This window comes from Burkholderia sp. FL-7-2-10-S1-D7 (genome assembly GCF_001524185.1).
Lineage (GTDB): Bacteria > Pseudomonadota > Gammaproteobacteria > Burkholderiales > Burkholderiaceae > Burkholderia > Burkholderia diffusa.
The window spans coordinates 1-57,671 of record NZ_LOWY01000028.1; the positions used below are offsets into that span (position 1 = coordinate 1).

Below are 57,671 nucleotides of genomic sequence, written 5' to 3' on the forward strand. Positions count from 1 at the left end.
TGAAATACAAAACGCCCGATGCGGTGCATCGGGCGTTCTAGCGCCTGGATACTGTCAACCTATTCCAGGACTTGACAGTGATGCTGCTGATGCCGTTCGGGCTCAGGCAGGAAATACGCCGGTCGACAGGTAGCGGTCGCCGCGATCGCAGACGATGAACACGATCGTCGCGTTCTCGACCTGACGCGCGATACGCATCGCGACTTCGCATGCGCCACCCGACGAGATGCCGGCAAAGATACCTTCGACGGCCGCGAGCCGACGCGCCATCGTTTCGGACGCGGCCTGACTCACGCTCTCGACGCGATCGACTCGGCTGCGATCGAAGATCGTCGGCATATAGGCTTCCGGCCACTTGCGAATGCCCGGAATACGCGACCCTTCTTCCGGCTGCGCGCCGACGATCTCGATCGCCGGATTCTGTTCCTTCAGAAAGCGCGACGTGCCCATGATCGTGCCCGTCGTGCCCATCGCCGACACGAAGTGCGTGACGCGCCCCTCGGTGTCGCGCCAGATCTCCGGGCCCGTTCCTTCGTAGTGCGCGATCGGATTGTCGGGGTTCCCGAACTGATCGAGGATCACCCCCTTGCCTTCGCGCTGCATCTGCTCCGCGAGGTCGCGCGCCAGTTCCATCCCGCCCTTTACGGGCGTCAGGATGATTTCGGCGCCGTAAGCGGCCATGCTCTGGCGACGCTCGATCGACAGATCTTCCGGCATGATCAGCACCATCTTGTAGCCGCGGATCGCCGCTGCCATCGCGAGCGCGATGCCCGTGTTGCCGCTCGTCGCCTCGATCAGCGTATCGCCCGGCTTGATGCGACCGCGCGCCTCGGCCTTGCTGATCATCGACAGCGCCGGGCGATCCTTCACGGAACCGGCCGGATTGTTGCCTTCCAGCTTCGCGAGCAGCACGTTGTTGCGCGCGCGAATCTCGTCGTCCGGCAGGCGGACCAGTTGCACGAGCGGCGTGTTGCCGATCGTGTCTTCGATAGTTTTGTAAGCCATGGAGATACCGTGAGTGCGAGGCCGATCAATCGATTGATTGTAAACCAGCACCGAGGCTCGCGCCGGCAACCCCATTGTGACGATGGAATAGACGTGCCGCACGATTCACGAGTGTGCATCTGCAGCATGCACGCAAAAAACCCGCGGCATGCCGCGGGAAGCCGTCGCAACGACGGCGGCTGAAGGAGCCCTTTGTCTCGCGTGCGTTACTTCTGCGCGGTGCGGGCAGGTGCCGCAGCAGGCTTCGCCGCCGCGGGCTTGCCCGCGGCCGGTTCCGCCGCACCCGAGCCGGCCGTACCGATCGTCAACCCTTCCCGCTGAAGGCGCTCGACCGTTTGGCCGCCCATGCCTTTCACGCGCGATGCGAGATCGTCTGCATTCCTGAAAGCCCCCCGTGCGCCGCGCTCGTCGAGAATCGCCTTCGCTCGCGCGGGACCGATGCCCTTGATGCCGACGAGTGCATCCTCGTTCGCGGTGTTGACGTCGACGGCCGCCCAGGCCGACGCGATCGCGCCGAACATGGCGGCGGCGGCAAACCATTTCCTGATCATGTACTGGATCTCCGATGAAAACGATCGGCGGCTGCCGACCGTGAGACCCAGTCTAGCGATGCGACGCGCTGGCTTAAACCTGGCCGGATAGCCAACGCACGTAGCGATCGACACCTTCCTGCACCGTCAGGAACGGCGCATCGTAGCCGGCAGCACGCAGTTTCGTCTGGTCGGCCTGCGTGAAGCACTGGTACTTGCCGCGCAGCGCATCCGGGAACGGCACGTATTCGATCAGCCCTTGCTCGACCTGCTGCGCGAGCGTCAGCGGCGGCAGGTTGTCGAGCGCGCGCAGCGTGTTCACGACCGTCGATGCGATGTCGTTGAACGGCTGTGCCCGGCCGGTGCCGAGGTTGAAGATGCCCGATTTCTCCGGATGATCGAAGAAGAACAGGTTCACCTTAGCGACGTCCTCGACCGACACGAAGTCGCGCGTCTGCTCGCCCGGCGCATAACCGTTGTACTCGCCGAACAGCTTGACCTTGCCTTCCGCGCGGAACTGGTTGAAGTTGTGGAACGCGACCGATGCCATGCGGCCCTTGTGTGTCTCGCGCGGACCGTACACGTTGAAGTAGCGGAACCCGGCGATCTGGCTCTTCGCGCTGGGCAGCACGCGGCGGATCACCTGGTCGAACAGGAACTTCGAATAGCCGTAGACGTTCAGCGGCGCCTCGACTTCGCGCTCCTCGACGAAACGCGTCGATCCGCCGTAGATCGCGGCCGACGACGCGTACAGGAACTGCGCGCCCTGCGCGAGGCACGCATCGAGCACCGCGCGGCTGTAGCGGAAGTTGTTGTCCATCATGTAGCGGCCGTCGGTTTCCATCGTGTCCGAACAGGCGCCTTCATGGAACACCGCGCGTACCTTGCCGAAATCGCCGCGCGCGAAGCGCTCGACGAATTCCGTCTTGTCGAGATAGTCGTCGATCTCGCAATCGACGAGATTGCGGAACTTGTCCGCGCGCGTCAGATTGTCGACCGCGATGATGCGCGACTCGCCACGCTCGTTGAGCGCCTTGACGATGTTCGCGCCGATAAAACCGGCTGCGCCGGTGACGATGATGGTCATGGTCGTTCTGCCTGAAAAATTGCAAGAAATACGTGCGGCCCGCTCGGCGCGCCGCCGAATGCGCTCAGTGAAACAGTTCGTCGTAGTCTACCGTGGCCGTACCCAGCTTGCCGACCACGATGCCTGCCGCACGGTTCGCGAGCACGACGGCATCGACGAGCGGCACGCCGGCACCGAGCATCGTCGCGACCGTCGCGATCACGGTATCGCCCGCGCCGGACACGTCATACACCTCGCGCGCGAGCGCCGGTGCGTGCAGTTCGCCCGCTGCGGAAAAGAGCGTCATCCCCTCTTCCGAACGCGTGAGCAGCAACGCGTCGAGTTCGAGCTCCGCACGCAGCTTCGCGACACGCGCGCGCAGATCGTCTTCCGATTGCCACTGACCGATGACCTCGCGCAACTCGGCACGGTTCGGCGTGATCAGCGATGCGCCGCGATAGCGCGCCCAGTCGCCGCCCTTGGGATCGACGAGCACCGGCTTGCCGGCCGCGCGCGCCTTCTCGATCATGGTGGTCACGTGCGTGAGGCCGCCTTTCGCGTAATCCGACATCAGCACGACGTCGTGCTGCGGCAGCAGCGCATCGAAACGCGCGAGCCCGGCGAGCAGCACCTCGTGCGTCGGCATCGCCTCGAAGTCGACGCGCAGCAACTGCTGCTGGCGCGCGAGCACGCGCAACTTGATCGTCGTCGGCAGTGACGCATCGCGTTCGAGATGAGGAGTCACACCGCTGCCGTCGAGCAATTCGACGATGCGCTCTCCCGGCTCGTCGCAGCCGACCACGCACAGGAGCCCGGCCTGACCGCCAAGCGTCACCGCGTTGCGCGCGACGTTGGCCGCACCGCCAAGCCGCTCCTCCTGGCGCTGCACGTGCACGACAGGAACCGGCGCTTCCGGAGAAATGCGTTCGACGTTGCCGAACCAGTAGCGGTCGAGCATCACGTCACCGACCACGAGCACGCGCGAACGCGCGAGCTGCGCGCGCGGTACCGGCACCACTTCGCGAAAGGTAGTCATCCTGCGTTCATCCACGGGGAGAGGACTGGGGGGCGACATGCGGACGCCCGATCGCATGGTAGTCGATGCCGAGTTCGGCCATCGCGTCCGGCTCGTACAGATTGCGTCCGTCGAAGATCACCGGCGCCTTCAGTTCGGCCTTCAGGCGCGTGAAATCCGGGCTCCTGAATTCCTTCCATTCGGTGACGATCACGAGCGCATCCGCGGCGGCCACGGCCGCGTCCTGGGTATCGACGAAGTGCAGGCGTGCAAGCGCGTCGGGAGCCTCACCGAGATCGAGCGCGAACACACGGCGCGCCTCGTCGATCGCGACCGGATCGTACGCGCGCACGGTCGCGCCACGCCCGAGCAGCGCGGCGATCAGCCGACGGCTCGGCGCCTCGCGCATGTCGTCCGTGTTCGGCTTGAACGCGAGGCCCCAGACCGCGAATTCGCGACCGTTCAGGTCTGCGCCGAAGCGCTGCTCGATCTTGCCGATCAGAACGTCCTTCTGTGCGGAGTTGGCCGCTTCGACGGCCTCCAGGATGCGCAGCGGCTGGCCGTTTTCGCTCGCGGTGCGAATCAACGCCTGCACGTCCTTCGGGAAGCACGAGCCGCCGTAACCAACGCCCGCGTACAGGAAGTGATAGCCGATGCGCGGATCGGATCCGATCCCGCGGCGCACGGCTTCGATGTCGGCACCGACTTTGTCGGCGAGATTCGACATTTCGTTCATGAACGAAATGCGCGTTGCGAGCATCGCATTCGCCGCATATTTCGCGAATTCCGCCGAACGCACGTCCATGTAGATCGTGCGCTCGTGATTGCGGTTGAACGGCGCGTACAGCTTCTTCATCTTCTCGCGCGCCACCGTGCCCGTCTCGTCGTCGTCGACACCGATGATGATTCGGTCCGGGCGCATGAAGTCCTCGACTGCCGCGCCTTCCTTCAGGAATTCCGGATTCGACACGACCGAGAAACGGTGCGCGACGCTGCCCGCAAGGCCGCGCGCGCCGAGTGCCTCGTCGACCACCGCGCGCACGCGCTGCGCGGTGCCGACCGGCACCGTCGACTTGTCGACGATCACCTTGAAACCGGTCATGTACCGGCCGATGTTGCGCGCGGCCTCGAGCACGTATTGCAGGTCGGCCGAACCGTCCTCGTCGGGCGGTGTGCCGACCGCGATGAACTGGATCTCCCCGTGGGCAACGCTCGCCTCGATATCGGTCGAGAAGCGCAGACGTCCTGCCGCGCGATTGCGCGCGACGATGTCCAGCAGGCCCGGTTCGTGAATCGGCATCCCGCCGGTGTTCAGGATCTCGATCTTGCGCGGATCGACATCCAGACAGAAGACGTCGTGGCCGATCTCGGCGAGGCAGGAGCCCGTGACGAGACCGACATATCCAGTGCCGATGATGGTGATTTTCATAGATGTTCCGGTAAGTCCCGGTAAATGACTAACTTGGCCGCCGGACCGGGCCCGGCGACAACCGCAGCGCTTGCGCGTTGAACGCCGGGATCAGCCCGGCATCGCAGGTTCGACGCGGCGCGGCGCATAGGTTTCCCAGCCGCTGCATCCGGGGCACTGCCAGTAGAAGAGCCGTGCCCGGAAACCGCAATTCTGGCACGTATAGCGTGGCAGATTTTTGGTGCGCTGCTTGATCAGCGCACGCATCATTTCAAGTTCCTTACGGCGCGGCTCGTCGGCGGCCGCGATCTGCGCATCGAGCAGGTGCAGCATGCCCGACAGGTTCGGCGACTTCTCCATCTGCGTACGCGCGAGTGTGTGCGCCGCTTCCTGGCCGCGCAACCCGGCGATGTGCTGATAAGCGATATCAAGCAGGTCGTTCGACGTATAACGATCGACGTAGCCCATCAGCAGCTCGGCACCCTCGACCGGCTTGCCGAGCGCGACATAGGCCTTCATCAGCTTGTCGGCGACGAGCGGCAGATACGCCGGATTCTGCGCTTCGACACGCTTCCAGTGCTCGATCGCGGCCGCATGATCGCCCGCCGCCTGCGCGGCGTCGCCGGACAGGATCGTCGCGCGGACGTTCTGCGGGTTCGCTGCAAGCGCGAGCTTCAATTGATCGGCCGCGGCCGCGGCGTTCTTGCGTTGCAGCGCCTCCTGCGCGAGTTCGCAATGGAACTGCGCGATTTCGGTGCCGAGCGGCTTGTCGCTCATCGATTCGATGCGTTTCGCGGTATCGATCGACTTGTTCCAGTCCTTTTCGATCTCGTAGATCGTCAGCAGCGCCCGCTGCGCGCCCAGCGCGTAATCGCCATCGGCGAGCCGGTGGAAGGCCTCCTCCGCACGATCGAGCAGGCCGGCCTTCAGGAAATCCTGGCCGAGCTCGTACAGCGCGTGATCGCGCTCGTTCACGGGCAGGTCCGTGCGGCTCAGCAGGTTCTGATGCACGCGGATCGCACGGTCCGTTTCGCCGCGGCGGCGAAACAGGTTGCCGAGCGCGAAGTGCAACTCGACCGTCTCGGGGTCGAGCTTCGCGACCTCGATGAACGCGTCGATCGCCTTGTCCGGTTGTTCGTTCAACAGAAAGTTCAGGCCGCGGAAATACGATCGCGGCAGGTTGGCGCTCTCCGACAGGAGGTTCTTCAGGTCATAGCGTGACGCCGCCCAGCCGAGCGCGAACGCCACCGGAATCGCGAGCAACCACCAAAAATCCAGATCCATGCGAAATATCGAAGCAGAGACGAAAACCGCGCCGGGGTCGGCGCGGCGTCCGTGTTAAATGACGGGCGGCATCGGCGGCTGGTCGACGACGGCCGGGGTTTCGCGCGCCGTACGCAGATCGCGCTTCAGGCGCCCGTTCTCGAGGCGCATGCGGAACATCGCCGGCAGCGCGGACAGCAGGCCGGCCAGCAGCCCCACGACGAAAAACGCGAGGCCGATCAGGATCAGCGGCGCTTGCCATGCGTGGCCGGCAACGAAATTCAGCGTCGCGGTTTGCGTATTGGCCAGCGCGAGCACCAGCAGCAGCACGAACACCAATACCCGGATCAGCCAGACGATAAACTTCATGTAGCCCTCTCTTTGTTGAGGTTTGCCGTGGCGCGCGACTCCCCTTCGCGGCGCCGAATCGACCCGTATTGTAAAGGAAGCGTTTGCGCGTCACCGCACATCCTGCGGGTGCGCGTTGTCACGCGGACGCCGGAAATGAAAAAAGCGCCCGCAAGGGGCGCTTTTTTCTTCAGCCTTCGCCGGACGGATTCCGGGCAAGCCGCACGACGCTCAACGCTCGTCGTCCGGATCATCAGCTTTCAGCGGCTCGCCGGCGCGGCCGTCGACGCGTTCACGCAATTCCTTGCCGGGCTTGAAGTGAGGCACGAACTTCTCGGGCACCTGCACTTTCTCCCCCGACTTCGGGTTGCGTCCAACGCGCGCCGGGCGACGGTTGAGGCCGAAACTGCCGAAACCCCGAATTTCGATGCGATGCCCTTTCGACAAGGCGTCGGACATTGCATCGAGCATCGTTTTCACCGCGAAATCCGCATCCTTGAGGACAAGTTGCGGAAATCGCAGTGCCAGCTGCGCGACCAACTCGGATTTGGTCATACTTCAGCAGACCTCGTGAGGCTTACTGGTTCTGGCCGTCGAGCTTCGCCTTCAGCAGCGCGCCGAGGTTGGTCGTACCGGTCGCAGCAGCGCTGGTGTCCGACTGCAGGCCGCGGATCGCTTCCTGTTGTTCAGCCGAATCCTTCGCCTTGATCGACAGGTTGATGCCACGCGACTTGCGATCGATGTTGATCACCATCGCGTTGACCTTGTCGCCTTCCTTCAGCACGTTGCGTGCGTCTTCGACGCGATCCTGCGAGATTTCCGATGCACGCAGGTAGCCTTCGATGTCGCCCGTCAGCGTGACGACAGCGCCCTTCGCATCGACCGACTTCACCACGCCGTCGACGATCGAACCCTTGTCGTTCATTGCAACGTAGTTGCTGAACGGGTCGCCTTCGAGCTGCTTGATGCCGAGCGAAATACGCTCCTTCTCGACGTCGATACCGAGCACGATCGCTTCGACTTCGTCGCCCTTCTTGTACTTGCGAACGGCTTCTTCGCCGGCTTCGCTCCACGACAGGTCCGACAGGTGGACCAGGCCGTCGATGCCGCCCGGCAGACCGATGAACACGCCGAAGTCGGTGATCGACTTGATTGCGCCCGTGATCTTGTCGCCCTTCTTGAAGTTGCGGCTGAAGTCATCCCACGGATTCGGCTTGCACTGCTTCATGCCGAGGCTGATACGACGACGGTCTTCGTCGATCTCAAGGACCATGACTTCGACTTCGTCGCCCAGCTGGACAACCTTCGACGGAGCAACGTTCTTGTTGGTCCAGTCCATTTCCGACACGTGGACGAGGCCTTCGATGCCCGATTCCACTTCGACGAATGCGCCGTAGTCGGTGATGTTCGTGACCTTGCCGAACAGGCGCGTGCCCGACGGGTAACGGCGCGAGATGCCTTCCCACGGATCGTCGCCCAGTTGCTTGATGCCCAGCGAGACGCGGTTCTTCTCTTGATCGAACTTGAGGATCTTCGCGGTGACTTCCTGGCCAACCGACAGGACTTCGCTCGGGTGACGCACACGACGCCATGCGATGTCGGTGATGTGCAGCAGGCCGTCGATGCCGCCGAGGTCGACGAACGCGCCGTAGTCGGTGATGTTCTTGACCACGCCGTTGACGATCGCGCCTTCCTTCAGCGTCTCGAGCAGCTTCGCGCGCTCTTCGCCTTGCGTTGCTTCGATCACTGCACGACGCGACAGCACGACGTTGTTACGCTTGCGATCGAGCTTGATCACGCGGAACTCGAGCGTCTTGCCTTCGTACGGGGTCGTGTCCTTGACCGGACGCGTGTCGACCAGCGAACCCGGCAGGAACGCGCGGATGCCGTTGACCATCACGGTCATGCCGCCCTTCACCTTGCCGGTGATCGTGCCGGTGACGAGTTCGTTGTTGTCGAGAGCCTTTTCCAGCGACAGCCACGATGCAAGGCGCTTCGCCTTGTCGCGCGACAGGATCGTGTCGCCGTAGCCGTTTTCGAGTGCGTCGATCGCGACGGACACGAAATCGCCCGACTGCACCTCAACCTCGCCCTGATCGTTCAGGAATTCCTCGATCGGAATGTAAGCCTCGGACTTCAGGCCTGCATTGACGACCACGAAGTTGTGGTCGACGCGCACGACTTCGGCGGAAATCACTTCGCCGGCGCGCATGTCTTGGCGGGTCAGCGACTCTTCGAACAGAGCCGCGAAAGATTCAGTATTCGGGTTGGAGGTTTGCAGGTCGGACATAAAAATCTGATTGTGCATGGCTCGCTGTGCCACGCCGGCCGGAATGGCAGGCTGAAAGGGCCAGATCGAGGACCACACGGGGTTAAGGGTTCGAAACACGCTCCGCGCCTTTCGCGCAAAGCACCTACTGCTGCCTGCCTTCTCAGGCGGGCTGGCCCAGCGCCCGGTACCACTGCAGCACCTGGTCGACTGCTTCATCGACCGAAAGTGCCGACGTATCGAGCAGCTTGGCATCTGCCGCAGGCTTCAGCGGCGCGGCTGCGCGATTGCTGTCGCGCGCGTCACGTTCACGAAGATCCCGGAGCAAGTTATCAATATTAGCAGAAAAACCTTTTTGCATCAATTGCTTATGCCGCCTGGCCGCGCGAGCCTCGGCACTGGCCGTCAGGAACACCTTCAGCACGGCGTCCGGGAAGATCACGGTGCCCATGTCGCGGCCGTCGGCGACGAGGCCCGGCGTCTTGCGGAACGCGCGCTGGCGCGCGACGAGCGCGGTACGCACCGGCCCGTGCACGGCAATCGCCGACGCGCGGTTGCCGACCGCTTCGGCGCGGATGTCGTTCGACACGTCGACGCCATCGAGCTGCGCGCAGCCCTCGCGAAACGTGATGTGAAGATCGTCGATCAGCTTCACGAGCGCGTCGACATCCTCCGCCGCGATGCCGTAGCGCACGCTCGCGAGCGCGGCGAGCCGGTACAGCGCGCCGCTGTCGAGCAGGTGAAAGCCGAGATGCGCGGCGACGAGCGCCGCGACGGTGCCTTTGCCGGAAGCGGTCGGACCGTCGATCGTGATGACGGGAGTCGGGTGAAAGGGTCGGGTCGATTTCATCGGAACTGTCGGGTCAGGCTTTGGCGAGCGCGGCAAAGCGGTCGAAATAGTCGGGGAACGTCTTGCCGACGCACTTCGGATCGTTGATCCGCACGGGCACGCCGCCCAGGCTGACGAGCGAGAAGCACATCGCCATCCGGTGATCGTCGTACGTGTCGATCGCTGCATTCGGCGTGAGCCGTTGCGGCGGCGTAACGACCAGATAGTCGGGGCCTTCCTCGACGGTCGCGCCGACCTTGCGCAGTTCGGTCGCCATCGCGGCGATGCGGTCGGTTTCCTTCACGCGCCAGCTCGCGATGTTGCGCAGCGTGCTCGTGCCGCTCGCGAACAGCGCCGCGACCGCGATGGTCATCGCCGCGTCGGGAATCAGGTTGAAGTCCATGTCGATCGGCTCGAGCTTGCCATGGTCATGGCCGATGCCGCGTACCTCGATCCAGTCGTCGCCCATCGATACGTTCGCGCCCATCTGCATCAGTGCGTTCGCGAAGCCGACGTCGCCCTGGATGCTCGCGCGCCCCACGCCCTCGACGCGCAGCGGGCCGCCGCCGAGCGCGCCGGCCGCGAGGAAGTACGAGGCCGACGATGCATCGCCCTCGACCATGAGGCGCCCCGGCGAACGGTAGCGCACGCCGGCCGGCACGACGAAGCGCTGCCAGCCGTCGCGCTCGACGGTCACGCCGAAGCGCGCCATCAGCCGGATCGTGATGTCGATGTACGGCTTCGAGATCAATTCGCCGTCGACTTCGACGACGATCGTGCCGTCCTTCGCCTTCACGAGCGGCAGCGTCATCAGCAGCGCGGTGAGGAACTGGCTCGACACGTCGCCGCGCACGCGGATCGGCGCGTCGACCGTGATCGCCGCAGGCTTTATCCGCAGCGGCGGAAAGCCTTCGTTTTGCTCGTAGTCGATCTGCGCGCCGATCTGCCGCAGGCCGTCGACGAGGTCGCCGATCGGCCGCTCGTGCATGCGCGGCACGCCGTGCACGCGATAGTCGCCGCCGTTGACCGCGAGTGCCGCCGTCAACGGTCGCACCGCGGTGCCCGCGTTGCCGAGGAACAGATCGGCGGTCTTCGCGGTGAACGCGCCACGCGTGCCGGTGACGACACAGGTGTCGCCCTCGCGCGCGAGCTTCACCCCAAGCTTGCCGAGCGCGTCGAGCATCACGCGCGTGTCGTCGGAATCCAGCAGGTTGGTGATCGTCGTATCGCCTTCAGCAAGCGCCGCGAGCAGCAGCACGCGGTTCGAGATGCTTTTCGAGCCGGGCAGGCGCACGGTGCCCGATGCGCTGGAATATGGGCCGAGATCGAGATAGTCCATGGGAATCGTCCTGTTTCCTGTTATTTCTTGACCGGTTCGGCAGCGGGCTGCGCGCCACGTTCCTGCCAGGCCTTGCGTGCAGCGCGCGAGCGAGTGAACACGGCTTCGAGCGCCGCGCCATCGCCAGCGTCGATCGCCGCGCGCAGCCGGGCGAGCACGCGCGTGTAGCCGTCGAGCTCATCGAGCAGCGCCGCGCGGTTCGCGACACACACGTCGCGCCACATTTCCGGGCTCGACGCCGCGATCCGCGTGAAGTCCCGGAAGCCGCCCGCCGCGTACGAGAATTTCAGTTCGGCATCCGCCTCGCCGAGAATTTGCTCTACGAGCGCGAACGACAGCACATGCGGCAGATGACTGATCGACGCGAACACGCGATCGTGCTGCGCCGTGCTCATGGTGCGCACGTCGGCGCCGGTCGCCCGCCACATTGCATCGATCCGCGCGACCGCTTCGAGCGCGTTCTCCGGCAACGGACACAGCACGACGTTGCGACCGACGTACAGATCCGGCAGCGCGGCCTCGACGCCGCTCGATTCGCGCCCGGCGATCGGATGGCCCGGCACGAATTGCGCGATCCGCGCACCGAGCGCGTCGCGTGCCGCCGTGACGACGTCGGACTTGGTGCTGCCTGCGTCGGTGACGATCGTCGCAGCGTCAAGCCACGGCGCGATGCGCGCGAGCAACGGGCCCGTTTGCGCGACGGGTGCAGCCAGCAATACGAGATCGGCGCCGGCAAGCGCATCGCGCAGTTGCGCATCGTCGTCGAGCGCCACCGCGCGATCGATCACGCCGAGCGCGAGCGCGCGCTCGACCGTCGCACGCGAACGACCGACGCCGACGACTTCGCCCGCGCCACCCGGTGTGCGCTCGCGCAGCGCGCGCGCCAGCGATCCGCCGATCAGGCCGACGCCGAAGATGACAAGTTTGTTGAATGCAAAGCCTGACACGACAAGAGCCAAGTGACGCGCGCGGAACGACGCCCCGCGCACGGAAGTCCAGATTCCGGGCAACGGGCCCGCACCCGGCGCAACCTGCACCGGATACCGCCCGAACCCGCCTTGGGCAGCGCCGCCCGGCCTGCCCCACCCGCTTCGCCGCGCCGCCTGCTCGGTGCAGGCGACGGGCCGCTACGCGTCAGCGCGCGCGCGGATACGAACCGAGTATCTTCAGGAACGCGGCCTTCTGACCGAGCTCCGCGAGCGCGGCGGCCACGGCTGGCTCGTCCCGGTGCCCTTCGATGTCGATGTAGAAGTAATACTCCCACGTGCCGACCCGCGCCGGGCGCGACTCGAAGCGCGTCATCGACACACCGTGCCGCGCGAGCGGTTCGAGCAGCTTGAACACCGCGCCCGGCTCGTTCTTCACCGACACGATCAGCGACGTCTGGTCGTGACCGCTCTGCCCGGCCGGCTGTTTGCCGACGATCACGAAGCGCGTGCGATTGTGCGGATCGTCCTGGATCAGCGAGAACGCGATCTGCAGGCCGTAGTGCGCGGCCGCGCGGTCGCCTGCGATCGCCGCGACGCTCGGATCCGCCGCCGCGAGACGCGCGGCCTCCGCATTGCTCGACACCGCTTGCCGCTCGAGCTGCGGCGCGTTCGCGGCAAGCCACTGCTGGCATTGCGCGAGCGCCTGCGCATGCGCGCAGACGCGCGTCACGCCGTCGAGCGTGCCGCTCTGCGTGAGCAGGTTGTGATGGATCGGCAGCGCGAGTTCACCGCTGATCAGCAACTGCGTCTGCAGCAACAGGTCGAGCGTGCGCGACACCGCACCTTCGGTCGAGTTCTCGACCGGCGCGATGCCGAATGCGGACGCGCCTGCCTCGACCGAGCGGAATACCTCATCGATCGACGGACACGGCAGCCCTTCGATCGACTGGCCGAAGTACTCGAACATCGCCTGTTCGCTGTACGTGCCGACCGGCCCGAGGAACGCGACGTGGATCGTCTGTTCGAGCGCGCGGCTCGCGGCCATGATCTCGCGCCAGATGGCGCTGATGTGCTCGCTCGCGAGCGGTCCCGCGCTCATGTCCTGCAGGCGCGCGATCACCTGCAGCTCGCGCTCCGGCCGGAACACCGGCGCGTTGAAATGCTTCTTGACCTCGCCCACCTCGAGCGCCACCGCGGCGCGCTGGTTGAGGAGCGCGATCAGCTGCGCGTCGATCGCGTCGATGCGGTCGCGCAGCGGTTTCAGGCGGGAATTCAGTTCGTCGTCCATGCGTAGTTGCCGTGCTGTTTGAACAGCGCGCGCTCAGGCGCCGCGCTGTTCGAAGTCCTTCATGTACTCGACGAGCGCTTTCACGCCCTCGAGCGGCACCGCGTTGTAGATCGACGCCCGCATGCCGCCGACGGACTTGTGGCCCTTCAGCTGCAGCAGCCCGCGCGCCTTTGCGCCGGCAAGGAAGTCTTCGTTGCGCGTTTCGTCGGCCAGGAAAAAGGGCACGTTCATACGTGAACGCGCCGCCGGCTCGACCTTGTTCAGATAGAAGCTGCTCGCATCGATCGTGTCGTAGAGCAGCTTCGCCTTCTCGATATTGCGCGCCTCGATCGCCTCGAGGCCGCCCTGCCGCTTCAACCACTGGAACACGAGGCCCGCGATGTAGATCGCATAGGTAGGCGGCGTGTTGTACAGCGAGTTGTTCGCGGCGACGGTCTTCCATTCGAATGCGGACGGGCAGATGGACAGCGCGCGATCGAGCAGATCCTCGCGCACGATCACGACCGTCACGCCGGCCATCCCGATGTTCTTCTGCGCGCCGCCGAACAGCACGCCGTACTTCGCGACGTCCATCGGACGCGACAGAATGTGTGACGACACGTCCGCGACGAGCGGCACGTCGCCGAGGTCCGGAATCTCGAACGTCTCGACGCCGTCGATCGTCTCGTTCGTGCACAGATGCACGTAGGCTGGATCGTCCGACAGCTGCCATTCGGCGCGGGCGGGCGCGCGCGTGAAACCGTCGGCCGTCTTGCCGGATGCGGCCAGATGCGGCGTGCCGTATTTCTTCGATTCGTTGAACGACTTCTGCGACCACGCGCCCGTCACGACGAAGTCGGCGGTCTTGCGCGAACCGAGCAGGTTCATCGGCACGATCGCGTTCTCGGCAATGCCGCCGCCCTGCAGGAACATGATCCGGTGGCTGGCCGGCACATCGAGCAGCTCGCGCAGGTCGGTCAGCGCTGCCTCGTGGATCGACATGAATTCCTTGCCGCGATGGCTCATCTCCATCACGCTCATGCCGCTGCCGTGCCAGTCGAGCATTTCGTCGGCAGCTTGCCGCAGCACTTCCTCGGGCATCGCCGCAGGGCCGGCGGAGAAATTAAAGACGCGCATCGTGAAAACCTCGGGAGGGACGCGACCGGCTTGCCGCCGGCAGAAAGAACCGCGCCAGAAAAGAAATGGCCGCTTGCGCTCGCGCGCAAACGGCCATTATCGCACTGTCATCAGGCTCCCGCCAAACCCGGCCGAACGGCCGGGCGGCGTGCCCGGACGGCTTACTTGCCCGGCTTGACTGCCGCGACTTCCTTGTCAGCCTGCGTACGCGTTGCCTGGATCGCTTGCGGCATGTACTTCTGCATCAGGCCGTTGACCACGTCGCGACCGACCTGATCCTGAACCTGGATGAACTTGCGGCCCGTCGGGCTCTTGTAGAACGTCGTCAGATCCTTGATCTCCGACGTGCTGTAGTACTTCGCGTACGCGTCGTACTGAGCCGACATCGCGTCGTTCTGGAACTGCTGCGTGCCGAACACCTTGCCTGCGCCGTCAACCAGCTTCGGCACCGCGTTCTTCTGCAGCGTCGGAACGGCGGCTTGCTTTTGCTTGTCGTTCAGCGTCTTGTTTTCCGACAGCGCGTCCGACAGGATTGCCGGCACGAGTTGCTTTGCCTGCATCTCGGCGCTGTTGCCGATTGCCGACACGAGCTTCGGCGCGTCGATCGCGTCGAGCAGATCCTTGATCGCCGCCTTCTTGTCGGCGTCGATCGGCGCAGCTGCCGCGGTCGCAGCCGGTGCGGAATTCGACAGCGCTTGCGCCATCGCGAACGTCGGCACCAGTGCAGCCAGCAGAACCAGTTGCTTGAATTGCTTTTGCATCATCACTCCCTTTTGGAAATATGAATGGTTGCTCGCCGGCCGCGGCGCTTCACGCCCGCGGCGGCCAGAGTCTCATCCGTTCTTCAGGCTTCGCCGTCCGACGCCTCGTCGGCCTCGCCATCGCCCTCTTCGGCCTCCGCGATCTGCTGCAGGCCAGAAAGCTTGGTACCCTCATCGAGACTAATGAGTGTAACACCTTGCGTGGCACGCCCCATCTCGCGAATCTCGGATACGCGGGTGCGAATCAACACGCCGGCCGTCGTAATCAGCATGATCTGATCCTCGGCGTCGACGAGCGTCGCGGCCACGACCTTGCCGTTGCGCTCGGACGTCTGGATCGCGATCATACCCTTCGTACCGCGGCCATGGCGCGTGTACTCGGTGATCGGCGTGCGCTTGCCGTAGCCGTTCTCGGTCGCGGTGAGCACGGTCTGCTCCTCGCTGCCCGCGACCAGCATCGCGATGACCTGCTGCCCGTCCTCGAGCTGCATGCCGCGCACGCCGCGCGCCTCGCGGCCCATCGGGCGCACGTCGTTCTCGTCGAAGCGCACGGCCTTGCCGGCGTCGGAGAACAGCATCACGTCGTGCGCGCCGTCGGTGATCGACGCACCGATCAGGAAGTCGCCGTCGTCGAGGCCGACCGCGATGATGCCCTTCTTCATCGGGCGGCTGAATGCTTCGAGCGGCGTCTTCTTCACCGTGCCGAGCGACGTCGCCATGAAGATGAACTTGTCGGCCGAGAATTCCTTGACCGGCAGCACGACGTTGATCTTCTCGCCTTCCTGCAGCGGGAACATGTTGACGATCGGACGGCCGCGCGAGTTGCGCGAGCCCTGCGGCACTTCATAGACCTTGACCCAGTACACGCGGCCGCGGTTCGAGAAGCACAGGATGTAGTCGTGGGTGTTCGCGATGAACAGCGTCTCGATCCAGTCGTCTTCCTTCATCTGCGTCGCCTGCTTGCCGCGGCCGCCGCGCTTCTGAGCGCGATACTCGGACAGCGGCTGCGACTTCACGTAGCCCGCGTGCGACATCGTGACGACCATGTCCTGCGGCGTGATCAGGTCTTCGGTATTCAGTTCGGTCGCGTTCAGCTCGATCTTCGAGCGGCGTGCGTCGCCGAATTCGGCCTTCACCGCCGTCAGCTCCTCGCCGATCATCGTCGTGATCCGCTCGGGGCGCGCGAGGATGTCCAGCAGGTCGGCGATCTGCGCCATCACTTCGCGGTACTCGCCGATGATCTTGTCCTGCTCGAGGCCGGTCAGGCGCTGCAGACGCATCTGCAGGATTTCCTGCGCCTGCGTGTCGGACAGACGGTACAGCCCGTCGGCCTGCATCCCGAACACCGGGTTCAGGCCTTCCGGACGGTACGCGGAGCGGCCGCCCGCCGATGCGTTCTCGGTCTCGGCGCGCGTCAGCATCTCGCGCACGAGCGACGAATCCCACGGCTTCGCCATCAACTCCTGCTTCGCGATCGGCGGCGTCGGCGCTGCCTTGATGATCGCGATGAACTCGTCGATGTTCGCGAGCGCGACCGCGAGACCTTCGAGCACGTGGCCGCGTTCGCGCGCCTTGCGCAGTTCGTAGATCGTGCGGCGCGTCAGCACTTCGCGTCGATGCGACAGGAAGCTCTGCAGGATTTCCTTCAGGTTCAGCAGCTTCGGCTGGCCGTCGACGAGCGCGACCATGTTCATGCCGAACGTGTCCTGCAGCTGCGTCGCCTTGTACAGGTTGTTCAGCACCACTTCGGGCACTTCGCCGCGCTTCAGCTCGATCACGACGCGCATGCCGCTCTTGTCGGACTCGTCGCGGATGTCGGAGATGCCCTCGAGCTTCTTCTCGTTGACGAGCTCGGCGATGCGCTCGAGCAGCGAGCGCTTGTTCACCTGGTACGGCAGCTCGTCGACGATGATCGCCATCCGCTGGCCGCGGTCGATCTCCTCGAAGTGCGTGGCCGCGCGCATCACGACGCGGCCGCGCCCGGTGCGATAGCCGTCGCGCACGCCGGCGACACCGTAGATGATGCCGGCCGTCGGGAAGTCCGGCGCCGGGATGATCTCGATCAGCTCGTCGATCGTCGCTTCCGGGTTGTTCAGCAGATGCTGGCACGCGTCGACGACTTCGTTCAGGTTGTGCGGCGGGATATTGGTCGCCATGCCGACCGCGATACCCGACGAGCCGTTGATCAGCAGGTTCGGGATGCGCGACGGCAGGACCGACGGTTGCATCTCGTTGCCGTCGTAGTTCGGCTCGAAGTCGACCGTTTCCTTGTCGATGTCGGCGAGCAGCTCGTGACCGATCTTCGCCATGCGAATTTCGGTGTAACGCATCGCCGCGGCATTGTCACCGTCGATCGAGCCGAAGTTGCCCTGTCCGTCGATCAGCATGTAGCGCAGCGAGAAGTCCTGCGCCATCCGCACGATCGTGTCGTACACCGCGGTATCGCCGTGAGGGTGATACTTACCGATCACGTCACCGACGATACGCGCCGATTTCTTGTACGCGCGGTTCCAGTCGTTGTTCAGTTCGTGCATCGCGAACAGTACGCGCCGGTGCACGGGCTTCAGGCCATCGCGGACATCCGGAAGGGCACGTCCGACGATCACGCTCATCGCGTAATCGAGATACGAACGGCGCATTTCCTCCTCTAGGGAGGTGGGCAGGGTCTCTTTGGCGAATTGATCCATGTATCCGTATCGTTTCGGAGCGAAGACGGCGAACGCCTTTCGCGTGGGCGCTGCATGCGCAACGCAACGCGAGATTCTAACATGCACGCATCAACCGCCAATTCGCCACCCCCTCTATATGTAAACAGCAAAAATCGCGGCCCATGGCAAAGGCACCCCGGAACGACCATGATCGCGCCCCATTCAGGAAGCCCGGGTTGCTCTGGCCCTCGTCACGCACGCGCGTAAACCCCTTGCGGCCTTTCATGCAATTTCGCGGACACACTCTTGACAATTTCTGAAAGTTACGGCAGGCGGGTGTTGCGCATGCACCACAAAGTTGAAGCGATCTTGGGGTGGGGAGGATTTTTTTTCGTAGGAAGGGAACGATATGGCAAAATGCCAACGCACTGAAAGTTAGACGCTGCTCGAAGTCTACACAGAGCGGTGCCGCGTTTTTTGTGCCGCACCAATGTTATACTTCGAGCAATGTATGACTTGTCACCGTCAACAGGCTCGCAGTAAACCTGCGGTAATCTCAATTTCGAGAGGAGAAATATGAATAAACTTTCAAAGCTCGCGTTCATTGCAGCTACCGCAGTTATGGCTGCATCCGCTTCGGCACAGTCGGTGCCGGCGTCGCGTCAAGCCGTCAACGACAACTGGGTGAACGGCACGGGCGAATGGGTGTGGATGAACGGCACGAACGAGCTCTGCTGGCGTGACGCGTTCTGGACGCCGGCCACCGCCAACGCAAAGTGCGATGGCGCACTGGTCGCCCAGGCACCGCAGCCGCCGGTCGCTCCGGTTGCTCCGGCCATCACGAGCCAGAAGATCACGTACCAAGCCGACGCACTGTTCGACTTCGACAAGGCAACGCTCAAGCCGCTGGGCAAGCAAAAGCTGGACGAACTGGCTTCGAAGATCGAGGGCATGAACACGGAAGTGGTCGTCGCTACGGGCTACACGGACCGCATCGGTTCGGACAAGTACAACGACCGTCTGTCGCTGCGCCGCGCGCAAGCTGTCAAGTCGTACCTGGTCAGCAAGGGTGTCCCGGCCAACAAGATCTACACGGAAGGCAAGGGCAAGCGCAACCCGGTCACGACCGGCTGCAACCAGAAGAACCGCAAGCAACTGATCGCCTGCCTCGCACCGGACCGCCGCGTGGAAGTCGAAGTGGTCGGTACGCAAGAAGTTCAGAAGACGACCGTTCCGGCGCAGTAAGCCGCGGTTTTCGACTGCTTCAAAGCCCCGCTCCGGCGGGGCTTTTTCTTTGACGCCCGTCCAGGCGCTCGCTGGCCTCGTTGTGCGCCCCCTTATATACTCGGGGCTGACGTACCGACGCACTACCCTCCTTCCGTAGCCCGTTTGCCGACATGACCAACGCCGATCCGCACGAACTCCAGAAATTCAGCGACCTCGCCCATCGGTGGTGGGACCCGAATGCCGAATTCAAGCCCTTGCACGACCTGAATCCGGTCCGGCTCGGCTGGATCGATTCGCATGCGCACCTCGCCGGCAAGCGCGCACTCGATATCGGCTGCGGCGGCGGCATCCTGTCCGAATCAATGGCCGGTCTCGGCGCCCAGGTGAAAGGCATCGACCTGTCGACCGAAGCGCTCGGCGTCGCCGACCTGCACAGTCTCGAAAGCGGCATCACCGTCGACTACGAGGCGATCGCCGCCGAAGCGATCGCCGAACGCGAGCCGGGCACGTACGACGTCGTCACCTGCATGGAGATGCTCGAGCACGTGCCTTCGCCGGCCGGCGTCGTCGCCGCGTGCGCGACGCTCGTGAAGCCGGGCGGCTGGGTGTTCTTCTCCACGCTGAACCGCAACCTGAAGTCCTACCTGTTCGCGGTAATCGGCGCTGAGTACATCGCGCAGATGCTGCCGAAGGGCACCCACGACTACGCGCGCTTCATCCGCCCGTCGGAACTGGCGAGCTTCGTGCGCGGGACCGATCTGCACATCGTGGAGATCAAGGGTATTACCTATCACCCGATCGGCAAACGCTTCGCGCTGTCGAACGACACCGACATCAACTATCTCGTCGCGTGCCGCCGCGGCGCGTGACCCTCCGACCGGCATGACGATTCCCCTTTCGACCGAGCGGCCCGTATTCGACGCGCCGCGCCTGCTGCACTGCGATGCCGTGCTGTTCGACCTCGACGGCACGCTCGCCGACACGGCGCCCGACCTCGCCGCTGCAGTCCACAAGATGCAGCGCGTGCGCGGCCTGCCCGAAACGTCGCTCGACGTGCTGCGGCCGCTGGCATCGGCCGGTGCGCGGGGCCTGCTCGGCGGCGCATTCGGCATCGATCCGCATTCGCCCGGCTACGATGCGATGCGCGACGAGTTCCTGACCAATTACGCGACCGACATCTGCGTGCACACGGTGCTCTTCCCCGGCATCGGCGACGTGCTAGACGAACTCGATGCACGCGGCGTGCGCTGGGGCATCGTCACGAACAAGGCCATGCGCCTCACCGCGCCGCTCGCCGACCTGCTCGGCCTCGCGCCGCGCGCGGCCTGCATCGTCGGGGGCGACACAACGCCGCACTCGAAACCGCATCCGGCCCCGCTGTTGCATGCGGCGGAACAAATGACGCTCGCGCCGGAGCGCATCGTCTACGTCGGCGACGATCTTCGCGACATCCAGGCCGGCAGCGCTGCGGGGATGGCGACGGTCGCGGCCGCGTACGGCTACTGCGGTGACGGCGTCGCGCCGGCCGACTGGCAGGCGCAGCATCTCGTCGGCACGACGCAGGAACTGCGCGAACTGCTGCGCGATGTTGGGCTATAATGATTGATCTTATCCGCGGGGGCGACCTGGTTTCGACAGGGGTTGTGAAGCGGCTAGGGCATGTCGAGGACCCGTCACCTCGTTAATCAATGGGAAAATCGTAACTGCAAACGACGATACGTTCGCACTGGCAGCCTAACGGCCGCCGTCCTCTGCCTAGTTCACTGACGGGCTAGTGTCGCAAGACCGGTAGCAATACCGCCAGAGGTCATTTACGTCAGTTAAGCCCTGTCGGCGTCGCGACGCCAGGGTCGAAAACTTAGCGAATCGCCGTAGTGCAGCGTGTTCGTCCGCGTCGCTGCGGTTAAATCAAATGACTGAACTAAACATGTAGAACTAGTCGTGGAGCGCTTCTGGACGCGGGTTCGATTCCCGCCGCCTCCACCAAATTTCGCGCTTGACGCACGAACCCCGCACGACGCGAGTCTGCGGGGTTTTTTGTTGCCTGAGAAGCCGAACGTCCCGTGCCTTCCGAAAAAGCGCCCAGCCTCGGGGGCCGGGCGGAATGCCGCCAGCGATCCGACGGCAGGAGGTGACGGATGTTCGGCGTCGCCCGCACGGTGATCGACCGCGGCGGACGGCACCCTGCCCGGCACGCGACGCGTCATCGCACGCGCAGCATGGCCTCACCGGGCGACGAGCAGCTTAGCTGCCGCGATACAGCGACTTCATTTCTTCTGCACTGGCCGGACGCACGCCGATCGCACGCGAACCCGATGCCGATGCACCCTGCACCTGCGCGCCATAACCGCTGGCATCGGCGCCTTGCGCCTGGGCGAACGCGCTGCGCTGTTGCTCTGCAACACGCGCTGTGGCGGCCTGGATCGCTTCCGGATAGTGCGGATCTTCGCCGCGGGCGGTGTTGTAACCGGCCTGCTGGAGTTGAACCAGTTCGGCACGAACCTGTGCGCGGGTGAGTGCCGAGCCCGACTGCGCGAACGACACGACCGGGGCAACGAGAGCAGCAGCAACGACAACGGCTTGAACGAGCGACTTCATGATGACCTACCTCCAGATTTGTCTGATTTCGCGGTGAACACCCGTTCATCGCTGACAAACCGAAGTTTATGTAGGCGCGTGCTTAAGAATAAGGCAGGTTTCAGGAAGACATCCTTCCCGAAACAAGGGTTAACCCTAGGATGTTGCGGACCTGGTCCAGCCCCGCACGAGCACTCTACGCGAGGCCGAACCACAAAGCATGAGCCCCGCCGGGCAGCACACCGTGCGGGGCTCGAAAAGAACCGCGCGGCATCGGCGCGGTTTGGACAAACGATCGCGGCGTCGACAACCCGGCGCGTCAGTGTCTGCCTATTGAGTGTCCATCGGACACTTCAGGTTGCAGCCGTTCGGGTCCCCCAAATCGCCCTTGCGGCGCAATGCCGACTTCTTGCCATTCTGGTATTTCTGTGACGGCGCCGACGCCGCGAACGGCATCTGCGGATGCTCGTTCAGGCGAAACTGGTCGCTCAGGATCCCGCCGGGCAGGCCTGGTGAATTCTGTGCGAGCGCCAACGGCGAAACGGCGACAAGAAGCCCTGCGGCCAACGCTGCCGCGGAGAAAGGAACGGATAGTTTCATGGCGGGATGACGCCTGAACGGCGTGCTTGTTGGAACGATGATCAAGCGGCAAGCGTAGCGCAAATCCCTCGCTGCTGCAGCGCGGTTCGCGCGCGCCCCCGTTACCGTACATTGCCGTCCGGCATACCGCCCCCGGCGATACCGGCGAATCCGTCCGCGACGCCGGTCAGCGTCCCGCACGCGGACGGATCGTAGCCGTCGAGATGCGCGACGCGGTCGACGAAGCGCGCATCGCGCAGCAAGGCGAGCACGCCGGCGAGAGGTCGCGAATCGAGCTGCGCGCGTTCGCACGCAAAGTAATAGTCCTCGTCGACGATCGGAATGAAATCGAGCCCGAAGTGATGGGCGGCCGGCTCGACGCCGAAGCCGAGATCCGCCATCCCGCTCGCGACGAACGCGGCGATCGCCGAGTGCGTGAGTTCGGCCGACGCATAGCCGTCGATACGCTCGGGATCGATGCCGATCGCGCGCAATGCAAGATCGAGCAGCATCCGCGTGCCCGACCCCGGCTGCCGGTTGACGAAGCGGATGTCGTTGCGGGCGAGATCGGCGAGCCCGCTGACCTGCTTCGGGTTGCCGCGCGGCACGAACAGCCCCTGCTGGCGACGCGTCAGATGAATCAGCACGTGACGCGTGTCGTCGAGCCACGGCCGGTAGATCTGCGCGCACTGTTCGCGGAACGCGCCGCGTGGCAGATGAAAACCGGCCAGCTCGCATTCACCGCGCGCGAGCGACTGCACGGCTTCGACGCTCTCGCGATACTTGATGTCGACGGCTGCCTGCGCGTCGACAAGCGCGGAAACGAGCGTCGCAACCGCGTAGCCGTGCGATGCATGGATGCGCACGGCGCCGTCGCGCTGCGCGAGCCGCCGGTTCAGGTCGCTCGCCACCTCGGCTGCCAGCGCGCGCAGGTTCCCGTCGAGACGATTGCGCGCGAGCCGCTGCGCGTCGACGACCGCCTGCCCCAGTTCCGACAGCGTCGATCCCTTGCCGCGTGCCGTCTCGATCAACTCGCCGCCGACGCACGCCTCCAGCGCCCGCAGCATGCCCCACGCGTGCCGATACGACAGACCTTTCGCCTGCGCGGCCTGCGCGATGCTGCCCGTTTCGGCCACGAGTTCCAGCAACGGGGCAACGTCCGACAGGCTCGCCGTCCGGCCCTCCGTGTCGCGTACGGTCAGATACGCGTCGCATTCGATTCGAATCATTTATGCATTCCGATTTCCTATTGCGACTGCGAAATCTTCCGCTTATCGTTGCTTAAAATCAATCAGGACGAAGTCCGGATGTGCACTATATGAATTAACGGCACATATGAGACTTTGGAGGAGCATAACCGATGTCCCCGAATTCCCCTGCGCCCGACGCGCTCGTCGAGCGCCACGCGCGTGCCGGCCGCTCGCTCGTCGCGATCCTGCATGCGATCCAGGACGATGCAGGCTACGTGCCGGCAGGCTGCGTCGCGCCGCTCGCGAAGGCGCTGAATCTGTCGCGCGCCGAAGTGCACGGCGTGCTCACCTACTATCACCACTTCCGCACCGCGCCGCCCGCGCGCGTAACGATCCAGATGTGTCGCGCCGAAGCGTGCCGCAGCATGGGCTGCGAAGCGCTGGCCGCGCATGCGGAAGCGCGCACGGGTTGTCGATTCGACGCGGCGCACGGCGATGGCGCCGACGCGCACGCGCCTGACGACGTCGCGCTCGAATCGGTCTACTGCCTCGGGCTGTGCGCGCAATCGCCGTCGATGACGGTCAACGGCGTGTTGCACGCAAAGGTCACGCCGGAGAAGTTCGACGCCCTGCTCGCCGACGCGACCGCGCACACTTCGGAGGCAGCATGACGACCCGCATCTACGTTCCGCGCGATTCTTCCGCGCTGGCGCTCGGCGCCGATGCGCTCGCCGCCGCGATCGTTGCGGAAGCCGAGCGGCGCGGCGTCGCGGTCGAACTGATCCGCAACGGCTCGCGTGGGCTGCTGTGGCTCGAGCCGCTCGTCGAGGTCGGGACGGCCGCCGGTCGCGTCGGCTACGCGAACCTGTCAGCCGCAGACGTGCCCGCCCTGTTCGACGCGAACTGGCTCGACGGCGGCGCGCATCCGAGCGGCGTCGGCATAGTCGACGCCCTGCCCTATCTCGCGCGCCAGCAGCGCCTCACGTTCGCGCGCATCGGCCTGACCGATCCACTGTCGATCGACGATTACTTGAAGCACGACGGCCTCGCCGGCCTGAAGAACGCGCTCGCGCTCGACGGCGGCACCGCGTGCGAATTGCTGATCGAATCGGGGCTGCGCGGCCGCGGCGGCGCAGCCTTCCCGGCCGGCATCAAGTGGCGCACCGTCCGGCAGGCCAGCGCATCTCAGAAGTACATCGTCTGCAACGCGGACGAAGGCGATTCGGGCACGTTCTCCGATCGCCTGATCATGGAGAGCGATCCGTACTGCCTGATCGAAGGGATGATCATCGCGGGCATCGCGACGGGCGCGACGCTCGGCTACATCTACGTGCGCAGTGAATACCCGCACGCGATCGCCGCGCTGGAAACCGCGATCGAGCGCGCCCGTGAAGCCGGCTGGCTCGGCGAACGCGTGCTCGGCTCCGCGCATGCGTTCGACCTGCACGTCGCGAAGGGCGCCGGCTCCTACGTGTGCGGCGAGGAAACGGCGCTGCTCGAATCGCTCGAAGGCAAGCGCGGCGTCGTGCGCGCGAAGCCGCCGCTGCCCGCGCTCGCCGGCCTGTTCGGCCAGCCGACCGTGATCAACAACGTGATCACGCTCGCAACCGCACCGGTGATCTTCGCGCGCGGCGCCGCGTTCTATCGCGACTACGGGATGGGTCGCTCGCGCGGCACGCTGCCGTTCCAGCTCGCGGGCAACATCCGCTATGGCGGGCTCGTGGAGCTCGCTTTCGGCGTCACGCTGCGCGAGCTGCTGTTCGACTACGGCGGCGGCACGGCGAGCGGCCGGCCCGCGCGCGCGGCCCAGGTCGGCGGCCCGCTCGGCACCTATCTGCCCGATCACCAGTGGGACGTGCCGCTCGACTACGAGGCATACACGGCGATCGGCGCGGTCGTTGGCCACGGCGGCATCGTGCTGCACGACGATACGTCGAATCTCGCGGAGCTCGCCGAATACGCGATGAAGTTCTGCGCGATCGAATCGTGCGGCAAGTGCACGCCGTGCCGGATCGGATCGACGCGCGGCGTCGAGACGATCGCACGCATTCGCCAGGGCGACAAGTCGGAGCGACAGGTCACGCTGCTGCGCGACCTGTGCGACACGATGCTCGCCGGCTCGCTGTGCGCGATGGGCGGGATGACGCCTTACCCGGTGCTGTCCGCGCTCGACCATTTCCCCGAAGATTTCGGGCTCGCCGCCGGCAAGCAAGCCGCGTCGGGTCCGGTCAAGGCTGCGGCCTGACCCAGAAGGAGCCCTGAATGTCCCTCGACACGAACAACGTCCGCCAAGGCGGCTGCGGCTCGGGCCAATGCGCGTGCAAGAGCGCCGCCCAGGCGCGCGTGCGCGATCCGTTCGACGAAACCGACTACGGCACGCCGCAACGGCATGCCGATACCGACGTCACGCTCGAAATCGACGGCCAGCCGGTGACGGTGCCGGCCGGCACGTCGGTGATGCGCGCCGCGATCGAAGCCGGCGTCAACGTGCCCAAGCTTTGCGCGACCGATTCGCTCGAACCGTTCGGATCGTGCCGTCTGTGCCTGGTCGAAATCGAGGGCCGGCGCGGCTATCCGGCATCGTGCACGACGCCCGCCGAAGCCGGGATGAAGGTGCGCACGCAGTCGGACCGGCTGCAGTCGCTGCGCCGCAACGTGATGGAACTGTACATCTCCGACCATCCGCTCGACTGCCTCACCTGCCCCGCCAACGGCAACTGCGAGCTGCAGGACATGGCGGGCGTGGTCGGGCTGCGCGAAGTGCGCTACGGTTTCGACGGCGCGAATCACCTGCGCGAGCAGAAGGACGAATCGAATCCGTACTTCACGTACGATCCGTCGAAGTGCATCGTCTGCAACCGCTGCGTGCGCGCATGCGAGGAAACGCAAGGCACGTTCGCGCTGACGATCGCCGCGCGCGGTTTCGAATCGCGCGTCGCCGCCGGCGAAAGCGAATCGTTCATGGCATCGGAATGCGTGTCGTGCGGCGCCTGCGTCGCCGCGTGCCCGACCGCCACGCTGCAGGAGAAGTCCGTCATCCAGTTCGGCCAGGCCGAGCACTCGGTCGTCACGACCTGCGCGTACTGCGGCGTCGGCTGCTCGCTCAAGGCCGAGATGAAGGGCACGCAGGTCGTGCGCATGACGCCGCACAAGAACGGCCTCGCGAACGAAGGTCATGCGTGCGTGAAGGGCCGCTTCGCGTGGGGCTACGCAACGCACAAGGACCGCATCACGAAACCGATGATCCGCGAGAAGATCACCGACCCGTGGCGCGAAGTCAGCTGGGAAGAAGCGCTCACGTACGCGGCGACGCAATTCCGCAAGCTGCAGCAGAAATATGGCCGCGATTCGATCGGCGGCATCACGTCGTCGCGCTGCACGAACGAGGAAACCTACCTCGTGCAGAAGCTGGTACGCGCCGCGTTCGGCAACAACAACGTCGATACCTGCGCACGCGTGTGCCACTCGCCGACCGGCTATGGCCTGAAGGCGACGCTCGGCGAATCGGCCGGTACGCAGACCTTCGCGTCGGTCGGCCAGGCTGACGTGATCGTCGTGATGGGCGCGAACCCGACCGACGGCCACCCCGTGTTCGGCTCGCGTATGAAGCGACGCATCCGCGAAGGCGCGAAGCTGATCGTGATCGACCCGCGCCGCATCGACGTGGTCGACGGCCCGCATGTGAAGGCCACGTACCACCTGCAGCTGCGCCCGGGCACCAACGTCGCGATGGTCAACGCGCTCGCGCACGTGATCGTCACCGAAGGGCTCGTCGCCGACGCATTCGTCGCCGAACGCTGCGACACGCGCGCGTTCGAGCAATGGCGCGACTTCGTGTCGCGCGCCGACAACTCGCCCGAGGCCACCGCGGACGTGACGGGCGTACCGGCCGAACTGGTGCGCGAGGCCGCACGCCTCTATGCAACCGGCGGCAACGCCGCGATCTACTACGGCCTCGGCGTGACCGAACACGCGCAAGGCTCGACGACGGTGATGGGCATCGCGAACCTCGCGATGGCGACCGGCAACATCGGTCGCGAAGGCGTCGGCGTCAATCCGCTGCGCGGCCAGAACAACGTGCAAGGCTCGTGCGACATGGGTTCGTTCCCGCACGAGCTGCCCGGCTACCGGCACATCAGCGACGCAATCGTGCGCAGCCAGTTCGAGGAAGCATGGTCGGCCACGCTGCAGCCGGAACCGGGGCTGCGCATCCCGAACATGTTCGACGCGGCGCTCGACGGCAGCTTCAAGGGGCTTTACTGCCAGGGCGAGGACATCGTCCAGTCGGACCCGAACACGCAGCACGTCGCGGCCGCGCTGTCGTCGATGGAATGCATCGTCGTACAGGACATCTTCCTGAACGAAACCGCGAAATACGCGCACGTGCTGCTGCCGGGTTCGACGTTCCTCGAGAAGGACGGCACGTTTACGAACGCGGAGCGCCGCATCTCGCGCGTACGCAAGGTGATGCCGCCGCTCGCGGGTTACGCCGACTGGGAAGTAACGCTGCTGCTGTCGCAGGCGCTCGGCTACGACATGCACTACACGCATCCGTCGGAAATCATGGACGAGATCGCGCGGCTCACGCCGACCTTCTCGGGCGTGTCGTACAAGAAGCTCGACGCGCTCGGCAGTATCCAGTGGCCGTGCAACGAAGATGCACCGGACGGCACGCCGACGATGCATATCGACGCGTTTGTGCGCGGCAAGGGCCGGTTCGTGATTACGCAGTTCATTCCGACGCCGGAAAAGGTCACGCAACGCTATCCGCTGATCCTGACCACGGGCCGCATCCTGTCGCAATACAACGTCGGCGCACAGACGCGCCGGACCGAGAACGTCCGGTGGCACGAAGAGGATCGCCTCGAGATTCATCCGCACGATGCGGAGGATCGCGGGATCCGGACCGGCGACTGGGTCGGCATCGAATCGCGGGCCGGCCAGACGGTATTGCGTGCACTCGTGACCGACCGCATGCAGCCGGGTGTCGTGTACACGACGTTCCACTTCCCCGAGTCGGGCGCGAACGTGATCACGACGGACAGCTCCGACTGGGCCACGAACTGCCCGGAATACAAGGTCACGGCCGTGCAGGTCATGCCGGTTGCGCAGCCGTCGGACTGGCAGCGCGCGTACGCACGTTTCAACTCGGAGCAGCTCGACCTGCTCGAGCGCCGCGCCGCCACGCCGGCTGCCGCGACGACGGGCAAGTGAGGACGCAATGGACAACGGACACCTGATCGACATGGCCAACCAGATCGGCGCGTTCTTCGAATCGATGCCCGATCGCGAAGAAGCGCTGGCCGGAATCGCAGATCACATCCGGCGCTTCTGGGAACCGCGGATGCGGCGCGCGCTCCTCGCCGCGCTCGACGATCCGTCGAGCGAAGCCGCGCAACGCGCCGCACCGATCGTGCGCGACGCGATCGCCGCGCACCGCGCATCGCTTGTGCCGGCCGCGGCCACCGCCTGAGCGCCGCGCTACGCGGGCACCGGCATGCCCGCGAACCAGCTTTCGCAATGGCGCAGCAACGCGTTCGCGTCGGTGGCGGTGCGGCCGCGCACCGCGATGTAGCCATCGGGACGCAGCAGGTAGAACGACGGCCTCGAACGGCCGTATACCTGCGCGAGCCCATCGTCGCCGTCGCTTTCGGCATCGGCGACGCGCCACGTTCGCACGGCGCCTGGCATGATCCGCTCCAGCCCCTGCGCAAGCGCCTGCGCGTCCGCGGGCATCGGCGGCACGTCGCCCGTGTCGCCGGTGTCGGCACTTGCCGGCTCCTCGAGCAGCAGCAGCGTAAAGCTCGCCGGGTCATGCAGGTCGTATAGTCGCGCGGTCCCGGGGGCCCGGCCGAGCGGCCCGTCGACGACGTGCACGAGCGCGTCGGGCGCACGCTCGCCCGCGCGCGGCCCGCCATCGAGCACGCGTTCGAGCGTGAGCGGGCTTTTCCGGTATTGCACGCCGAGCTCGCTGACAGTGCGGCGCACCGCGTCGCGCACCGGCCCGAACGACGCCAGCAGCGGCACGACATGATCGCGCAGCAGCTTCATCGCGCCGTGGTCCGCTTCGACGATCTGCGTGATGAAGCCGGTCTGCCGCAATACGTCACGCTCGATCGGATGGCGCTCCGCGTGATACGTGTCGAGCAGCCGCTCCGGCGTGCCGGCGCCAAGCACGCGCGCGAGCTTCCAGCCGAGATTGAACGCTTCCTGGATACCCGTGTTCATGCCTTGCGCGCCCGCCGGGCTGTGAACGTGCGCGGCGTCCCCCGCGAAGAACACGCGCCCGTGACGCAGCCGGTCGACCATCCGGCTATGCAGGCGGAAATACGCCGACCACGCGAGATCGCTCGGCGCGATCGACGCGCCGACGCGAGCCCGCACGATCGCCTCGCATTCGTCGAGCGTCGGGGGGGCCGGCGCATCGGGCGATGCGTCGCCGCCGGGCGGCCGGTCGGCGACGAGCCGGTAGCGGCCGCCGCCCATCGGAAACAGCCCCGCGATGCCGTCCGGCGTCGTGAACAGGTGGATCTCCTCGTCCGGCCAGTCGGGTATCGCCGCGAAATCGGCGAGCAGGAAGGTCTGCTCGAACGCATGCCCGGCGAAGCCCAGGCCGAGCAGATGGCGCACCGTGCTGTGCGCGCCGTCGGCGGCGATCAGGTACGACGGTGCGAACGCCTGTTCACGACCGTCGGCGCCGCAGATCGTCACGTCGAGCGACGTACCGCCCGCGTCGCACGCGGTCAGCGTGACTCCGCGTTCGACCGTCACACCGAACCCGGCCAGGTGCTCGGCGAGCAGCCGCTCGGTGATGCTCTGGTCGAGAAACAGCAAATACGGGTAGCGCGTTTGCAGCGGATCGAAATCGAGCCGCGCGATCACGCGGCCGTCCGCGTGCAGTGCGGCCGCATGCGCACGATGGCCCAACGCGAGAAACGGTTCGACCGCGCGATGCTGCTCCAGCAGTTCGAGCGTGCGCGCCTGGATGCCGATCGCGCGCGAATACGGCGCGGGCGCGGCGAGCCGGTCGATGATGCGCACCGGCACGCGGGCGCGCGCGAGAGCCATCGCCGCGGCAAGTCCGGTCGGGCCCGCGCCGACGATCAGCACGGGCGGGATATCGAGCGGTGTGTCAGCCATGAGTACCTCGATGACACGCGATTGTGCAAGTCTACGCCGCTCCGCGTGACGGGGCCATATGCCAACCGGCCGATCTGGGGTACGCCCGTGCAGTGTGGGAAAATACGCGCTTTCCGTCAGTTTTCGCGTCATGGATTCCGCATTCGACCGAGCGTATGCCGCGCACCGCGCGGGCCACCTCGCCGAGGCCGAGCACGGCTATCGCACCGCACTCGCCACCAATCCCGCCGACGCCGACGCGCTGCATCTGTTCGGCGTGCTGCGGCATCAGCAGGGCCAGCATGCCGAGGCGGCCGATCTCGTCGGGCGTGCGGTGGAGCTGCGCCCGAACGATGCCGCGCTGCAGCTCAATCTCGGCAACGCGCTGAAAGCGCTCGGCCGACTCGACGAAGCGATCGACCGCTTTCGCAACGCGCTGACGCTCGCGCCCGAATTTCCGCTCGCGCACTACAACCTCGGCAACGCGTATGCGGCGCTGCAACGCCATGAGGATGCCGTCGACGCGTTCGGCCGCGCGCTTCGGCTCACGCCCGACGACGCATCGATCCACAACAACCTCGGCAACGCGCTGAATGCCCTCGGCCGTCACGACGACGCGCTCGCCGCATTCCATCGCGCCCTCGAGCTGCGGCCCGGGCATGCCGGTGCGCACAACAATCTCGCGATGGCCCTGAACGCGATGGGCCGGGCCGACGACGCGATCGCGCACTTCCAGGCGGCGATCGCCGCGCAGCCGCGCTTCGTCGCCGCGCATTTCAATCTCGGCAACACGCTCGAGGCGGTCGGCCGTCACGGCGAAGCCGCCGCCGCATTCGAAGCCGCGCTCGCGCTGCACCCGGCGTTCCCGCTCGCCCTTTTCGGGCTCGCGAACGCGCTGTGCGCGCAGGCACGCCAGCGCGAAGCGCTGCCCTACTACGAACGCGCGGTCGGCCTCGATCCGTCGTTCAGTCTCGCGTGGCTGAACCTCGGCAACGCACATCACGCACTCGGCGCACACGAGATGGCGCTGCGCGCGTACGACCAGGCGCTGCGCGTCGCGCCCGACCTCAAACTCGCGCACCTGCATCGCGCCGTCACGCTGCTTACGCTGGGCGACTTCACACGCGGCCTGCCCGCATACGAAGCGCGTCACGACACGCCGGGCGCGACACCGCTCGGCACGCTGCCGCGCTGGCAAGGCGAGCCGATTGCGTCGCGCACGCTGCTGATCCGCGCGGAACAGGGCTTCGGCGACACGCTGCAGTTCGTCCGCTTCGTGCCGCTCGCGCGCGCACGCTGCGCGCGCGTCGTGCTCGAAGTGCAGCCGGAACTCGTCGCGCTGCTCGCGCCGGCCGCGGCACGCTGGCGCGTGACGCTCGTCGCACAGGGCGCCGCGAAGCCGCCGGCGGCGGACGTCGGGTGCACGCTGATGAGCCTGCCGTTCCTGCTCGGCCTGCAGCCGGCCGACATCGTCGCGGGCAAACGCTACCTCGACGCGCCGGACAGCGCGCGCCGGCGCTTTCGCGGCTCGCTCGGCGGCCAGTCGAAGCGCAAGTTCGGTCTCGCGTGGTCAGGGCGCCGGCAAGCGCAGGAAAACCGCTCGATGCCGTTCGACGCGCTCGCACCGCTGCTCGCACTGCCGGACATCGACTGGGTCGTGCTGCAGCCGGCGCTCGACGAAGACGATCGGGCGCGCGTCGATGCGCATCCGCGCGTGCATCGCCTCGATGGGCGGCTCAACGACTTCGCCGATACGGCCGCGCTGATCGAACGACTCGACGGCGTCGTCACGATCGACACGGCGGTCGCGCATCTCGCGGGCGCACTCGGCAAGCCGGTGTGGATCATGCTGCCGTTCGCATCCGACTGGCGCTGGTTCACCGGCGACGACTGCCCCTGGTATCCGCACGCGAAGCTCGCCCGCCAGTCCGCACCGGGGCAATGGCTCGACGTGGCGGCGGCGGTCGCCGACGCGCTGCGCGACGCCTGAGTGGCCGAACGCAGACGAAAAAAAGGAGCGCGGCGCGCTCCTTTTTTCGTTCGACGTGATGCGACGCAGGTGGTGTCAAGCCGCCTTGTACTGGTTGCGCGCCTCGGGCGTGCGATACAGCACGAGCGTCGCGATCAGCCCGCAAATCGCGGCGACGCTCAGCCACAGCCCCGGCGCCGCCTTGTTCCCGGTCTGATGAATCAGCAGCGTCGAGATTGCGGGCGTGAAGCCGCCGATCGTCGTCGCCAGGCTGTATGCCAGCGAGAAGCCGGCCGTGCGCACGTCGGCCGGCATCACTTCGGTCAGCGCGACGACCATCGCGCCGTTGTACGAGCCGTACAGGAACGACAGCCACAGCTCCACCGCCAGCAGCCGCAGGAACGACGGATCGGCCACGAGCCACAGCACGGCCGGGTAGGCCGACAGCAGCGTGAGCACCGTGAACGCGATCAGCACCGGGCGGCGGCCGATGCGATCCGACAGCGCGCCGGACAGCGGCAGCCAGACGAGATTGGACAGGCCGACGCAGACGGTCACGACGAGTGCGTCGAGCGACGACAGGTGCAGCACTTCCTTGCCGAACGTCGGCGTATAGGCAGTGATCATGTAGAACGACACCGTCGTCATGATCACCATTCCCATGCCGGCGATCACGACACCCCAGTTCTCGAGCATCGAACGCATGATCTCGCCCATCGTCGGACGATGACGCTTCGCAAGGAATTCGTCGGTCTCCTTCAGCGAACGACGGATCAGGAACAGGAACGGGACGATCAGGCAGCCGATCAGGAACGGAATGCGCCAGCCCCACGCGGTCATGTCCTCGACTGGCAGCGCGCGGTTCAGCAGCACGCCGACGAACGCGGCGAACACGACCGCCACCTGCTGGCTGCCCGATTGCCACGACGTATAGAACCCCTTGTGGCCCTTCGTCGCGATCTCCGACAGGTAGACCGACACGCCGCCGAGCTCGACGCCCGCGGAAAAGCCCTGCAGCAACCGGCCGAGCAGCACGAGCACCGGCGCGAGCACGCCGATCGTCGCATAGCCGGGTATCGCGGCCACCGTGAGCGTGCCGAGCGCCATCAGTCCGAGCGTCAGGATCAGCCCCTTGCGGCGGCCGTGGTGGTCGATGTACGCGCCGAGCACGATCGCGCCGACCGGGCGCATCAGGAAGCCCGCGCCGAACACCGATAGCGACAGCATCAGCGACGCGAACGCGTTGCCGCTCGGAAAATAAGTTTTCGCGATGGCCGACGCGTAATACCCGTAGACCATGAAGTCGTACATTTCCAGGAAGTTGCCGCTGACAACCCGGAACACGGTACGAACCTTCGATTCCTGCGCGACGGCGTGTGTTGCTGTGGACATGTTGTTCTCTCGGCTCGGATGGCGCGACATCGGCGCCGTGTGGATCCGGCGATGCGCGTGGCACCGGACCGGCACGCACGAACATCGCTGTCAGCCGGAGGCACGCCACACAACGATGCGCACGCCGGCATGGTCGACGAATAATGCCACGCGAAGCCGACAATTGCCTTGGGCCGGGCCCGCGATCACCGTCGCCACGTTCGTCTGGTACGAATCGCCTCGAAAAGCGTACAAAAAATCAGATTGGTCTGATCGACCGGTCGCCGTCGACTGACCACAATGTCACAACTTGCCACGCTATTCGCGCCGCTGCCGGCATCGTTGCCCGTGTCGCACCGCGTACCGCCCTCATGATCCCAATGCCCCTCGTTTCCCTCGCGGGCCCGCTTGCCCGCCCTCGTGTCGCACCGCTCGACGGCGTGCCGCCGTTCGGCCGCGAATGGATGTTCAGCGGCAAGCCCGGCACCCGACTCGGCTCGCGCTGCGCAGCCATCCTGAAAACCTCATGTATCGACGTCAGAGCACCGCATCGCGCGTGCCGGTGGCAGCCGCCGCCCGCCGCGCGCCCGGTATCTGCCGGTGTACCGGACGTTGAAGCACGCGCCGCCCGCCAGCACATCGAGCATGCCGCCGGTCGCGCGCATGACCGGCGTGCGCGGCACGCCGCGTGCTGGAGCATCGGCGCACTCGGCATCATCGGCTGGCTGATCGCCGCGCACGAGCCGCTCCCGGGTTTCGCGCCTGCGCCCGCGACGCAGATCGTTGGCGTCGTGCCGGAGCATGCCGTGCAGTCCATGGGTGCCGTGCAAACGGCCGCGGTGGCGCCCGCCATGCCGACCGTCGCATCGGCACGGCCCGTCGCGGCGCGGCCGTTTGCGACGCCTTCCACAGGCGCGCCCGTCACACGCAGCGCGACGCCCCATCCAGCGCCGCGACACCCCGACACGACACCGAACGTTCAGCGCGTCGCCACCGCATCGCCGCCGACGCCGCATCGGCCGGACCACAGGCGCACGACAACGGCACGCGTGCACGCACCTTCCGCGCCGCGATTCACCGCGCGCCCATCGGTCACGCACCACGCGTCGCGCGCGCCGACGCCCGATCGCGTCGGTTCGCCTGCGCATCCCGGAGCCCCGCTCGACCGGCTCGACCCGCTCGACGACCCGCTCACGCTTATCGCGATGGTGAACGCGCTGCACCCCGATCGCCCGGCACCGGCGGCCGATGCGCCCGGCGCCGGTTTCGACTGGACAGCGCAACTGTCCCACCGCCGTCTGACCGACGGACCGGATACGCTCATCCGCTGACAAACGCCCAACAAAAAACCCGGCGAAGCAGGCTTCGCCGGGTTTTCGTCCGTCCGTCGGTCGATCGCACCGAATCGTCACTTGCGGGCGGGCAACCCCGCTTCTGACTGCCGCTCGAGTTGCCGTACCTGCTCCTGCAGATCGCGCAACTGCACCTGCGCGGCCCGCTTCTCGATCTGCAGCGCCCGCGTCTGCTCCTGCGCCGCCTTCTGCCGCTGCGCCACCTCGGCCTGCTGGCCGCGCGCGACATTCAGATCGGCCTGCAGTTGCTGCGCGCGATTCGCCTGCAGCGCGATCACACGTTCGAGGAACGTCTTCTGCGCCTCGAGTTCGGTGCGACGAATTTCGACGTCCGCGAGCTGCACCGTCTGCTGGACGAAGTTCGCGTACACCATCTCCGCACGACTCTTCTCCTGCGACCTGATCACGCGCCACAGATGCTTGTCCTGAAACAGCGCGACGTAATACGTCATCTCGCGCGGATCGAACATCAGGCTTGCGCCATAGCTGCCGTTGTAGGTGGTGCGCATCTCGACGATTCGTCCGTCATGCAGCATCTGCGTGAGTTCGGCGACGTTGCCTTGCGCGGTGGCATCCGTGGCGGATGCCGCGGAGGCCGGTGCCGCAGTCGCGACATCGCCGCTCAGGCTCGTCACCGCGGGGCGCGTGCCCGCGACCGGCGCGGTCGCGTCGGACCACGCTGCGCCCGCGTGCGCGCAGGCGGCCAGTGCAACGATCCACGTTGCGCATCGTGCAGGGGAAAAATCTCGGAAGACCAACGTCAGACTCCGGCGAACGAATCGGGAGTCGCGATTATCGTTCAAAACGAAACGACCGCATCTCGAATTTATCGGGATGCGGCCAGCCTTCCTGCGCGGCAATACAAGAGCGGGTTACAGGCGGGTATCGCGAGCCGCTCGCAGGAACGCATCGAGCAGCGGCGTGCAGTCGAGCAACTCTGCGCCGCCAGCACGATGAAACTCCGGGTGCCATTGCACGCCGACGACGAACGGTGCACGCCGGTAGCGAATGCCTTCGATGATCCCGTCACCGGCCGACACGGCTTCGATGTTCAGATCGCGGCCGAGATCGCGGATCGCCTGATGGTGAATCGAGTTCACGATCGCTTCGCTGCGCCCGGGGAACATGCTCGCGAGCGTCGACGAGTCGGGGAAGCGGATGGCGTGGCGATGCTGGTCGTAATGCTCGCTGACGTGCGCATTCGCGGTCGGCACGTCCGTCGCGATGTCCTGGTACAGCGACCCGCCGAACGCGACGTTGATCAGCTGGCAGCCGCGGCACACGCCGAGCACCGGCTTGCCGGACTCGACGAACTCGTGAAACAGCTCGAGCTCGTACATGTCGCGCACGCGGTCGCCCGGCCATTCGGGGCGCGCATCCGACGCCGCGTAGGTTTGCGGCGACACGTCGGCGCCGCCTTGCAGCAGCAGGCCGTCGAGATGCTTCGCGTAGTCGCGCAGGCGGATGTTGCTGGGATGCAGCATGCCCTCGTGACCGACGGTCGGGATCATGAACACGAGCACGTCGCGCGACATCACCCAGTGCGCGATCGATTCCTCGAGATACTGCAGTGTCTTGCCGCGCAGTCCCTTCGCGCCCGGCTCGGGATGGAAGATCCGCGCCGACACGCCGATGCGCAGCGTACGCTGCGTGATCCGCTGGCCGGCGCGATCGAAGATCCGGCGTGCGCGTGCCGCGATGATCCGGCCGAACACCGACCACGGCGTGTCGCTTTGCTTCAGGTATGCCGGCGGCGCCTTCTGCGCGCTCGCGGGCGGCGGACGCGGCGTGTCGAAATCGGGCTGCGCGCCGAAACCGGGCGGCGCGGCACCGGGTTTCGGCGGCACTGCACCGCCTGCGGCAGCAGCGCCCGTCGTGCCTGCGGCGCCCGGCTCGGACGCCGCCGTGACCGGCGACGCACCGTCGGCCGCGACGACTTGCGCAGCGGCAGCCTGCGTGGCAGACGCCTCCGGCGTGTGCGCCGGCCCGGAACGGGGGAACTCGGTAGAAGCGGAAGAGGTGCCGGGCAGACCGGCCGGGGAAGGCGTGTTTTCGCTCATGACGATGGTCTGGTACGTCGCTCGCGCGTGGTGGATTGACGAGGATTCATTATGCTTCAGTGCACGATCGCGCGGTAAACGAGCAACATCCTGTCGATATTGTTGCAACTCGTCGCATCCGCCGCCGGGCGTGTCACCGGACCCATTTGACGGTATCGATCGTCGCCCGCGCACACTGGACATCAGTGATATATCACAATAATATTCACGCATCGCCAACGCTACCGATCGCCCGCGCCATGATCGCGCCCTGCCCGGCCACCGCGCCGCCGCCTGCATGAACGCCCTGACCGACGTCCTCCACGACCGGCCCGCCGCATCGGCGGTCAGCCTCGCCGACCGCGCGTACGCGCTGATCCAGCGCGACATCATCACGATGCGCCTGAAGCCCGGCGCCGCGCTCAACGAAGCCGACCTCGTCGCGCGCACCGGCATCGGCCGCACGCCCGTCCATCAGGCCGTCCACCGGCTGGTGCTCGAAGGGCTGCTGTCCGTGATGCCGCGCAAGGGGTTGATGGTGCAACCGCTGTCGCTCGACGACATCGTCGCGGTGATCGACGTGCGCCGCATCAACGAAGCGCATTGTGTCGAACTCGCCGCCCGCCATGCGACGCCCGACGAGCTCGCGCGCATGGCCGCGCTGCTCGACGACGGGCAGGCCTGTGTCGACGCGCACGACGTCGAGGGCATGATGGAGCTCGACCGCACGTTTCATCAGGCGATCGCCGCGGCGGCACGCAACACCGTGCTCGCGGAGATCCTGCGCGCGCTGCACGAACGCTCGCTGCGCTTCTGGTTCGTCACGCTGTCCGAGCCGCACCACCTGTCCGACGTCCAGCGCGAACACCTCGAATTGTTCGAACGGCTGTCCGCGCGCGATGCCGCCGGCGCGCGCACGGCCGTCGAACGTCATATCGATTCGTTTCGCGCCACTCTTGTCCAACGTCTTCGCCCCTGAACCGCCCATGACCACCTTCACGCCCTTCCCTCCGCTCGCCCAACTCGCCGCCGACCTCGCCGCCGGCCGGACCACGAGCCGCGCGCTCGTCGACGTCGCGCTCGACCGGATCGCCGATCCGTCCGGCCAGGGTGCCGCCGTCTTTACCGAAGTCGACGCCGACAACGCGCGCGCGGCCGCCGATGCCCACGACCGCCTGCGTGCCGCGGGCACCGTGCTGTCGCCGCTCGCGGGCATCCCCGTGTCGGTCAAGGATCTGTTCGACGTCGCGGGCCAGGTGACGCGCGCCGGCTCGCGCGTGCTCGACGGCGCACCGCCCGCCAAGGCCGACGCGGTCGCCGTCGCGCGGCTCAAGCGCGCGGGCGCGGTGCTGGTCGGCCGCACCAACATGAGCGAGTTCGCGTTCTCGGGGCTCGGCCTGAATCCGCACTTCGGCACGCCGCGCTCGCCGTACCGCCGCGACGTGCCGGGCGACGCGCGGATTGCCGGCGGCTCGTCGTCCGGCGCGGCCGCGTCCGTCGCCGACGGGATGGCGGCCGTCGCGCTCGGCACCGACACCGGCGGCTCGATCCGCATTCCGGCCGCGCTGTGCGGGCTCACGGGCTTCAAGCCGACCGCGAGCCGGATCCCGACGCAAGGCGGCGTGCCGCTGTCGACCACGCTCGACTCGTTCGGCCCGATCGGCCTGACGGTCGCCTGTTGCGCGCTCGTCGACCGGATGCTCGCGGGCCTCGAGCCGCACGTTCCGGCCGCGCGGCCGCTCGAAGGCGTGCGGCTCGGCGTGCTGACCAACTATGTGACGGACGGCGTCGATGCCGATGTCGCCGCCGCGCTCGACGCCTCGCTGAAGCACCTCGAAGCCGCCGGCGCGATCGTCACCGAAGTGCGCTTTTCCGCGCTCGACCGGCTGCCGGACATCAACCGCTTCGGCTTCTCGCCGATCGAGGCATACGCGTGGCATCGCCCGCTGCTCGCGCAGCACCGCGACCAATACGACCCGCGCGTGCTGTCGCGCATCCTGAAGGGCGAGCCGGCGAGCGCGGCCGACTATCTCGACCTGCTCGCCGCCCGCCATGCGATGCTGGAGGAAGCGGCGCACACGGTCTGGTCGCGCTTCGACGCGCTCGTCGCGCCTACGGTGCCCGTCGTGCCGCCGCGCATCGCCGAACTCGAAGCGGACGACGCTGCCTTTACGCGCACCAACGCGCTGATTCTTCGCAACCCGAGCGCGTTCAACTTCCTCGACGCCTGCGCGCTGTCGCTGCCGTGCCATCCGCGCGACACGGCGCCGGTCGGCCTGATGCTCGCGGCCGCGCCGCATCGCGACGACGCGCTGCTCGCGATCGGTCAGGCGGTCGAAGCCGTGCTGAACACGATCCGGTGACCGCACGGGCGCAATGACGGGAGAAGATACCCCGCACGAAGTGGCTGCGGCGGGGTGCCGCACGCGCGCTGTCAGTTTCGTGCCAGATCGTTCGCGCTAAAATCGCGCGATTGTTTATCGGACCGACCAACGACAGGAACCCCGCCGACATGAACGACTCCACGCTCGCCCTCCGCCGTGAACGCCGCCTGCTGATGCTGCTCGGATGGGTGTGCATCGCCCTGCTGGCCGGCGCGCTTTATCTGCAGTACGTGAAGAACGAAGATCCGTGCCCGCTGTGCATCATCCAGCGCTACTTCTTCGCGGCGATCGGGATCTTCGCGTTCCTGGCGGCCGGGATGCGCAACTGGCGCGGCATCTGGGTGCTCGAGCTGCTGATCGCGATCGCCGCGGCCGGCGGCGTCGGCACCGCCGCGCGACACCTGTCGATCCAGATGAATCCGGGCTTCAGCTGCGGCTTCGACACGTTGCAGCCGATCGTCGACAGCCTGCCGCCCGCCCAGTGGTTCCCGGGCATGTTCAAGGTCGCCGGCCTGTGCGAGACCGTCTACCCGCCGATCTTCGGCATCCTGCTGCCCGGCTGGGCGCTGATCGGCTTCGCCGCGATCCTGATTCCCGTCGCCTCGAGCCTTTGGCGCCATCGCCGCAAGCTGGCAGGCTGACCGGACGCATCACGTTCAGGCCGGCCGGTCGAGGCCGCGCAGCCACTTCGCGCTGCTCACCCGGCTGCACCGGCGCAACCCCGACGCGGCCGCACCTGCCGGCCGCGCGTAAACACCTACCCCGCCGCAACCCGGATTTCCGGGCGAACGCACCTCACGCGACATCCGCGCGCACGCCCCGCCGCGCATGCGTTTCGGCCCGATGCCCGTGCATCGGCGCCCCGATCCCGCGCGGCGGGCCTATGATCGACATGATCGCCGTCTGATAGCCCGGATCACCGCCCGGCAATGTTTCCGCCGCCTTGCGGTGCTATCTTCGCGACTGGATGGCGATCTACGTGCGCGAGGCCAGCAGCCTCACCTCCTGCGTAACGCGCGCCCGATCCGCAATGTCGACTGGATTCATCATGACAACGCAAACCATCCGCATCCGTCACCCTCATGGCGTCCGCACGTCCCGCGGCGTCGTTCGCGCGCGCCTTCGGCGCATGGCCACCGCACCGAATCCGTCGGGCAGCCCGCCCGCGTCGCTTCCGTCCGTCCTCGTTGCCGCGGCGCCCGCCACCCCGCGCCGCGCGTCGTGCCGCGTCGTCCCGACCGGAGCGTGCTGATGGAAGCCTGGCTCGGCGATCTGCAGCAGCTGCTCGCGCACGGCGAAGCGGCCGTGCTGGTGACGGTGGCGCACACCGACGGCTCCGCGCCGCGCGAGGCCGGCACCAAGATGCTCGTCACGCGCGACACGGCCCGCCATACGATCGGCGGCGGTCATCTGGAATGGAAGGCGATCGAGATCGCGCGGCACCTGCTGAAGGACGGCGCGCACGTGCCCCACGCACGCCGGCTCGAACGGCTCGCGCTCGGCCCGAGCCTCGGCCAGTGCTGCGGCGGCGCGGTCGTGCTCGCGTTCGAGCGGCTCGACGTCGGCGACCTCGGCTGGATCATGTCGCTCGCCAAGCGCGTCGCGGCGGGCGCCGCGACCGTGCGTAGCGTATCATTCGGCCCCTCGCCGGGCGCGCCGCTGCTGAGCGAGCCCGAATCGCCCGCGGCGCGCGCCGATTGCCTGCTGTGGGAAACCGGTGGCGTATCGCTGATGACCGAAACGATCGCGCCGTATGCGTTCCCCGTCGTGCTGTTCGGCGCGGGACACATCGGCACCGCGCTCGTGAAGGTGCTGGCGACGCTGCCGTGCCACGTGCACTGGATCGACGGACCCGACGCGGTATTCCCGCCGGCCGACGCACTCGCCGGCATCGGCAATCTCGCGATCGACGCGATGGCCAGCCCGGCCGATGCCGTCGATACGGCGCCGCCGCATGCGTACTTCGTCGTGATGACGCACGACCACGCACTCGATTTCGTGCTGGCCGAGCGCATCCTGCGGCGCGGCGACTATGCGTACTTCGGGATGACCGGCTCGCACACCAAGCGCGCGCAGTTCGATCATCGGCTGGCGGCGATCGGCATCGACCCGGCCCAGGTCGCGCGGATGCGCTGCCCGATCGGCGTCGAAGGCATCATCGACAAGGCGCCCGAAGTGATCGCGATCTCGGTGGCCGCGCAGTTGCTGCAGGCCGTCGAGGCGAACGCGCCCGCCCAGGCTTCCCCTACATTCTGACCGACCAAGAACAACGCCATGACCCCGACATTCAAGGACAAGATTGCCCGCGCCCCGAAAGCGGAGCTGCACATCCATATCGAAGGCTCGCTCGAGCCCGAACTGATTTTTGCGCTCGCGCAGCGCAACGGCGTGAAGCTCGCGTACGAGTCGATCGACGCGCTGCGCGCCGCGTATGCGTTCACCGACCTGCAGTCGTTCCTCGACATCTATTACGCCGGCGCGAGCGTGCTGCTGACCGAGCAGGATTTCTACGACATGACGGCCGCGTACTGCGAACGCGCACTCGCCGACAACGTCGTCCACACCGAGCTGTTCTTCGATCCGCAGACGCACACCGAACGCGGCGTGCCGATCGAGACGGTCGTTGCCGGCATCGACCGCGCGCTCGCCGATGCCGAGCAGCGCGGGCTGTCGAGCAAGCTGATCCTGTGTTTCCTGCGCCACCTGTCCGAAGACGATGCGCTCGCGACGTTCGAATCCGCGTTGCCGCTGTTCGAACGCTATCGCCACCGGCTGATCGGCGTCGGTCTCGATTCGTCCGAGCTCGGCCATCCGCCGACGAAGTTCGCGCGCGTGTTCGAGAAGGCGCGTGCGCTCGGGCTGAAGCTCGTCGCGCATGCGGGCGAGGAAGGCCCGCCCGCCTACATCTACGAAGCGCTCGACGTGCTGAAGGTCGACCGGATCGACCACGGCGTGCGCAGCATCGAGGACGCGGCGCTCGTCGAACGCCTCGCGCGCACGCGCACGGCACTGACCGTGTGCCCGCTGTCGAACCTGAAGCTGTGCGTGTTCGACGACATGGCGAAGCACACGCTGAAGGCGCTGCTCGATCGCGGCGTCGCGGTGACGATCAACTCCGACGATCCGGCCTATTTCGGCGGCTACGTGAACGACAACTACTTCGCGACGGTTGACGGGCTGCAGCTGACGGACGCCGAAGTGCACGCCGTGATCCGCAACGGCTTCGAGGCGTCGTTCGTCGACGCCGCGCAGCGCGATGCGCTGATCGCGCGTCTCGATTCGTACTGGCAGGCCGCGTGACGGCTGGCATCGAGGTTCGCTAGACAGATGAAACACGTCGACGACATCCGCTTCGTGGCGGCCGGGTTGCCCCTGCGCCACGTCGGCCGCGTGGCGACGACGTTGTGCGACGTCGCGCGCCGAAGCCTGTCGTTGCGGCTCGTCATGCAGCTCGCCGCCGCGCCGGTCGCAAATGCCACCGCGATCGCCTTCCGCAGCGCCCAGGCCTTCGCGCTTGGCCGCAGCGCGCATGCCCGAGCAGCGCCCGCCATGCCGTCGCCCGCGCGGCGCCGACCGTTTTCTTCTGTTCGCCTTACCTTGATGCAGGACCATTCGTCATGACGCAAACCGCTTTCCGTTCCCAGCTGCTCACCTTCAACGGCGACCCGGCGCAATCGAGCCAGGCCGCGAACTACGAGACCGACGGTCTCCTGATCGTCGACGACGGCAAGGTCGTCGCGGCCGGCCCGTATGCGCAGCTCGCCGCGACGCTCGCGCGCGACGCGATCGTCCACGACCTGCGCGACAAGCTGATCGTGCCCGGCTTCATCGACACGCACATCCACTATCCGCAGACGGACATGATCGCGTCGCCGGCGCCCGGCCTGCTGCCGTGGCTCGACAAGTACACGTTCCCGACCGAGCGCCAGTTCGGCGATCCGGAACATGCGCGCGAAGTCGCCGACTTCTTCGTCGACGAACTGCTCGCCTGCGGCACGACGAGCGCGCTCGTCTACTGCACGGTGCACAAGCAGTCGGCCGACGCGCTGTTCGCGGCGAGCGACGCGCGCGACCTGCGGATGATCGCGGGCAAGGTGCTGATGGACCGCAACTGCCCCGAGTTCCTGCGCGACACCGCGCAATCGGGTTATGACGACAGCGCCGAGCTGATCGGCCGCTGGCACGGCAAGGGCCGCCAGATGTACGCGCTCACGCCGCGCTTCGCGCCGACGTCCACCGAGGCGCAGCTCGAGGCATGCGGCGAACTCGCGCGCCGCCATCCGGACGTGTTCGTGCAGAGTCACGTCGCGGAAAACGTCGATGAAGTGAAATGGGTGGCCGAGCTGTTCCCCGGCCACCGCAGTTATCTGGACATCTACGACCGTTACGGGCTGCTTCGCCCGCGCGCGGTGTACGGCCACTGCATCCACCTCGACGACGAGGACCGCCGCCGGATGGCCGAGACGCGCACCGTCGTCGCGCACTGCCCGACGTCGAACTTCTTCCTCGGCAGCGGGTTGTTCGACTTCGACAAGGCCGGCGAATTCGACGTGCCCGTCACGCTCGCCACCGACGTCGGCGGCGGCACGTCGTTCTCGATGCTGCAGACGATGAACGAGGCGCACAAGGTCGCGCGGCTGTCGGGCCACCACCTGACGGCGACGCGGATGTTCTGGCTCGCGACGGCCGGCGCCGCCCAGGCGCTCGATCTCGCCGACACGGTCGGCACGCTCGCGCCGCGCACCGAGGCCGATTTCGTCGTGCTCGACCCGCAGGCCACGCCGCTGCTCGCGCGCCGCACGAAACGCGCGGAGTCGCTGGAAGAACTGCTGTTCGCGTTCGCGCTGCTCGGCGACGACCGTGCCGTGTACCGCACCTATGCGGCCGGCCAACTCGTGCACGAGCGCGGTGCCGCACGCCGCACCGCCGCCGCGTAACTCACGCGCGCTTGCCCATGCCTGCTCCGGCGTGCGTCGCGACGCATGCCGGAGCAACCGGATTCGCACCGCGCGCGCCACACGCCGTGCTAAAATTCGCCCCTCATTGGGGAGTAGCCGCTCCGCTCGATGTCCCGCGCCAACGGCGCGCATCGTGACGGAGGCGTCCGTCAACAGACTTGGCCTTTCGGCCATGGCGGGCGCAGCCACCGAGGCCTGGCGAGACCGATGGTTCACTGCGCGCCGCATCAGGGCCCGGCGCGCGGCGGATCGTCGCTCGCACGCACAACACAGGCCCGTGGAACCCCATACGTGTCCCAAGCCTTCCTGATCTCCACCGGTGCCGTCGCCCTCGCTGAAATCGGCGACAAGACCCAACTGCTGTCTCTCGTGCTGGCCGCGCGCTACCGCAAGCCCGTGCCGATCATTCTTGGCGTGCTCGTCGCGACGCTCGTGAACCACGGTTTCGCCGGTGCGCTCGGCGAATGGCTCGGCGCGCTCGTCACGCCGTCGATCATGCGCTGGGCGCTCGCGTTCTCGTTCATCGCGATGGGGCTGTGGATCCTCGTGCCGGACAAGCTCGATGCGGACGAAGCCAATGCCAACCGCTCGCGGCTCGGCGTGTTCGGCGCGACGCTCGTCGCGTTCTTCCTCGCGGAAATGGGCGACAAGACGCAGATCGCGACCGTCGCGCTCGCCGCGCGCTTCCAGGATTACATCGGCGTGGTGGCCGGCACGACCTTCGGGATGATGCTGGCGAACGTGCCCGCGATCCTGCTGGGCGACCGTTTCGCGCACCGCCTGCCGACGAAGCTCGTGCATGGCATCGCGGCCGTGCTGTTCGTCGTGCTCGGCGCGCTGGCGCTGCTGGGTATCGGGGTCTGACGGACGGAGGTGGCTGGCGCGGCCGGGCGGCCGCGCCGGTGTCGATACCGCGTTACTTCGCGGCCGCCGCGCCCGAAGCCGGCGCGGCCGGCACCGCGCGCTCGTTGGCGGCCGGCGCCGCCGGCCCGCCGCGCTTGTCGACCGGCAGCCGGACCGAGCGAACCGCGCCGTTCGACAGCGGGAAATCGGCGAGCGCGCTGCGCGCCAGGAACGGCATCGCATACAGCAACGTGCCGTTGTCGCCGGTCGTGCGCGCGGACACGTTGTAGACCTCCTTGCCCGTCGCGCGCTCGGTGATGCGGATGCCGAGCGTGTAGTCGAACACCTGGTACGTCTGCGCGACATAGCCGGCCGGCATCGGCCCCCAGGGCCCCCACGGGCCCCACGGCCCACGCCGCCAGTACGGCCCCGGCCCGACGAACCAGGGATCGTAGTAGACGGGTTGCGGCACCGTCACGAGATCGCTGCCGACCGCATAGGTCAGCCCGACCAGATACCGCGCCTGCGCCTGCGGCACCTGCCGGAACGCGTATGCGGACAGCTCGCTCGCGACGATCGGCTCGTAGGTCGACTGCTCGATGCTGTTCTTCTGCGCATCGGTGCGCGTAAACGCATAAGTGCGTGTCGCGTCGCTGCCGCTCCAGTCTGAGAATGCCGTGACCTGCGTCGTCACGTAGCTGGTGCAGCCCGTCAGCAGCACCACGCACAGCGCCGCCGCCCAGCCCGCACCCCGTTGAATCCATTCGTGTTTCATGTCGATCCTCGTCGATCCGTCACCCGTGCGTCGCACCGCGCGAACTGCACGGGATGCCGATAATACGCGGACTCCCGGAACCGGTAAAAAGTTCGCCCGGCACGCAGCCGCCAGCCTTTGTACAATGACCCGGTTCGCCCGGCCCGCTTCGCGGGCCCGATCCCCATTCCACCGATCTCGACGACCATGTCCGACAACGCCTCTTCCACCGTGATCCGCCGCGCCGACTACACGCCGCCGGCCTTCCTCATCGATTCCGTCGCGCTCGAATTCGATCTCGCGCCGGCCCGCACGATCGTCAGGAATACGATGCGCGTGCGCCGCAATCCGGACGCGGCGCCGACCCCGCATCTGGAGCTGCTGGGCGAAGCGCTCGAATTCCTCGGTGCACTGCTCGACGGCGCGCCGTACGGCGCGGTGCGCGCGCACGAGCACGGGCTGACCGTCGAAAACGTGCCTGATGCGTTCGAGCTCACGCTCGACAGTGCGTGCGCGCCGGACCAGAACACGACGCTGTCCGGCCTGTACGTGTCGAGCGGCAACTTCTTCACGCAGTGCGAGGCCGAAGGCTTTCGCCGCATCACCTACTTCCTCGACCGCCCCGACGTGATGGCGTCGTACACGGTCACGCTGCGCGCCGACAAGACGGCGTATCCGGTGCTGCTGTCGAACGGCAATCTGGTCGACTCGGGCGAGCTGCCCGACGGCCGCCACTTCGCGAAATGGGAAGACCCGTTCCGCAAGCCGAGCTATCTGTTCGCGCTGGTCGCGGGCAAGCTCGTCGCGATCGAGGAGAAGATCACGACCGGCTCGGGCAAGGAAAAACTGTTGCAGGTGTGGGTCGAGCCGGCTGACCTCGACAAGACCCGTCATGCGATGGATTCGCTGATTCACTCGATCCGCTGGGACGAGAAGCGCTTCGGTCTCGAGCTCGATCTCGACCGCTTCATGATCGTCGCGGTCGGCGACTTCAACATGGGCGCGATGGAGAACAAGGGGCTCAACATCTTCAACACGAAGTACGTGCTGGCGAACCCCGAGACCGCGACCGACACCGACTTCGCGAACATCGAATCGGTGGTCGGCCACGAGTACTTCCACAACTGGACCGGCAACCGCGTGACCTGCCGCGACTGGTTCCAGCTGAGCCTGAAGGAAGGGCTGACGGTGTTCCGCGACCAGGAATTCTCCGCCGACATGGCCGCGGGCGACGACGTCGCATCCGCGGCCCGCGCGGTCAAGCGCATCGAGGACGTGCGCGTGCTGCGTCAGCTGCAGTTCGCCGAGGACGCGGGCCCGATGGCGCACCCGGTGCGCCCGGAAAGCTACGTCGAGATCAACAACTTCTACACGATGACCGTCTACGAGAAAGGCTCGGAAGTCGTGCGGATGTACCAGACGCTGTTCGGCCGCGACGGCTTCCGCAAGGGGATGGACCTGTACTTCAAACGCCACGACGGTCATGCCGTGACGTGCGACGACTTCCGTCACGCGATGGCCGACGCGAACGGGCGCGACCTCGCGCAATTCGAGCGTTGGTACAGCCAGGCCGGCACGCCGCGCGTGTCGGTGAAGGCCGCCTACGACCCAGCCACGCGCCGTTACACGCTCACGCTCGCGCAGGGCTACGGCGATGCGTCGCCGGCCGCGCGCGAAACGCAGCCAGGGCCGCTGCTGATCCCGTTCGCGATCGGTCTGATCGGCCGCGACGGCCGCGACCTGCCGCTGCGTCTCGACGGCGAAGCCGCGGCGGCGGGCACGACGCGCGTGCTCGACTTCACCGATACCGAGCAGACCTTCACGTTCGTCGACGTGCCGGAACAACCGCTGCCGTCGCTGCTGCGCAATTTCTCGGCACCGGTGATCGTCGAGTACGACTACAGCGACGACGACCTCGCATTCCTGCTCGCGCACGACAGCGACCCGTTCAACCGCTGGGAGGCCGGCCAGCGCCTCGCGACGCGTGCGCTGCTGACGCTCGCCTCGCGTGCCGCCGCAGCAGAGCCGCTCACGCTCGGCGAGAATTTCGTCGCCGCGTTCCGCCGCGTGCTGACCGATGAAAGCCTGTCGCCCGCGTTCCGCGAACTCGCACTGACGCTGCCGTCGGAAACCTATCTGGCCGACCAGATGGCGGAAGCCGATCCGGCCGCCGTGCATCGCGCGCGCCAGTTCGTGCGCCGCCAGCTCGCGACCGCGCTGCGCGCCGAGTGGCTCGCCGCGTACGCGCAGCACCAGACGCCGGGCGCGTACGAGCCGACACCCGACGCATCCGGCCGCCGTGCGCTGAAGAACCTCGCGCTCGCGTATCTCGCCGAACTCGAGGATCCGGCCGACGCCGTGCGCATCGCGACCGCGCAGTACGACGCGGCGAACAACATGACCGATCGAGCCGCCGCGCTCGGCGCGCTGTTGTCCGCTGCGGCATCGGGCGCGAACGACGCGGCCGCGCGCGCGCTCGACGACTTCTACCGTCGCTTCGAGAAGGAAGCGCTCGTGATCGACAAGTGGTTCGCGATGCAGGCCGCGCAGCGCGGCACGGCCGCGCAGCCGACGCTCGCGAAGGTCCGCAAGCTGATGGCCCACCCGGCGTTCAACCTGAAGAACCCGAACCGCGCACGCTCGCTGATCTTCAGCTTCTGCGCGGCGAACCCGGCGCAATTCCACGCGGCGGACGGCTCGGGCTACGCGTTCTGGGCCGAACAGGTGCTCGCGCTCGACGCGATCAACCCGCAGGTCGCCGCGCGCCTCGCCCGCTCGCTGGAACTGTGGCGCCGCTTCACGCCGGCGCTGCGCGACCGGATGCGCGAGGCGCTCGAGCAGGTCGCCGCCGGCGCGAAATCGCGCGACGTGCGCGAGATCGTCGAGAAGGCCCTCGCGTAACGTCACGCACGCGCTTCGCCTCGCGTGCGACGAAGCCGGCGCCGCCCCGTTGCGGCGCCGGCTTTTTTGTCGTCTGAAGGTTGGCGGGGTCGAAGCCGGACCACGCGTTCGGACACCCGGTTTTCCCGCCGTTTCCGCGCCGATCCGCCGCGTCACGCACGCCGAAACCCGGCCGAGTCAGCCGGCCGCCCCTGTAACCAGACGAAAAAAGGCGGCGGGTCGAGAGGCGCGCCGGGTAAAATTGCGGCAATTCAAGGATTCTTTGGCCTTTCGGAGTCTGTCATGTCCATTGCCCGCCGCACCACGCTGTCCAAGTTCCTGATCGAGCAGCAGCGTGAGACCAACAACCTCCCCGCCGACCTCCGCCTGCTGATCGAAGTTGTCGCCCGCGCATGCAAGGCGATCAGCTACAACGTGTCGAAGGGCGCGCTCGGCGACGCACTCGGTACCGCCGGCAGCGAGAACGTCCAGGGCGAAGTGCAGAAGAAGCTCGACATCCTGTCGAACGAAATCCTGCTCGACGCGAACGAATGGGGCGGCAATCTCGCCGCGATGGCGTCGGAAGAAATGGAAACGTTCTTCCCGATCCCCGCGAACTACCCGCGCGGCGAATACCTGCTCGTGTTCGACCCGCTCGACGGCTCGTCGAACATCGACGTGAACGTGTCGATCGGCACGATCTTCTCGGTGCTGCGTTGCCCGGACGGCAAGCAGGCCACCGAGGAATCGTTCCTGCAACCGGGCACGGAGCAGGTCGCGGCCGGCTACGCGGTGTATGGCCCGCAATCCGTGTTCGTGCTGACGACCGGCAACGGCGTGAACTGCTTCACGCTCGACCGCGAAGTCGGCTCGTGGGTGCTCACGCAAAGCAACATGCAGATCCCGGCCGATACGCGCGAATACGCGATCAACGCATCGAACGCACGTCACTGGTACGAACCGGTCCAGCGCTACGTGAGCGAGCTGAACGCCGGCAAGGAAGGCCCGCGCGGCGACAACTTCAACATGCGCTGGATCGCATCGATGGTGGCCGACGTGCACCGGATCCTGAACCGCGGCGGCATCTTCATGTACCCGGCCGACAAGCGCACGCCCGATCGTCCGGGCAAGCTGCGCCTGATGTACGAAGCGAACCCGATGTCGTTCATCGTCGAACAGGCCGGCGGCGCCGCGACGACCGGCACGCAGCGCATCATGGAAGTGCAGCCGACCGGCCTGCACCAGCGCGTGCCGGTGTTCCTCGGGTCGAAGAACGAAGTCGAGCGCGTGACCCGCTATCACACCGAAGGCGAAGGCAAATAAATTTGCACTGCAGCACTAGACGGAGGTGCGAGACGCCAGTACAATCGCGCCTTCGCGATGTGGCCCTGACAGGCTGCATCGCAGTGAAGTGAAAGCGGGAAGTCCGCCGGATCGATGGTTTCGCGAAACAGCAGCAGCAAGCTAAAAAAAAATCGCAAAACCTATTGCCAAGATCTCGGATTTGACCATATAATTTCATTTCTCTGCTGCCGGTGTAGCTCAGTTGGTAGAGCAGCGCATTCGTAATGCGAAGGTCGTAGGTTCGACTCCTATCTCCGGCACCAAGATATAAAGGCCTGATAAGCATCGCTTATCAGGCCTTTTCTCTTTTGCAGCCACGATTTCCGATACACGAAGTCCTGCGCCACCCTCCGCATCATTTCCGCTTGCGGGCATCCCCCGACTCCCGCACCGCGCGCCGCCGATTACAATCGCCGGATCTCCCGGCCCTCCCCCCGCATCATGCGCATCTGGCGTCTCGAACGACCGAACCTCGGCGGACAACTGGACGTGTCTCGCGCAACCGGTCTCGTTACCGTGATCGGCGGCAGCGAGCCGAATGCGTTCGCCGCGGAAATCCTGAAGCTGTTCGACGATGCGCTGCCCGTCACGCAGTGCACGATCTTCGCGTACGAATTCGGCAACCGGCCACGCACCATCTCGGTCGCCGATCATCGCGGCGGCCGCTACCTGCGTGACGTCGCCGACACCTACGCGCGGCATTTCTATGCACTCGACGGCAACCAGAAGGTCGTCTCGGCCGCCGGTCGCGGCACGCACCGGCACGACGTGATGCTGCATCAGCAGGCCGGCGACGAGATCTGCCACGACGCATATCGCGCGGCCTGCTACCGCGGCCCCGACGTGTCCGATCGCCTCGCGTTGCTGATGCAGCCGAACGACTCGACCTGGCTGTCGATCAACTTGTATCGCGCGCGTCGCAGCGGCGCTTTCCAGCCACGCGAGATCGCGGCCATCGAAACGCTCGCACCGCTGATCGCGCAGGCCGCGCGGCATCACTATGCGCTCGCCGGCGCAGCGCAGATCGGCATTCCGCAACTGATGCTCGCGCGTCTGCGCGGCGCATGCCCGGCACTGTCCAAGCGCGAACTCGACGTGCTGCGCGGCGTGCTCGAAGGCCAGACCGCGCAGGAGATCGGCGAGACGATCGGCGTGAAAGCCTCCAGCGTCGTCACCTACCAGAAACGCGCGTACCGGCGCCTCGGCATCTCGAGCCAGCGCCAGCTGTTCGCGCTGTGCCTGCAGCCCTGAACGTCGACTGCCGATCCTGAACGCGTCGGGGTAAGTCCCGGCCCGCCGCCGGCCGTGCGCTGTACCCGGAATGGGGACAGCGGCGTTCGGTACGGCTTCCATACTGCATCCAGCCTGCCGCACGCATCGCGTCATCGAGCGTGCGCATTCGAACAGTGCAACCTGGAAGCCAACGATGGGCATCGAATTCAAGCCATATCCGTTCGTCGCCGCGCGCCATCCCGCGCACCTGCCGACCTGCAGCGACGGCGTCGACATGCAGCGGCACCGCGTCGCGATCGTCGGTGGCGGGCCGGTCGGCCTCGCGGTCGCGCTCGGCCTCGCCAATCACGGCATCCGCTGCGTGCTGCTCGAAGCCGACGATTCGGTCTGTCACGGCAGCCGCGCGATCTGCATCTCGCGACGCAGCCTCGAGATCATCGAGCGGCTCGGCGCACTCGGCGGTTTCCTCAGCGTCGGACTGCCGTGGAGCGGCGGACGCAGCTTCCATCGTCACGAAGAAGTGCTGCATTTCACGATGCCGCAGGACGAAAACCAGAAGCTGCCGCCGATGGTGAACCTCGCGCAGTATCACATCGAGCAGTTCCTGCTCGATGCCGCGCTGCGCCGCCCCGAGCTCATCGAAATCCGCTGGCAGACGAAGGTCGCCAGCGTCACGCGGCGCCCGGACGGCGTGCGTCTCGACGTCGATACGCCACTCGGCGGCTACGCACTCGATGCCGACTGGGCCGTCGCGAGCGACGGCGGGCGCAGCACGATGCGCGATGCGCTCGGCCTGTCGCTCCACGGCACCAGCTACGAAGGCCGTTACGTGATCGTCGACATCGCGCTCGACAGCGATCGGCCGACCGAGCGGCTCGCCTACTTCGACCCGGCGTCGAACCCGGGCTCGACAGTGCTCGTCCACAAACAGCCCGACAACGTGTGGCGGATCGACTACCAGCTGCGCGACGATGAGGATCCCGAAGCGGCCGTCAAACCCGAAAACGTGATCCCGCGTGTACAGAGCCTGCTCGACATGATGGGCGAGCGCGGCGACTGGTCGCCGATCTGGATCACGATCTACAAGGCGAACGCGCTGACGCTCGAACGCTACCGGCACGGCCGTGTGCTGTTCTGTGGCGACGCCGCGCACCTCGTGCCGATCTTCGGCGTGCGCGGCGCGAACTCGGGCATCGACGACGCCGACAATGTCGCGTGGAAACTGGCGTACGTGATTCGCGGCCTCGCGTCGGACGCACTGCTCGACAGCTATTCGGACGAGCGCGTGTTCGCGACGCACGAGAACCTGCGCTACGGCACCAAGAGCACCGAGTTCATGGCGCCGCCGTCGTTTGCGTTCGACCTGATGCGCAAGGCCGTGCTGACGCTCGCGGTCCGGCATCCGGCGTTGCGTTCGCTGATCAATCCGCGTCAGACATCGGCCATCGCTTACACGGCGTCGCCGCTCAATGCGGCCGAACGCGATGCGTTCTCGGCTGGGCCGGCGCCCGGCATGGTACTCGCCGAATGCCCGCTGATGCTGCAGACGTCGAGCGGCATCGGCAACGACAATGGCGCGCGTCGCGGCCACCTGACCGATCTCGTCGGCGCGCGCTTCACCGCGTTCCGCTTTACACGCGACGGCGCGCCCGATCCGTCGTTCGCCGATCTCGAACGACGCCTGCACGACACCGGCATCCCGTTCGCGCTCGTCACGCTCGCGCGGCACGCGGCACCGCAACACCCGGGACGCGGCGGCTACGACGTCGACGGCCGGCTGTTCGACCTGTACGGCGCGCGCGACGGCACCGTCTATTTCGTGCGTCCGGACGGACACGTGCTCGGCCGCTGGCACGATGCGCGCACCACCGACCTGAGCGCCGCACTCGAACGCGCGCTTCACCCGCACACGTCAGCCGATCCTCAGGAGAACGCATGATGACCGACACCGAACGCGACATCCTCTACACCAACCTGTGCCGCACGATGACCCGCATCGGCGAAACCGACGCGTCGCTCTTTCTCGCCCGCTTCGCGCTGCTGGCGATCGAGGCGATCGGCGACGCGGCGACTGTCACCCGACTGATCGCGGACGCCGGCGACGGCCTGCCCGACACGGGCGCACCGGCGCCGACGCATGGACGATGTGACACATGACGCACCGCTTGCGTGCCACCATCCATTTCTTACAAATTCATTTCGTGGACAGACGAATTCCCTGGAAAATCCCGATAAGGGTGCATAACATTACTTAACGATTCCGACCCGTCTATCGCGTTACATTGCGTGGGCGGCGCGGCGGGTCGCATGCCGCCTTCATGCAGCTTGCGGCGAAACAGCCGACGTCCGGTCATTTCGACTCAACTCTAGGAGAGGATCACCATGACTCATGGCTTGATTATGTGGCTCATCATCGGCGCGATCGCCGGCTGGCTGGCGGGCCTGCTCGTCAAGGGCGGCGGGTTCGGCCTGATCGTCGATATCATCGTCGGGATCGTCGGCGCGGTGATCGGCGGTTGGCTGGCCGGGGTGCTCGGCATCAGCCTCGGCAGCGGCTTCATCGGCTCGGTGATCGTCGCGGTCATCGGCGCCGTGATCCTGCTGTTCGTGATCCGTCTGTTCAGGCGCGCGGCCTGACGATCTTCTCGCGCGCCTTCGGGCGCGCTTGCGTTTCGTATTTGTATCGAAGCGGCGCGCGGCATTGCCCGCGCGCCGCCTTCCGGTTTCACTGGCGCTTGCCGCGCCGAAACCAGCCGTCGAGCACGTCGGTCGTCAGCAATCCGCTGCGCGCCTCGCGTGCGCCATCGCGGCCGATCCACACGGTACGCGGCATTTCTCCCCGCCATCCCGCATCGAGTGCCACCCGCAGACGCTCGGGCATCGGCTCCGCGTTCGCATACTGCGCGACCTGCGGCGGCAGGTTCATTTGCGCGAGCGCCTGCGCGATCGCCGCACCGTTGTCGTCGTACGCGTCCATCGAGACCATCGCGAGGCGCACGTCCGGATGCCGGCGCTGCCACGCGACCAGATGCGCGGCGTTCTCGCGGCAGTAGCCGCAATCGAGCGACCAGATCTCGACTGCGAGCGGCCGTTCGAGCGCCGTCGCGTACAACTTCGCGACCTCGGCCGCGCGCAGCGGCTGCAGGTCACCGGCCCATGCGGGCAGGCTCGCAAGCACGGCGCCGATCGACACCATCAGCCGTTTCATTGCGCCCCCTCCACGGGAATCAGTCGATAGCCGTCGTTACGCGTACGCCACGACAGGTAGATGCGCCCTGCATCGTCGAGCAGTTGCGGGTTATCGCTCGCACCCGAGGTCGACGCGATCACGCGCGGCGCCGACCAGTGCTCGCCGCGATCGTCCGAGCGGCGCAACTTGATCTCCATCGTGTCGCCGTCGAACGCCTTCCATGCGAGCCAGACGACATCACCGCGCGCGACGAGCGCCGCATGCGATGCCTGCTCGGCCGGTACCGCCGGATTCGCGCCGAACGCCCAGGGCGTGCCGAGCGGCCTGCCATCGGCGCCGATGCGCGAGTAGAACACGTCGGCGCGGCCGTCGACGACGCCGAACCACGCGATGTGGCGCGTACCGTCCGGCGTGATCGCAAGCGCCGGCCCGTGGTCGGGGCACGCCTCGACGTGCCAGTTCGAGAACGTCGCGCGCACGGGCACGACGGGCTCCGACGCCGACATGGGCAGCACCGCGAGCGCATGGTCGCGGATCTGCCCCGGGAACACGTTGCGCCACACGGCTTCGACATGTCCGGCCGGATCGATCGCCATCGCGATGCGGCAGCATTCGCACGTGTGATCGGTCACCTTGCGCTCGGGCTCGAACGACGCGCCGCCGTCGCGCGATACGGCGTAATAGACGGCCGCGCCGTCGTACGCCCGCCCCGCCGCCTTCACCTCGACGAGATCGCGCTTGTCGATCCACGCGATCGCGATGTTGCCGGCCGGATCGACCGCCATCATGTCGAAGCGGTGCGTGATCGCCTGCCGGTCGCGATGCACGGTGACGGGCACGCTCCACGTCGCGCCGCCGTCGAGCGAACGCGAAAAGCGCACCATGCCGGTGTACGGCGCATCGAGCGGCATCGACCACGACACGTACACCGCGCGACCGTCCGGGCTCGTCGCGATCTTCGGGCGATTCTCCGCACTCGTATAGATCGGCTCGGACATCGCGTTGACGGTCGCGGGTGCGGACAGCGTGCGGCCCGCGTCGTCCGAGTGCGCGACGACGACGTGCGCGCCTTCGACCCACGCGACCCACAGCCGGTGCCGCACGTCGAATGCGGCGCCGGTCGCGAGCGGCTGCTTCTGCTGTGCCGGCGCGGCCGGCATGCTCATGTGCGCCGCGTGCGGATCGACGGCGTTCGGCGCGTCGTGCGCACCTGCGGGCGAAAGCGCCGCGAGCCACAGCGCGCAGCCTGCCGCGACCGATTTCACAGCGACCATTTCAGTTCTCCAAAGAAAGTGCGGCCCGGATACGGGTGGAACACGTAGTAGCGGCGGTCAGTCAGGTTGTCGATGCCGACCGACGCGACCCAGTGACGGTCGAAGCGGTAGCGTGCCTTCAGGTCGACGACCGTGAAGATGCTCGTGCCGCCGTAGACGTCCGGATTGACGTCGCTGTTGTCGAGCGTATTGAACTGGCGGCCCGAGTAGCGGACGCCGACGCTCGCGAGCCAGTGTTCGTCGAAGCGGTACGACGCGAGCAGGTTCGCGCGCATGCGCGGGATGCGCGGAAAGCGCGAACCGACGTAAGCCGGATTCGCGGCGTCGGCCAGAATCTGCGCATTGCTCGCCGACACGTTCGCGTCGATGTCGAGCCCGCGCAGCCCGACGCTCTGGCCGCTGAATGCGAGTTCGACGCCACGTACGCGCACGCGATCGACGTTCGAGATGTTGGTGACGGTCGACGCGCCCGACACCGTCGTCTGGCTGTAGATCGAATCGCGCAGGTCGCTCTGGAACACGCTCGCGCGCACGACGCCGACACCCACGTCGCGCTCGGCCGTGAAGTCCCAGTCGATCGCCTTTTCCGGCCGCAGGTTCGGGTTGTTGTTGACGATCGCGTTGTTCGAGATCGTGCCCTGGAACAGTTCGCCGACCGTCGGGAAGCGCGTGCCGGTCGCGAACGACACCCGGAAGCGCCAGACGTCCGTCGCGTCCCATTGCAGCGCGACTTTTGGCGACAGCGCATTCGCGTTGCGGTCCGCGTAGCCGAGCATGCCGTTGGCGTTGCCAAGCGCGCCGCCGTACGCATCCCAGCGCTCGTAGCGCAGGCCGAGGGTCGCGAGCCAGTTGGGTGCGAAACGCCACGCGTCCTGCGCGAACAGCGCCTGCGTGCGCGTGTCGCCCCGGTAGACGCTCGCGAGCGACGTAGTCGGCCCGGCCAGCCAGTCGGCCGTGTTGTACGTGACGTTGCGCAGGAAATAGTTGTCGTAGTGATAGCCGAACGTGAACGCGTGGCCCTTCACTTCCGGCGCCTCGGCCTTCAGGTCGAACGTGCGCCAGCCCGTGCCGTCGCCCTGGAACAGCGTACCCGCCCCGCCCTGCACGGTCGACGCCGCGCGCAGCACGTCGCGCGATACGTCGTACGCCGACACCACGCCCGACAGCCGCCAGCCCGAATCGAGCCGCCCGTTCAGGCCGAGCGCGTACAACCAGTTCTCCTGGTCGCCGCGCTGCGGCGCGAACGCGCTCTGCGCGACGGTCATGTTCTGGCCGCCAATCGACACGTTGCCACCGTAGACGGGATTGCCGGCCACATCGCGCAGGAAGGTTTCGCCGTGCTGCCGGTAATGGTTTTCCCAGTGCCCGAGCGTCAGCGTCGCGTCGACGTGGTCCGTGAACGCGTAGCCCATCCGGACCGTCTCGTTAAGCTGCTCGGTCCGCTCGATGGTCTGCGCGCCGACGATCGTGCGCGGCTTGCCGTTCGGCCCGATGTCGGTAGCCGCCCCCGTCACGGGCACCGCAGTGCCGAGCTTCGGGTTGTAGGCTGAATTGGGGCTCGCATACTGCATCGG

Annotated in this window: 50 protein-coding genes, 1 tRNA gene, 1 other RNA gene and 1 riboswitch (1 of these 53 running past the window's edge); of the genes, 25 read left to right on the plus strand and 27 right to left on the minus strand. The window is 66.7% G+C overall.

What is annotated here, in order from left to right:
• Positions 1-102: 102 nt before the first annotated feature.
• The 16 genes from cysM to gyrA form a co-directional block, all read right to left on the minus strand.
• Entirely contained in the window at positions 103-1,005 is a 903-nt protein-coding gene (gene cysM, locus WS75_RS12390; protein WP_059448232.1) for a cysteine synthase CysM, read from the minus strand.
• A 206-nt stretch (positions 1,006-1,211) separates the two neighbouring features.
• Positions 1,212-1,556 (minus strand): ComEA family DNA-binding protein, encoded by a 345-nt coding sequence (locus tag WS75_RS12395; RefSeq protein ID WP_059680728.1) that lies wholly within the window; start codon positions 1,554-1,556, stop codon positions 1,212-1,214.
• A 73-nt stretch (positions 1,557-1,629) separates the two neighbouring features.
• Positions 1,630-2,622, minus strand: a complete 993-nt coding sequence (gene rfaD, locus WS75_RS12400; protein ID WP_059507155.1) for an ADP-glyceromanno-heptose 6-epimerase — start codon at positions 2,620-2,622, stop codon at positions 1,630-1,632.
• A gap of 64 nt (positions 2,623-2,686) precedes the next feature.
• Positions 2,687-3,637, minus strand: coding sequence for a D-glycero-beta-D-manno-heptose-7-phosphate kinase (gene rfaE1, locus WS75_RS12405; protein WP_156429771.1), 951 nt, complete (start codon positions 3,635-3,637; stop codon positions 2,687-2,689).
• Between the two features lie 7 nt (positions 3,638-3,644).
• Positions 3,645-5,045, minus strand: a complete 1,401-nt coding sequence (locus WS75_RS12410) for a UDP-glucose dehydrogenase family protein (protein ID WP_059680730.1) — start codon at positions 5,043-5,045, stop codon at positions 3,645-3,647.
• Positions 5,046-5,135: 90 nt separating this feature from the next.
• A complete protein-coding gene (gene lapB / locus WS75_RS12415) occupies positions 5,136-6,308 on the minus strand; it encodes a lipopolysaccharide assembly protein LapB (RefSeq protein ID WP_059680731.1) in 1,173 nt (390 codons plus the stop codon).
• Positions 6,309-6,362: 54 nt separating this feature from the next.
• A complete protein-coding gene (locus WS75_RS12420) occupies positions 6,363-6,656 on the minus strand; it encodes a lipopolysaccharide assembly protein LapA domain-containing protein (protein ID WP_059680732.1) in 294 nt (97 codons plus the stop codon).
• 210 nt (positions 6,657-6,866) lie between these two features.
• Positions 6,867-7,190, minus strand: a complete 324-nt coding sequence (locus WS75_RS12425) for an integration host factor subunit beta (RefSeq protein WP_006750752.1) — start codon at positions 7,188-7,190, stop codon at positions 6,867-6,869.
• Between the two features lie 22 nt (positions 7,191-7,212).
• Complete coding sequence (gene rpsA, locus WS75_RS12430) at positions 7,213-8,925, minus strand: 30S ribosomal protein S1 (RefSeq protein WP_059599019.1); 1,713 nt, start codon at positions 8,923-8,925, stop codon at positions 7,213-7,215.
• Between the two features lie 142 nt (positions 8,926-9,067).
• The gene (cmk, locus tag WS75_RS12435; protein WP_059680733.1) at positions 9,068-9,754 is read right to left on the minus strand and encodes a (d)CMP kinase; all 687 of its coding nucleotides are present in this window, start codon (positions 9,752-9,754) and stop codon (positions 9,068-9,070) included.
• Between the two features lie 13 nt (positions 9,755-9,767).
• Positions 9,768-11,072 (minus strand): 3-phosphoshikimate 1-carboxyvinyltransferase, encoded by a 1,305-nt coding sequence (gene aroA / locus WS75_RS12440; protein WP_059680734.1) that lies wholly within the window; start codon positions 11,070-11,072, stop codon positions 9,768-9,770.
• A 20-nt stretch (positions 11,073-11,092) separates the two neighbouring features.
• Positions 11,093-12,019: a prephenate dehydrogenase/arogenate dehydrogenase family protein gene (locus tag WS75_RS12445; RefSeq protein WP_059680735.1), complete on the minus strand. Its 927-nt coding sequence runs from the start codon at positions 12,017-12,019 to the stop codon at positions 11,093-11,095.
• A 187-nt stretch (positions 12,020-12,206) separates the two neighbouring features.
• Complete coding sequence (gene pheA, locus WS75_RS12450; RefSeq protein ID WP_059599006.1) at positions 12,207-13,289, minus strand: prephenate dehydratase; 1,083 nt, start codon at positions 13,287-13,289, stop codon at positions 12,207-12,209.
• Between the two features lie 33 nt (positions 13,290-13,322).
• On the minus strand, positions 13,323-14,405 hold the full coding sequence (gene serC / locus WS75_RS12455; protein WP_059680736.1) for a 3-phosphoserine/phosphohydroxythreonine transaminase: 1,083 nt from the start codon (positions 14,403-14,405) through the stop codon (positions 13,323-13,325).
• Positions 14,406-14,566: 161 nt separating this feature from the next.
• On the minus strand, positions 14,567-15,166 hold the full coding sequence (locus tag WS75_RS12460; protein WP_011883810.1) for a DUF2059 domain-containing protein: 600 nt from the start codon (positions 15,164-15,166) through the stop codon (positions 14,567-14,569).
• 83 nt (positions 15,167-15,249) lie between these two features.
• Positions 15,250-17,853, minus strand: coding sequence for a DNA gyrase subunit A (gene gyrA / locus WS75_RS12465; protein ID WP_059680737.1), 2,604 nt, complete (start codon positions 17,851-17,853; stop codon positions 15,250-15,252).
• 537 nt (positions 17,854-18,390) lie between these two features.
• On the opposite strand from gyrA, the gene ompA reads away from it, so the two are divergent.
• The 4 genes from ompA to ssrA all read left to right on the plus strand — a co-directional run bounded on the left by ompA (position 18,391) and on the right by ssrA (position 21,027).
• Positions 18,391-19,059 carry an outer membrane protein OmpA gene (gene ompA, locus WS75_RS12470; protein ID WP_040126893.1) on the plus strand — a complete coding sequence of 223 codons (669 nt, stop codon included), beginning with the start codon at positions 18,391-18,393 and terminating at the stop codon, positions 19,057-19,059.
• 152 nt (positions 19,060-19,211) lie between these two features.
• The gene (ubiG, locus tag WS75_RS12475) at positions 19,212-19,910 is read left to right on the plus strand and encodes a bifunctional 2-polyprenyl-6-hydroxyphenol methylase/3-demethylubiquinol 3-O-methyltransferase UbiG (RefSeq protein WP_044844843.1); all 699 of its coding nucleotides are present in this window, start codon (positions 19,212-19,214) and stop codon (positions 19,908-19,910) included.
• 13 nt (positions 19,911-19,923) lie between these two features.
• Positions 19,924-20,640 (plus strand): HAD-IA family hydrolase, encoded by a 717-nt coding sequence (locus WS75_RS12480; RefSeq protein WP_059680738.1) that lies wholly within the window; start codon positions 19,924-19,926, stop codon positions 20,638-20,640.
• 17 nt (positions 20,641-20,657) lie between these two features.
• Positions 20,658-21,027: a transfer-messenger RNA gene (gene ssrA, locus WS75_RS12485) on the plus strand.
• Positions 21,028-21,285: 258 nt separating this feature from the next.
• Here the strand turns inward: ssrA and WS75_RS12490 are convergent.
• From WS75_RS12490 to WS75_RS12500, 3 genes are all read right to left on the minus strand, one after another.
• The gene (locus tag WS75_RS12490) at positions 21,286-21,639 is read right to left on the minus strand and encodes a DUF4148 domain-containing protein (RefSeq protein ID WP_059680739.1); all 354 of its coding nucleotides are present in this window, start codon (positions 21,637-21,639) and stop codon (positions 21,286-21,288) included.
• Between the two features lie 309 nt (positions 21,640-21,948).
• Complete coding sequence (locus tag WS75_RS12495; protein ID WP_059680740.1) at positions 21,949-22,218, minus strand: hypothetical protein; 270 nt, start codon at positions 22,216-22,218, stop codon at positions 21,949-21,951.
• Between the two features lie 101 nt (positions 22,219-22,319).
• The gene (locus WS75_RS12500; RefSeq protein ID WP_059680741.1) at positions 22,320-23,426 is read right to left on the minus strand and encodes a substrate-binding domain-containing protein; all 1,107 of its coding nucleotides are present in this window, start codon (positions 23,424-23,426) and stop codon (positions 22,320-22,322) included.
• 131 nt (positions 23,427-23,557) lie between these two features.
• Between WS75_RS12500 and WS75_RS12505 the strand changes: the two genes are divergently transcribed.
• The 4 genes from WS75_RS12505 to WS75_RS12520 are packed head-to-tail and all read left to right on the plus strand — an operon-like array spanning position 23,558 to position 28,860.
• Positions 23,558-24,058: an NAD(P)H-dependent oxidoreductase subunit E gene (locus WS75_RS12505; RefSeq protein WP_059680742.1), complete on the plus strand. Its 501-nt coding sequence runs from the start codon at positions 23,558-23,560 to the stop codon at positions 24,056-24,058.
• Entirely contained in the window at positions 24,055-25,632 is a 1,578-nt protein-coding gene (locus WS75_RS12510) for a formate dehydrogenase beta subunit (RefSeq protein WP_059680743.1), read from the plus strand. Before WS75_RS12505 ends, WS75_RS12510 begins: the two co-directional genes overlap by 4 nt.
• A 17-nt stretch (positions 25,633-25,649) precedes the next feature.
• Complete coding sequence (fdhF, locus tag WS75_RS12515) at positions 25,650-28,601, plus strand: formate dehydrogenase subunit alpha (protein WP_059680744.1); 2,952 nt, start codon at positions 25,650-25,652, stop codon at positions 28,599-28,601.
• Between the two features lie 7 nt (positions 28,602-28,608).
• Complete coding sequence (locus WS75_RS12520) at positions 28,609-28,860, plus strand: formate dehydrogenase subunit delta (RefSeq protein WP_059598996.1); 252 nt, start codon at positions 28,609-28,611, stop codon at positions 28,858-28,860.
• Between the two features lie 8 nt (positions 28,861-28,868).
• Here WS75_RS12520 and WS75_RS12525 read toward each other — a convergent pair whose 3' ends face one another.
• A complete protein-coding gene (locus WS75_RS12525; RefSeq protein WP_059680745.1) occupies positions 28,869-30,527 on the minus strand; it encodes an FAD-dependent monooxygenase in 1,659 nt (552 codons plus the stop codon).
• 130 nt (positions 30,528-30,657) lie between these two features.
• Between WS75_RS12525 and WS75_RS12530 the strand changes: the two genes are divergently transcribed.
• Positions 30,658-32,496, plus strand: a complete 1,839-nt coding sequence (locus WS75_RS12530) for a tetratricopeptide repeat protein (RefSeq protein ID WP_441294151.1) — start codon at positions 30,658-30,660, stop codon at positions 32,494-32,496.
• A gap of 75 nt (positions 32,497-32,571) precedes the next feature.
• Here the strand turns inward: WS75_RS12530 and WS75_RS12535 are convergent, their stop codons facing one another.
• A complete protein-coding gene (locus WS75_RS12535; protein ID WP_059680834.1) occupies positions 32,572-33,867 on the minus strand; it encodes an MFS transporter in 1,296 nt (431 codons plus the stop codon).
• Between the two features lie 143 nt (positions 33,868-34,010).
• On the opposite strand from WS75_RS12535, the gene WS75_RS12540 reads away from it, so the two are divergent.
• Positions 34,011-35,177 (plus strand): hypothetical protein, encoded by a 1,167-nt coding sequence (locus WS75_RS12540; RefSeq protein WP_257129363.1) that lies wholly within the window; start codon positions 34,011-34,013, stop codon positions 35,175-35,177.
• Positions 35,178-35,254: 77 nt separating this feature from the next.
• Here the strand turns inward: WS75_RS12540 and WS75_RS12545 are convergent, their stop codons facing one another.
• Positions 35,255-35,956, minus strand: a complete 702-nt coding sequence (locus WS75_RS12545; protein ID WP_059680748.1) for a DUF2968 domain-containing protein — start codon at positions 35,954-35,956, stop codon at positions 35,255-35,257.
• A gap of 114 nt (positions 35,957-36,070) precedes the next feature.
• A complete protein-coding gene (locus WS75_RS12550) occupies positions 36,071-37,258 on the minus strand; it encodes a gamma-glutamyl-gamma-aminobutyrate hydrolase family protein (protein WP_059680749.1) in 1,188 nt (395 codons plus the stop codon).
• Between the two features lie 277 nt (positions 37,259-37,535).
• On the opposite strand from WS75_RS12550, the gene WS75_RS12555 reads away from it, so the two are divergent.
• From WS75_RS12555 to WS75_RS12590, 8 genes are all read left to right on the plus strand, one after another.
• Entirely contained in the window at positions 37,536-38,216 is a 681-nt protein-coding gene (locus WS75_RS12555; protein WP_059680750.1) for a GntR family transcriptional regulator, read from the plus strand.
• A gap of 7 nt (positions 38,217-38,223) precedes the next feature.
• A complete protein-coding gene (locus tag WS75_RS12560) occupies positions 38,224-39,600 on the plus strand; it encodes an amidase (protein WP_059680751.1) in 1,377 nt (458 codons plus the stop codon).
• 149 nt (positions 39,601-39,749) lie between these two features.
• Positions 39,750-40,262 carry a disulfide bond formation protein B gene (locus WS75_RS12565; protein WP_059598988.1) on the plus strand — a complete coding sequence of 171 codons (513 nt, stop codon included), beginning with the start codon at positions 39,750-39,752 and terminating at the stop codon, positions 40,260-40,262.
• Between the two features lie 610 nt (positions 40,263-40,872).
• Positions 40,873-41,877, plus strand: a complete 1,005-nt coding sequence (gene xdhC, locus WS75_RS12570) for a xanthine dehydrogenase accessory protein XdhC (RefSeq protein WP_059680752.1) — start codon at positions 40,873-40,875, stop codon at positions 41,875-41,877.
• An 18-nt stretch (positions 41,878-41,895) separates the two neighbouring features.
• Positions 41,896-42,921 carry an adenosine deaminase gene (locus WS75_RS12575; protein WP_059680753.1) on the plus strand — a complete coding sequence of 342 codons (1,026 nt, stop codon included), beginning with the start codon at positions 41,896-41,898 and terminating at the stop codon, positions 42,919-42,921.
• 27 nt (positions 42,922-42,948) lie between these two features.
• Entirely contained in the window at positions 42,949-43,242 is a 294-nt protein-coding gene (locus tag WS75_RS12580) for a hypothetical protein (protein ID WP_059680754.1), read from the plus strand.
• Positions 43,239-44,558: a guanine deaminase gene (gene guaD, locus WS75_RS12585; RefSeq protein WP_059680755.1), complete on the plus strand. Its 1,320-nt coding sequence runs from the start codon at positions 43,239-43,241 to the stop codon at positions 44,556-44,558. Before WS75_RS12580 ends, guaD begins: the two co-directional genes overlap by 4 nt.
• A gap of 96 nt (positions 44,559-44,654) precedes the next feature.
• A riboswitch (yybP-ykoY riboswitch) is annotated at positions 44,655-44,792 on the plus strand.
• A 78-nt stretch (positions 44,793-44,870) separates the two neighbouring features.
• Positions 44,871-45,443, plus strand: coding sequence for a TMEM165/GDT1 family protein (locus WS75_RS12590; RefSeq protein WP_047900090.1), 573 nt, complete (start codon positions 44,871-44,873; stop codon positions 45,441-45,443).
• Between the two features lie 52 nt (positions 45,444-45,495).
• Here the strand turns inward: WS75_RS12590 and WS75_RS12595 are convergent, their stop codons facing one another.
• The gene (locus WS75_RS12595; RefSeq protein WP_059680756.1) at positions 45,496-46,197 is read right to left on the minus strand and encodes a DUF4136 domain-containing protein; all 702 of its coding nucleotides are present in this window, start codon (positions 46,195-46,197) and stop codon (positions 45,496-45,498) included.
• Positions 46,198-46,383: 186 nt separating this feature from the next.
• On the opposite strand from WS75_RS12595, the gene pepN reads away from it, so the two are divergent.
• From pepN to WS75_RS12630, 7 genes are all read left to right on the plus strand, one after another.
• On the plus strand, positions 46,384-49,077 hold the full coding sequence (pepN, locus tag WS75_RS12600; RefSeq protein ID WP_059680757.1) for an aminopeptidase N: 2,694 nt from the start codon (positions 46,384-46,386) through the stop codon (positions 49,075-49,077).
• A gap of 282 nt (positions 49,078-49,359) precedes the next feature.
• A complete protein-coding gene (locus WS75_RS12605; RefSeq protein ID WP_059680758.1) occupies positions 49,360-50,379 on the plus strand; it encodes a class 1 fructose-bisphosphatase in 1,020 nt (339 codons plus the stop codon).
• Between the two features lie 208 nt (positions 50,380-50,587).
• A tRNA-Thr gene (locus WS75_RS12610) sits at positions 50,588-50,663 on the plus strand.
• Between the two features lie 178 nt (positions 50,664-50,841).
• Positions 50,842-51,651, plus strand: coding sequence for a helix-turn-helix transcriptional regulator (locus WS75_RS12615; protein WP_059680759.1), 810 nt, complete (start codon positions 50,842-50,844; stop codon positions 51,649-51,651).
• A gap of 175 nt (positions 51,652-51,826) precedes the next feature.
• Entirely contained in the window at positions 51,827-53,572 is a 1,746-nt protein-coding gene (locus WS75_RS12620; RefSeq protein ID WP_059680760.1) for an FAD-dependent oxidoreductase, read from the plus strand.
• Positions 53,569-53,790: a hypothetical protein gene (locus WS75_RS12625; protein ID WP_059680761.1), complete on the plus strand. Its 222-nt coding sequence runs from the start codon at positions 53,569-53,571 to the stop codon at positions 53,788-53,790. The genes WS75_RS12620 and WS75_RS12625 overlap by 4 nt, the downstream gene beginning before the upstream one ends.
• A gap of 225 nt (positions 53,791-54,015) precedes the next feature.
• Positions 54,016-54,270 carry a GlsB/YeaQ/YmgE family stress response membrane protein gene (locus tag WS75_RS12630; protein WP_059530096.1) on the plus strand — a complete coding sequence of 85 codons (255 nt, stop codon included), beginning with the start codon at positions 54,016-54,018 and terminating at the stop codon, positions 54,268-54,270.
• 88 nt (positions 54,271-54,358) lie between these two features.
• Here WS75_RS12630 and WS75_RS12635 read toward each other — a convergent pair whose 3' ends face one another.
• The 3 genes in view from WS75_RS12635 to WS75_RS12645 are tightly spaced (each overlapping or abutting the next) and all read right to left on the minus strand, a layout consistent with a single transcriptional unit that may run on beyond the window.
• The gene (locus WS75_RS12635; protein WP_059680762.1) at positions 54,359-54,841 is read right to left on the minus strand and encodes a TlpA disulfide reductase family protein; all 483 of its coding nucleotides are present in this window, start codon (positions 54,839-54,841) and stop codon (positions 54,359-54,361) included.
• The gene (locus tag WS75_RS12640; RefSeq protein WP_059680763.1) at positions 54,838-56,097 is read right to left on the minus strand and encodes a sialidase family protein; all 1,260 of its coding nucleotides are present in this window, start codon (positions 56,095-56,097) and stop codon (positions 54,838-54,840) included. The genes WS75_RS12635 and WS75_RS12640 overlap by 4 nt, the downstream gene beginning before the upstream one ends.
• Positions 56,085-57,671, minus strand: the 3' portion of a protein-coding gene (locus WS75_RS12645) for a TonB-dependent receptor (protein WP_059680764.1). The gene runs 762 nt beyond the window's last position; the window shows 1,587 of its 2,349 coding nt (coding positions 763-2,349); the start codon falls outside the window, past its right edge; it ends in the stop codon at positions 56,085-56,087. The genes WS75_RS12640 and WS75_RS12645 overlap by 13 nt, the downstream gene beginning before the upstream one ends.

Coding starts and splice junctions, on each gene's coding strand:
- cysM (WP_059448232.1), bottom strand. CDS start 1,005: ATGGCTTACAAAACTATCGAAGACACGATCGGCAACACGCCGCTCGTG.
- WS75_RS12395 (WP_059680728.1), bottom strand. CDS start 1,556: ATGATCAGGAAATGGTTTGCCGCCGCCGCCATGTTCGGCGCGATCGCG.
- rfaD (WP_059507155.1), bottom strand. CDS start 2,622: ATGACCATCATCGTCACCGGCGCAGCCGGTTTTATCGGCGCGAACATC.
- rfaE1 (WP_156429771.1), bottom strand. CDS start 3,637: ATGACTACCTTTCGCGAAGTGGTGCCGGTACCGCGCGCGCAGCTCGCG.
- WS75_RS12410 (WP_059680730.1), bottom strand. CDS start 5,045: ATGAAAATCACCATCATCGGCACTGGATATGTCGGTCTCGTCACGGGC.
- lapB (WP_059680731.1), bottom strand. CDS start 6,308: ATGGATCTGGATTTTTGGTGGTTGCTCGCGATTCCGGTGGCGTTCGCG.
- WS75_RS12420 (WP_059680732.1), bottom strand. CDS start 6,656: ATGAAGTTTATCGTCTGGCTGATCCGGGTATTGGTGTTCGTGCTGCTG.
- WS75_RS12425 (WP_006750752.1), bottom strand. CDS start 7,190: ATGACCAAATCCGAGTTGGTCGCGCAGCTGGCACTGCGATTTCCGCAA.
- rpsA (WP_059599019.1), bottom strand. CDS start 8,925: ATGTCCGACCTGCAAACCTCCAACCCGAATACTGAATCTTTCGCGGCT.
- cmk (WP_059680733.1), bottom strand. CDS start 9,754: ATGAAATCGACCCGACCCTTTCACCCGACTCCCGTCATCACGATCGAC.
- aroA (WP_059680734.1), bottom strand. CDS start 11,072: ATGGACTATCTCGATCTCGGCCCATATTCCAGCGCATCGGGCACCGTG.
- pheA (WP_059599006.1), bottom strand. CDS start 13,289: ATGGACGACGAACTGAATTCCCGCCTGAAACCGCTGCGCGACCGCATC.
- serC (WP_059680736.1), bottom strand. CDS start 14,405: ATGCGCGTCTTTAATTTCTCCGCCGGCCCTGCGGCGATGCCCGAGGAA.
- WS75_RS12460 (WP_011883810.1), bottom strand. CDS start 15,166: ATGCAAAAGCAATTCAAGCAACTGGTTCTGCTGGCTGCACTGGTGCCG.
- gyrA (WP_059680737.1), bottom strand. CDS start 17,853: ATGGATCAATTCGCCAAAGAGACCCTGCCCACCTCCCTAGAGGAGGAA.
- ompA (WP_040126893.1), top strand. CDS start 18,391: ATGAATAAACTTTCAAAGCTCGCGTTCATTGCAGCTACCGCAGTTATG.
- ubiG (WP_044844843.1), top strand. CDS start 19,212: ATGACCAACGCCGATCCGCACGAACTCCAGAAATTCAGCGACCTCGCC.
- WS75_RS12480 (WP_059680738.1), top strand. CDS start 19,924: ATGACGATTCCCCTTTCGACCGAGCGGCCCGTATTCGACGCGCCGCGC.
- WS75_RS12490 (WP_059680739.1), bottom strand. CDS start 21,639: ATGAAGTCGCTCGTTCAAGCCGTTGTCGTTGCTGCTGCTCTCGTTGCC.
- WS75_RS12495 (WP_059680740.1), bottom strand. CDS start 22,218: ATGAAACTATCCGTTCCTTTCTCCGCGGCAGCGTTGGCCGCAGGGCTT.
- WS75_RS12500 (WP_059680741.1), bottom strand. CDS start 23,426: ATGATTCGAATCGAATGCGACGCGTATCTGACCGTACGCGACACGGAG.
- WS75_RS12505 (WP_059680742.1), top strand. CDS start 23,558: ATGTCCCCGAATTCCCCTGCGCCCGACGCGCTCGTCGAGCGCCACGCG.
- WS75_RS12510 (WP_059680743.1), top strand. CDS start 24,055: ATGACGACCCGCATCTACGTTCCGCGCGATTCTTCCGCGCTGGCGCTC.
- fdhF (WP_059680744.1), top strand. CDS start 25,650: ATGTCCCTCGACACGAACAACGTCCGCCAAGGCGGCTGCGGCTCGGGC.
- WS75_RS12520 (WP_059598996.1), top strand. CDS start 28,609: ATGGACAACGGACACCTGATCGACATGGCCAACCAGATCGGCGCGTTC.
- WS75_RS12525 (WP_059680745.1), bottom strand. CDS start 30,527: ATGGCTGACACACCGCTCGATATCCCGCCCGTGCTGATCGTCGGCGCG.
- WS75_RS12530 (WP_441294151.1), top strand. CDS start 30,658: ATGGATTCCGCATTCGACCGAGCGTATGCCGCGCACCGCGCGGGCCAC.
- WS75_RS12535 (WP_059680834.1), bottom strand. CDS start 33,867: ATGTCCACAGCAACACACGCCGTCGCGCAGGAATCGAAGGTTCGTACC.
- WS75_RS12540 (WP_257129363.1), top strand. CDS start 34,011: ATGCCACGCGAAGCCGACAATTGCCTTGGGCCGGGCCCGCGATCACCG.
- WS75_RS12550 (WP_059680749.1), bottom strand. CDS start 37,258: ATGAGCGAAAACACGCCTTCCCCGGCCGGTCTGCCCGGCACCTCTTCC.
- WS75_RS12555 (WP_059680750.1), top strand. CDS start 37,536: ATGAACGCCCTGACCGACGTCCTCCACGACCGGCCCGCCGCATCGGCG.
- WS75_RS12560 (WP_059680751.1), top strand. CDS start 38,224: ATGACCACCTTCACGCCCTTCCCTCCGCTCGCCCAACTCGCCGCCGAC.
- WS75_RS12565 (WP_059598988.1), top strand. CDS start 39,750: ATGAACGACTCCACGCTCGCCCTCCGCCGTGAACGCCGCCTGCTGATG.
- xdhC (WP_059680752.1), top strand. CDS start 40,873: ATGGAAGCCTGGCTCGGCGATCTGCAGCAGCTGCTCGCGCACGGCGAA.
- WS75_RS12575 (WP_059680753.1), top strand. CDS start 41,896: ATGACCCCGACATTCAAGGACAAGATTGCCCGCGCCCCGAAAGCGGAG.
- WS75_RS12580 (WP_059680754.1), top strand. CDS start 42,949: ATGAAACACGTCGACGACATCCGCTTCGTGGCGGCCGGGTTGCCCCTG.
- guaD (WP_059680755.1), top strand. CDS start 43,239: ATGACGCAAACCGCTTTCCGTTCCCAGCTGCTCACCTTCAACGGCGAC.
- WS75_RS12595 (WP_059680756.1), bottom strand. CDS start 46,197: ATGAAACACGAATGGATTCAACGGGGTGCGGGCTGGGCGGCGGCGCTG.
- pepN (WP_059680757.1), top strand. CDS start 46,384: ATGTCCGACAACGCCTCTTCCACCGTGATCCGCCGCGCCGACTACACG.
- WS75_RS12605 (WP_059680758.1), top strand. CDS start 49,360: ATGTCCATTGCCCGCCGCACCACGCTGTCCAAGTTCCTGATCGAGCAG.
- WS75_RS12615 (WP_059680759.1), top strand. CDS start 50,842: ATGCGCATCTGGCGTCTCGAACGACCGAACCTCGGCGGACAACTGGAC.
- WS75_RS12620 (WP_059680760.1), top strand. CDS start 51,827: ATGGGCATCGAATTCAAGCCATATCCGTTCGTCGCCGCGCGCCATCCC.
- WS75_RS12625 (WP_059680761.1), top strand. CDS start 53,569: ATGATGACCGACACCGAACGCGACATCCTCTACACCAACCTGTGCCGC.
- WS75_RS12630 (WP_059530096.1), top strand. CDS start 54,016: ATGACTCATGGCTTGATTATGTGGCTCATCATCGGCGCGATCGCCGGC.
- WS75_RS12635 (WP_059680762.1), bottom strand. CDS start 54,841: ATGAAACGGCTGATGGTGTCGATCGGCGCCGTGCTTGCGAGCCTGCCC.
- WS75_RS12640 (WP_059680763.1), bottom strand. CDS start 56,097: ATGGTCGCTGTGAAATCGGTCGCGGCAGGCTGCGCGCTGTGGCTCGCG.